Origin of the sequence: Bradyrhizobium sp. KB893862 SZCCT0404 (genome assembly GCF_018130885.1) — a bacterium.
In the GTDB taxonomy this organism is placed as follows: domain Bacteria; phylum Pseudomonadota; class Alphaproteobacteria; order Rhizobiales; family Xanthobacteraceae; genus Bradyrhizobium; species Bradyrhizobium stylosanthis.
Window position 1 is genome coordinate 273,998 of record NZ_JAFCLT010000009.1, and the last position, 55,889, is coordinate 329,886.

Consider the following 55,889-nt stretch of genomic DNA (forward strand, 5'->3'; position numbering starts at 1 on the left):
TACGTCTTCAACATCGTCCGCGCGCCGACGCTGGGCACCATCGACCTATGCGGCCTGCCGTGGTGAGCCCTGCGTGAGACTGGGGCTGGCGCGGGCGGCGCCGGCCCTATAAAATGTCGATCATCATTCAATATTCCGCACCGTGGCACATGACGATCGACGCCCCGCTAGACGCCGTGCCGCCCCGCGCTCCGGTCGTCTCCCCCATCGCCAGCCTGCTGACCGCGCCGATCCTGCCGACGCTGCTGCGGCTCGCGATCCCCAATATGATCGCGATGGTCGGCAGCACGCTGGTCGCGATCGCCGAGACCTCCTATATCGGCCGGCTCGGCACCATTCCGCTCGCCGCGATCGCGCTGGTGTTTCCGTTCGCGATGCTGACGCAGATGATGAGCGCGGGTGCGATGGGCGGCGGTGTCTCGTCGGCGATCAGCCGCGCGCTCGGTGGGGGCGATCGCGACCGTGCCGCGACGCTGGCATTGCATGCCGCCATCATCGGCCTCTGCGGCGGACTGTTCTTCACGGTAACGATGCTAGCGTTCGGCCGCTCGTTCTTCACGCTGCTCGGCGGCCGCGAGCGCGTGCTGGAAGAAGCCTGCGGCTACTCGCAAGTGCTGTTCTCAGGCGCGGTCGCGATCTGGCTCGTCAACACGCTGGCATCGGTGATCCGCGGCACCGGCGACATGCGCCTGCCGTCGATGACGCTGATCGGGGCGAGCGTGCTCCAGATCGCGCTCGGCGGCACGCTGGGGCTCGGCCTGTTCGGCGTACCGCAATTCGGCATGCCCGGCGTCGCGAGCGGCCAGTTGATCGCATTCAGCTGCGCCGCGATCTTCTTCCTCTGGTATCTGCTCTCAGGCCGCAGCCGGCTGCAACTCGACTTCCGCGCCTTCCATTTCGAGCGCGCGATGTTCCTGGATATCCTGAAAGTCGGCGCGGTCGCCTGCCTGTCGCCGCTCCAGACCGTGCTCACCATCCTGATCTTCACGAAGATCCTGGCGACCTTCGGCACCGAGATGCTGGCCGGCTACGGCATCGGCTCGCGGCTGGAATTCCTGCTGATCCCGATCACCTTCGCCTTCGGCATCGCCTCGGTGCCGATGGTCGGCATGGCAATGGGCGCCGGACATGTCGCGCGCGCACGGCGCGTGGCGTGGACGGCTGCGGCGGCCTCCGGCCTCACCGTCGGCACGATCGGCCTCGTCGTCGCGCTCGATCCTGCGCTGTGGGTGTCGCTGTTCACGCGCGATCCCGGCGTCACGGCGGCGGCACACAGCTATTTCCACTGGGCAGGTCCGGCCTTCGTGTTCTTCGGCATGGGCGTGTCGCTGTATTTCTCCTCGCAAGGCGCTGCGCGCGTCGGCGGCCCCGTGCTGGCCTCCACCGCGCGGCTGCTGATCGTCGCGATCGGCGGGATCGCCCTCATGACGGCGCAGGCGCCGGCCTGGACGTTGTTCGCGCTGGTCGGCGGCGCCATGGTCGTGTTCGGGCTCCTGACCGCGGCTTCGGTCGCGTTCGTGCGCTGGGGCAAATGAGCGCAGGCAAATCACGCGCAGGAATGTGATTCAATCCGGCGTTGCACTATCCTGCCGGGCTGCTATGGAGGCGCCTGCATTTTCGGGGCCTCTCCATGTTCAGCAGATTCGCCATCCTCTCCGTCATCCTGACTGCGCTGCTCGGCGCGAGCGCCGCGCATGCGCAGAGCGCCGACGGGACCTGGCTCACCCAGGCCGGCGATGCGCGCGTGAAGATCAGCAAGTGCGGCGGCGGCATCTGCGGCCACATCGTCTGGCTGCGCGAGCCCATGGACACGGCGACCGGCCAGCCCGCCTCCGACAGCAAGAATCCCAATCCCGCGCTCGCAAAGCGCCCGATGATCGGCCTGCCGCTGTTCAGCGGCATGCAGCCCACAGGTCCGAACAAATGGTCGGGCCAGATCTACAATGCCGATGACGGCAGCACCTATGCCAGCAGCGTCACGGTCACCGGTGCGGATTCGCTGCGGGTCGAAGGCTGTGTCGGCGCGCTCTGCGGCGGCGAGAGCTGGACGCGCACGGGGCGCTGAGTTCTGATCTCTCGTGTCCCGGACGCGATGCAGCGCAAAGCGCTGCTTCGCAGAGCCGGGACCCAGAAAAGCAGCACGCTACGACGCCGAGATGTGGGTCCCGGCTCTGCGCAGCAACGCTACGCGTTGCAGCGCGTCCGGGACACGGGATCACTACGCCATCATCGCCTTCAGCGCCGTCGCCGCCGAGGCATAGCCGCCCCGCGCGCCGTCGATGAAATGCACGTGGTCGCTGCGTAGCGCCGACGGCGTGAAGCAGGTCATCATCGCGGCATCCTGGCGGTGGAGGCCATAGCGCACGATGCCGTCGCGCGCGGCGGCGGCGAGACGATCGCTCAACGCGCGCTCGAGCTGCGGAGTGCAGTCGAGGATCATGCGCAGGCCGTCGTCATATTTCCTGAAATCGGAGTTCTCGACCACCTGACGCTTGTAGACGTTCGGCACGAAACCGCCGACGTTGAGGTCAAAGCGCATGATCAGGTAGACGAACAAGGTGTAGGCCAGCACGCTGGCCCTGCGCGCCAGCAGCGGACCGCCGCGCCTGGTGCGGGCCTCGAACTCCAGTCCCTGCGGCGGCCATTTCAAGGGCGGCCCCTGCGGCGGCACCGGACGGCCACCGTCCGGGCTGCGCTCGACGAGATGGATGATGTCCTCGATCACCTGGCGGAAGGCATGCGGATCGGCGCCGCGCGCCGGCATCACCAGCACCGACAGGATCAGGCCGCGCGCGGACGGCATCACCTCGAAGCGGCAGGACAGGCCTGACAGATCAGGCTGGGTGCCGGCCGGCGCTTCCGCGACCGCGAACTCGCCGCGCTTCATGGCAGCGTCGGCCCAGGCGAGGCCGCCGCCGGAGAACATCGCATAGGACAGGTTCGCCGACGGACCGAAACGCGCGACGCGCACGTCGAGGCCCTGCGCGCGGATGGCGCTGACCGGCACCAGCGCGATGCGCATCTTCAGTTCGAGATCCTCCCGCACCCAGGTGGCGGTCGCGGCGAGCGCTTCGCGCGCGGCATCGAGATCCGAAGGCGCGACCGCAAAACTCGCACCGTCGCCGCCGAACACGAAGGGAAATTCGCGTCCTTCCAGGGCGTTCGTCACCGCCGCGATCACGGCCGCACCGGCCATGTTGACCGCCTTGTAGCGCTGCGCCGCGATGGCCTTGGTGGAATCGACGATATCAGCGACACCGATGCTCCAGTCGTCCGGCAGCGGCGCATAGAGCGCGGGGTCCATCAGGCTGGTGAAGCCGCGGAAGACCGGAATGCCGCCGTAGAAGGATTCGCCTGATGTCATCGGGTGATGCCGGGTGGTTGGGACGCGTATCCGAACGAGATACGTGGCAGGATCGATCCGGGTTCGATTCCCGATCATTGGCCGAAATGAAGCCGAACAACAAGATCGCTCCGCGCCGCAATGCCGCACTTCGTCATTGATCGGCATCAAGCCGCCGGCCGCGGATGAGGTCTACGCTCGATCCATCTGAAACGGTGGCACGGGACGATCGGGGTGTCTGATCTCGGCAGCAAGGACTCCAGCTCACGGGCACGCCGGCGCGCGGGGCACGAGGCGATCAGTGCGGTCAAAATGCCGGAGATGCTCACCGCCACTGTCGATGCCTGGGCCGAGGCTCATCACCTGTCGCGCTCGGAGGCCATCTGCAAGCTGGTCGAGCTCGGCCTGAAGATCGCGCCCGCCGCGTCGGCGCCGGCGCAAACGATCGCATCGGACGCCACCCGGATCGAGGAGATCGCGGTGCACGAGATCGAGGGGCTGCTCGATCCGGCCTTGCCTGAGGACGAGCGCGAGCGCCGCATCCGCCGCCTCACCGAAGGGCCGCCGGAATTCTCACACGAGCGGATTGATCTGCCGAAGCAGCATCGGAGCTAGTGCAGCTTCTCGTCCTGGCGCTTGCGCAGCGTGGAGACAGGAACGTCGTGGCACCCGACCAGACGCACGAATTGCTGCGGATACATCTCGTGACCGTGAGCCCCCGAATTCTGATGCGACATCGGCGGACAGCGGACATCGTCCGGCTTGCCACGCGACGGCTCGGTGCGGCCCTGACTTGAAGCGGTCATGTTTGAAGCGGCCATCGACTGCTCCCCTTCGATTAGGGCAGATCGATTGACGTAACCCAATCGATTGCGGGGCATCTTACGACCAAATCCGGCTGGCTGTCATTGCGCCGGATCAACGCAATTGTGGCAGAGCGGTTCCGCTACGCCGTATTCCCGGCATCGATCGTGAACACGGTGCCGGTGACGTTGCGGCCGCCTTCGCCCAGGAGGTATTCGACCATGCGTGCGACGTCATCCGTTTCCGGCAGACGGCGCAGAGCGCTGCGGCTCGCGATGCGCTTGCGCCCTTCGTCTGAGAGATTGTGCGTGAGCTCGGTGTCGATGAAGCCGGGCGCGATTGCGTTCACGGTGATGCCGAGCTTGCCGACCTCGCGCGCGAGCGAGCGGGTGAAACCGGTCGCGGCGGCCTTGGTCGCGCCGTAGACGGACAGGCCGTTATAGCCCGTCGTCGCGATGATCGAGGAGATGTTGATGATGCGCCCGGCGCCGTCAGCCATCATCTGCCGCGCGACATATTTGGTGAGGATGATCGGCGACAGCACGTTGAGCTGCACCAGCGCCTCGATCTCGGAATTGTGCATGGTGGCGAGCAGGCCCTCGGTGCCGAGGCCGGCATTGTTGACGAGGCCGTAGATAGGACCGAACTCGTCCCGCACCAGTTTCGCGAACGCGGGGATGGCGTCGATCACGGCGAGATCGCAGGCGCGGAAATGCAGGCGCCCCTCGGACGCCGCGATGGCGGCCTTGAGCTCGTCGCTCTCGCGCCGCGCCGCCGCGATCACATTGTAGCCGGCGCCGACGAGGCGCTGGCCGATAGCAAGACCGATACCGCGGCTGCCGCCGGTGACGAGGACATTATGCATCGGTGCGCGCCAGTTTGCCGGCCGGGGTGACGTCGAGCGCCTCGACGAAACGGATCACCGCCGGCACCTTGTGGGAGGCCAGCTGGGCGCGGCACTGCTCCAGGATCCGGTCACGGATCTCCTTCACGCGCGCCTGGTCGGTGCCATCGGCAAGAATCACGTCGGCGACGACGATGCCGCCGGTGATCGGGCTCTTGCGCGATTTCGCCCGTGACATCCGCACGTCCGGATGGCGATTGATCACCGCCTCGATCTCCTCGGGATGAACCTTCAGCCCGCCGATATTGATGATACCGCCGCGGCGGCCGACGAAATAATAGCGGTCGCCGCGCAGCTCGACAATGTCTCCGCTGTCGACGAACCCGTCGTCGTCGGTGAGCGCGGCCGCGTTGCGGCCGATATAGGCATGGGCCGTGCGCGTCGAACGGATCCGCAGCGAGCCGTCCACGACCTTCATCTCGACGCCGTTGCGGTTGCCGAGATAGTTCGCCGGAAAGCCTTCCAGCCCGTCATTGACGGCGAAGCCGACGCCGGCCTCGGTCGAGGCATAGGCATGGCCGACGGAGGAATTCGGGAATGCGGCCTTGAGGCCGTCGAGCACCGCCTGGTCGGCGATCTCGCCGGAGAGACGGACATAGCCGGGAGCGAATTGCGCGGCCGAACCGCTCATCAGCAGCTTGCGCCAGTGCGAGGGCGTGCCGGAAATGTGCGTGACGCCGCGCGCATTCAGCCGCGTGACGTGATCGGCCAGCGCTTCATGCGGATCGGACAGCACCATCGAGCCGCCGGAGAGGACGGCGCGGAGGAATATCTGGAGGCCGCCATAGCGGCGGATGTCGTAGAACGTCGCCCAGACCGGCGCGGGCCCCTTCGCGGGACCTTCGGCGACGATCGCGCCGGTCAGCGCTTCCAGCGTGTGGCCGGCGATCTTAGGCACGCCTGATGTGCCCGAGGTGAGCATCAGCCATTCGGTGGCGCGCTCGGTCCGGGCAGGCGCGGTGGCTTGAAGCGGCAGTTGCGCGGTCACGACCAGCGGCACGCCGGTCGCCGACCAGCGGTCGGGCTCGTCGGTGACGACGGCATCAATCCCGGCATCCGCAATCAGCGCCTCGATATGCGCCGGGTTGAGATCGGGCGGACAGAGCAGCATGCGACGGGCGATGCCGTCGAGCTCGATCATGGCAAGGCCCGACCGCAACTGATCGGACAGCTTCAGCAGCACGGCGCGGCCGGACAGTTCGTGCAGGCGAGCGCCAAGGACCGTGTGCGACAGGATATCGGTCAGCGACACGACGTCGTGCGCATCCGAGATCGTTCGGCCTTTCAGCTCCGCGCCAAGATGGTCGCGGAGTGCAAAGATCTCACGCGGGGACATTTTCGTAGGCCCGCACGAAATCGCCCACAGTGGCGGGGAACGCGGCGTCCTCGGAAATGGTGAAGGGGTCGACGCCGGTCTCGTCTTCCAGACGCGCCACCAGGATCGCGAAGGCGAGCGAGTCAAAACCCGTCTCGTGCAGGGACAGATCGTCCGAGAGCGCGGGAAGCGTAACGTGCTGTTCCTTGGCGATCTGCTGGATCGCTTCAATGACCTTGGACCGTACCGACATGGCTGGCTCGCCTCGTTCTTGGTTAATCGATCGTGTTTCTTGCGGCGGCTTGTGATGACCGCTCCCCTGCCCGTGTGTTTACCGGACAGAAGTAAATGGCCTCTTGGACAATTCAGATAAAATTGGACCTATCTCTGCATTTTCGCGCGGCTAGAGCCGGATCGAGCCGTCGAGGATGTTTGCATATGCCTCGGCATCGAGGGCGACGTAGGCACCCGACTTCGGATCGAGCATGAACAGCGGATCGGAGATCGCGCGGGGATCAAAGCTCTCGCGCGCCAGCTCACCCTTCTTTTGCTTGAAGGTCTCGGTGGCATCGAGCTCGCTGGAGATGCGGATGAAGACGGGACGGGCATAGGCCGGCAAGCGTTGCGCCAGATGCGCCGGCAGCGCTTCGATGTCGAAACCCTCGTTGACCACGATGGCGCTCATGCCGGCACGGCCGTCGGCGCCGGAGATGCTGACCCCGTAAGTGGTGGCGTCGATGACGCCGGTGAAATCGCGCACGGCGTCGTTGACCTCTGACGTCGCCACGTTCTCGCCCTTCCAGCGGAAGGTGTCGCCGATGCGATCGACGAAATGAAAGAAGCCCTTGTCGTCGAGCCGCATCAGGTCTCCGGTGCGGAACCAGGCATCGCCCCTGGCGAAGACGTCGCGCAGAACCTTCTTCTCGGTCTCGCCGGCATCGGTATAGCCCTCGAAGCGGCCTCCGCCCTGGTCCGCGGTGCCGATGCGGCCGATGGCTTCGCCGGCCTCGCCGCGCGCAGCGGCGATGCAGAAGCCTTGTTCGTCGCGCAGCGGCGCGCCGCTGTCGGGATCGAGCTTGACGAGGCTCGCCGGAAAGCGGTGCGCGAGCAGCGGCGGGATGCGGCCGATCGCGCCGGGCTGGCCCTCGACATTGAACAGCGAGAAATTGCCTTCGGTCGCGGCGTAGAATTCGAGGATGCGGGGAATGACGAAGCGTCCCTTGAAGTCCTCCCAGATGTCGCCGCGCAGGCCGTTGCCGCAGACGAGGCGCAGGCGGTGCCGGTTCTCGTATTCCGACGGCGGTGCCTTGAGCAGATAGCGGCAGAGCTCGCCGATATACTGGAACAGCGTGCAGTCGTGCCGCACGATATCGGACCAGAAATTAGACGCCGAGAATTTTTCCGCGACCACCACCGAACCGCCGGCCGCCAGCATGCTGCAGGGTGCGACGATGCCGCCGACCGAGTGGAACAGCGGCAGGCAATCGTAGAGCCGGTCCTGCGGTCCGGCCCCGGTGAGACCGGCGAACCAGAAGCCCCAATTGAGGATACGGCGATGGCTGATGCTCGCCGCCTTCGGCAGGCCTGTCGTGCCGGAGGTGTAGATCAGCAGCGCGCGGTCGTCGATGGTGACGTCGCCATGCTCGCCGGCTGCGAGCGGGGTGTCGTCGAGCGCGGCCAGCGCGACATCGATGGCGCGCTCGCTGCGGGCATCGCCGTGGGTCCAGATCTTGATCTCGGTCTTCAGATGCGGCCTCGCGCTCTCCAGCGTCTCGACCAGATCATGCGCGACGATGACGTGCAGGGGCCTTGCGACATCGAGGCAGTGCGCGAGCGACGGTCCGACCAGCTTCGTGTTGATCAGCGCGACCACGCCGCCGACGCGGCTGATGCCGAGCCAGGCGGCGAGATAGTCGATGCCGTTCGGCATGATCAGCGCGACGGTATCGCCCTTGGCCACACCAAGCGAACGTGCCCAGCGCGCATAGCGGTTGATGCGCTTCGACAGGCTCTCATAGTCCAGGCTTGAATCATCCGTGACCAGCGCGATGCGGTCGGGCTGACGCCGCGCCCAATCGTCGACGACGTCGGCGAACAGCCGGCCCGGCAGTGTCTCGATCCGCGCGGTGAGCTCGATGGCCTTCAGCCAGATCTTTGACGCCGAAGGCGCGCGCGCGGCTTTCGGTTGCTCGATGACGCCGATGGTCATGCCGTTCATTCTTTCGGAACGTGTCTGCTGCTCTCGGCAGCTTAGTCCACGGCGCCTGCCCAGGTGTTAAGAGACAAGGTAAAAGCCGGTTAGTGCACGATTAACTCTAGCCATCCTTTACCAAGCCAAAGGGATCGGCGTGCGCGGCGACGCGGTTCTTGCGATAGCAGAGCGACGACAACAGCGCGCTACCCTCTCCCCTTGCGGGAGAGGGTGGCTCGCCGCACGGCGGCGAGACGGGTGAGGGGTCTCTATCCGCGAACTCGGGTGCGGACAGGGACCCCTCATCCGGCGCTTCGCGCCACCTTCTCCCGCAAGGGGAGAAGGAAGAAGGAGAGCCGGCATCATGATCACCAGACGACATTTCCTTCAGACCGCCGCCGGTGCCGCAGCCGTGCTCGCCGCGCCGCGCGCCTTTGCGATCGGCAATCCCTCCTATCCCTCGCGCAGCGTGAAATGGGTGGTGCCCTATGCTCCGGGCGGGGCGACCGACGTGCTGTCGCGGCTGCTGTGCCAGCGCCTGTCAGACCGGCTCGGCCAGACCTTCGTGGTCGAGAACAAGCCCGGCGCCGGCAGCAATATCGGGACGCAGGCGGTGATCACCTCGGCGCCCGACGGCTATACGCTGCTGCTGACCTCGACCGCGAACGCGATCAACGCCTCGTTCGATCCCGCCTTGCCGTATGATTTCGCCAAGACCATCGCGCCGGTCGCGGGTGTCGCGCGAATTCCGCTGGTTCTGGTCGTCAACAACGATCTGCCGGCGAAGAGCGTCGCCGACTTCATCGCCTACGCCAAGGCCAATCCCGGCAAGATGTCGATCGCCTCCTCCGGCATCGGCACCTCGCTGCATCTGTCCGGCGAGCTGTTCAAGTCGCTGGCCGGCGTGCAGTTCACCCACGTACCCTATCGCGGCTCGGCGCCGGGCCTGACCGACGTGATGAGCGGCCAGATCCAGGGCATGTTCGACAACGTCACCTCGTCCTTCGAGCTGGTGCGCGCGGGCAAGCTGCGCGCGCTCGGCGTCACCACGCGCGAGCGCTCGGAGATCCTGCCTGACGTGCCGCCGATCGCCAACACGCTTGCAGGCTACGAGACGTCATCCTTCTACGGCGTCGGGGCGCCCCACGACACGCCGCGTGAGATCCTCGACCTGCTCAATCGCGAGATCGACACCGCTCTCTCCGACGCCGAGATCAAGGCCCGCATCGCCGAGCTCGGCGCCATCCCGCTGCACGGCAACGCCGGCGCGTTCGGCGGCATGCTGACGGCGGAGACCGACCGCTGGCGCAAGGTGGTGGAGCTGTCGGGGATCAGGAAAGAGTAGCGAGCGGCCAACTGCCCGCTACTCGGTCGTGAACTCGAGGGTGAACCGGATCGGATTGATGGTCGTCGTCACGAACCTGACCGTCTTGCCGCTCAAGGCCGCGTACGGGCCTGACGCGAATTTGACGAGGCCCTTGCCCGATGACTCCACGCCGACAGGCTTTCCGTCTTTCATCACGGCCTGAGCGGAGCCCTCAATGAGCTGGGTCACGACGCGTCCACCCGGAATCCGGTGCACGCCGCCGCCAAACACGATGGCCGCCTTCGGCCCGTCCCATTCCACCGCATTGGAGGCGGAGTAAACCGCACCTTTGAGCAGGCCTTCGACACCGACGCAGACGTAGTCCTGAACCACGAGATTATGGTCGGGGCGGTCGCCGATCGGCTCCTGGCTGTAGAAGCCGGCAGTGCTGCATTCGTAACGCGCGATCACGTCCGCGCGAACCGGTCGGGACACGGCGATCACACCGAGGGCCGCGCCGACGAGCGCGACAACGATACGCGTCTTCATGGATATCTCCTCGCCTCATGCGCCCGATCGAAGGGGCCGGCATGATGCCGGACTCCTGATGTCGGGCTTCAAGTGGAGAGTGTCAGAGATCGCAGCTGCGCTCTTTGATCTGGCACAACCACGAAGGCGCGAGACGACGGTGGAATTGGCGAGGCTTTAGCGGCTGTCCGGTTTGCGATAGCGACGCGGCTGCGGCACGTTCACCGGATAATACGGGTTGAGATCGCAGGTCGCGGCGCGGCCGGTCGCAGTGGCGCGGCATTGCGGCAGCGAGGTGAAGGAGCAGTCGTACCACTCCCCGCCGCCGCCGCTCGCACCGGAATAGACGTGCATGCAGACGGGATAGCGGGGATCGAAGGTCTGCGCATGCGACGGCGCGGCCATCAGCAGCGCGCCGGCAACCATCATCAGACCGAATGAGCTACGCATGACGGATGCTCCTGCCCGCCGTCGCGCGGATCAGTATTGCGGCTTCTTGTAACGCTTGCGCGGGGGCGGCGGCGGTTCGTCGAAGGCGTAATAGGGATTGAGGTCGCAGCTCGCGGAGCGGCCCGACGCCGTGGCGCGGCACTGCGGCAGCGAGGTGAATGAGCAATCATAATAGTCGCCGCCACCGCCCCAGCCGCCGGGCGTGTAGACGTGCATGCACACCGGATAGCGCGGATCATAGGTCTGGGCGCGCGCGTCCGCCGCCACGAACAGCGTGGCAATCGCGGTGAGGGTCAAAATCGGCAGGCGCATCGGACATATCCTCGAATCGGTGGCAACGGCACGCGTTATGCCATTTCGATATGGCACAACAGCGCGAAAGAAGCGATTGTTCCTGTTCATACCTCTCCCGCTTGTGACGCGCGGCGAAAACGATAAGACACAGCGCCGCAACAATGCGAAGGCCCAGGAGCGCTTCGTTTCCGGCCTGCGCAAAATGCATAACTCGCAGCAGCACACCTCCGACAAAGGTTGCAAGCACCCGGCGCAGGAATCCGTTCGCAGGCCGCAGCGAACGGACTAGTCTTTCGAGCACAACGCCGGCCCCGGACCGACGACGTTCCGGGGCAATCAACAAACAAATGGGCTGAAGGAAACGCACATTCGCGCTCGGGCTCTCCGGGCGCGGCTCCGCCTTGCGCGGAGGGAAGATGCGCTGGCCCACCGTGGTCTCAGGGCATGCAAGAGAGCTTCTCGTCTCCGTTCATCCGCTATCCGATCGGCACCTCATTGCTGATGGCGGGCATTCTGTTCATAGGCCTCGTGGCCTACCCGCTGCTGCCGGTTGCTCCGCTGCCCCAGGTCGACTTTCCGACCATCCAGGTTTCCGCGTCGCTGCCGGGCGGCAGTCCCGAAACAATGGCCTCGTCCGTGGCGCAGCCGCTCGAGCGCCAGCTCGCGCAGATACCCGGCATCACGCAGATGACATCGACCAGCTCGCTCGGCTCGGCCTCGATCACCATCCAGTTCGATCTCAACCGCCTGATCGATGCCGCCGCCAATGATGTGCAGGCCGCCATCAATGCGGCGAGCGGGCAGCTGCCGAAGAACCTGCCCTCTCCGCCGACCTATCGCAAGGTGAACCCGGCGGACTCACCGATCATGATCCTGTCGGCGACCTCCGACACATTGCCGTTGACCACCGTCAGCGATCGCACCGATGCCCAGCTCGCCCAGCAGATCAGCCAGATTCCCGGCGTCGCGCAGGTGTTCGTCGGCGGCCAGCAGAAACCCTCGGTGCGAATCCAGGTCGATCCGGCCAAGCTCGTCGCCAAGGGGCTGTCGCTGGAGGACGTGCGTGGCCAGATCGCGATCGCCACCGCGGACAGCCCGAAGGGCAATATCGACGGTCCGCGCCGCTCCTACACCATCTATGCCAACGACCAGCTGCTTGAAGCCAAGAATTGGAATGACGTCATCGTCGCCTATCGCAACGGTGCGCCCTTGCGGGTCCGCGACATCGGCGAGGCCGTGGCCGGGCCGGAAGACATGAAGACCGCGGCCTGGGCGGACGGAAAGCGCGGCGTATTCCTGGTCATCTTCAAGCAGCCCGGCGCCAACGTCATCGAGACGGTCGACCGCATCAAGGCAAAGCTGCCGCGGCTGATCGCGGCGATCCCGCCGGCGATCAAGATCAAGATCATCAGTGACCGCACCATCACCATCCGCGCCGCGGTCGACGACGTGCAGATCACGCTCATGATCACCATTGCGCTGGTGGTGATGGTGATCTTCATCTTCCTGCGCAGCTTCTGGGCGACCATCATCCCGAGTATCACCGTGCCCCTGGCCCTGTTGGGAGCCTGCTCGCTGATGTGGGTGTTCGGCTATTCGCTGGACAATCTGTCCCTGATGGCGCTGACGATCGCGGTCGGCTTCGTGGTCGACGACGCCATCGTGATGCTGGAGAACATCACGCGCTATGTCGAGCGGGGCGAGAGTCCTATCGCCGCAGCGTACAAGGGCGCGGCCGAGATCGGCTTCACCATCGTCTCGATCAGCATTTCGCTGGTCGCGGTGCTGATCCCGCTGCTGCTGATGGGCGGCATCATCGGCCGGCTGTTCCGCGAGTTCGCCGTGACGCTCTCGATGGCGATCTTCGTCTCGCTCGTGGTGTCGCTGACGCTCACTCCGATGATGGCCTCACGCTTCCTGCGCGCCGATCACGAGGCGCGGCACGGCCGCTTCTATCAATGGAGCGAGCGGATGTTCGAGCGCCTGCTCGGCGCCTACGAGCGCGGCCTGGACCTCGCGCTGAAGCACAGCTTCGTCACGCTCCTGGTTTTCTTCGGCACCGTCGCCCTCTCGGCGGTGCTGTTCATCCTGATCCCCAAGGGCTTCTTCCCGCAGCAGGACAACGGCTTCCTCACGGCGGTGTCCGAGATGCCCCAGGACATCTCCTTCACCGAGATGAAGCGCCGGCAGGAGGAACTCAACGCCATCGTGCAGGCCGATCCCGCCGTCGATTCCATCGCCATGTTCATCGGCGGCGGCGGGACGGCACTGAATTCGGGACGCATGTATGTCACGCTGAAGCCGATCGGGGAGCGCGACGCCAGCGCGCAAGCCATCATCGCGCGGCTGCGGCCGAAACTCGCCGAGGTCGAGGGCGCCCGGCTCTATATGCAGGCCTCGCAAGACGTGCGGCTCGGCGGGCGCGCCACCCGCACCCAGTTCGAGTTCACGTTGCAGGACGCCAATCTCGCCGAGCTGAACGAATGGGCGCCGAAGATCCTGGCCGGCATGAGGGAACTGCCGCAGCTCCGCGACGTCGCCACGGACCAGCAGACCGAAGGCACGACGTTGCAGCTCAGGATCAACCGCGATACCGCCGCGCGCTATGGCATCCAGCCGCAATTGATCGACGACACGCTGTACGACGCCTTCGGCCAGCGCCAGGTCGCGCAATATTTCACCCAGACCAACAGCTATCACGTGGTGCTCGAGATCACGCCGGCGCTGCAGGGCCGGCTCGAAACGCTGGAGAAGCTCTACATCAAGTCGCCGCTGACCGGAGACCAGGTGCCGCTGTCGGTGATCTGCAACTGGACCAATGAGCCGGTCCGACCGCTCGCAATCGCGCATCAGGGCCAGTTTCCCGCGGTGACGATCAGCTTCAATCTCGCCGAGGGCGTAGCGCTGGGCCAAGCCACCGAAGCCGTATTGCGCTCCGTCGGCGCGATGGGCGCACCGCCGACACTGTCGACGAGCTTTCAGGGCACCGCGCAGGCTTTCCAGCAATCACTCGGCACCGTGCCGATGCTGATACTCGCCGCGCTGGTCGTGGTCTACCTCGTGCTGGGCGTGCTCTACGAGAGCTACATCCACCCGCTGACCATCCTGTCCACGCTGCCATCGGCCGGCGTCGGCGCGATCGCGATCCTGATGATCTTCGGCTTCGATTTCAGCCTGATCGCGCTGATCGGCGTCATCCTGTTGATCGGCATCGTCAAGAAGAACGGCATCATGATGGTGGACTTCGCCATCGCCGCCGAGCGCGAGCAGCACCTGACGCCGGAGCAGTCGATCCGACAGGCCGCGCTGCTGCGCTTCCGCCCCATCATGATGACGACGATGGCGGCCTTGCTTGGCGGCGTTCCCCTGATGCTAGGCACTGGCACAGGCGCCGAAATCCGCCAGCCGCTCGGCTACGCCATGGTCGGCGGACTTCTGGTGAGCCAGGCACTGACGCTGTTCACGACTCCCGTGGTCTACCTCTACCTGGATCGCTTCTCCAACCTGCTGTCACGCTGGATGGAGAAGAAGCCGGAGATGGAAGAAGCGGTCGACAAGCAGAAGGATGCGGCGGAATAATCGTCGCGACGGGCCTCGCAATGACGCCAGGGCAAGACGTGCGTCAGCCCAGTCCCTGCAGCACCAGACGGTTCAGCCTCGCCGCGAATGCCGCCGGATCTTCCGGCAGCTCGCCGTCGAGGATTTGCGCCTGCTCGAGCAGGAGCAGGCTGAGATCGTCGACGGCGTTGGAGCCGGCCTGGGCCCTGGTGATCGCCGCCACCATCGGATGGCGCAGATTGATCTCGAGCACCGGCTTGGTGCGCATGCCGCGGTTCTGCTGCGACAGGATGCGCTCGAGCTCGCGGCTCGGGCCCTGGCTGTCGGCAACGAGGCAGGAGGCCGAGCTGGTGAGGCGCGTCGAAGCCTTGACGTCGCTGACGCGCTCGCCGAGCGCCGCCTTGATCACGGCGATGGTGGCGGCCTCGTCGGCGACGGGCTCGTCCTTCTTCGCCTCGTCCTTGTCGTCGACGCGCGGGATCAGGTCGAGATTGAGATCGCCCTGGCTCAGCGACTTCAGCGGCTTGCCCTCGAAATCCGTCGGCATCGATGTCCAGAAGGCGTCGACCGGATCGGACAGCAGCAGCACCTCGATGCCGCGCGCGGTTGCGGCTTCCAACCGCGGGTTGGACTTCAGCCGCTCGATGCTGTCGCCGACGAGATAATAGATCTCGGTCTGGTTCGGCTTGAAATCGGCGACGACCTGCTTCAGCGAACGCTTCTCGCCCGTCGTGGTGGTGAAGCGCGACAGCGTCAGCAGCTTTTCGCGGCGCTCGAAATCCTCGTAGATACCTTCCTTCAGCACCGCGCCGAAGGCGTCCCAGATCTTTGCAAAATTCTCGGCATCCTTGTCGGCGAGGCTTTCGAGCTCGGAGACGACGCGGGTCGCCACGGCCTTGCGGATCTGGGCAAGCTGCGGATTGTTCTGCAGCATCTCGCGCGAGATGTTGAGCGGAAGATCCTCGCTGTCGACCACGCCGCGGATGAAGCGCAGATAGCCCGGCAGGAGGTCGGCGTCGTCGGTGATGAAGACGCGGCGGACATAGAGCTTGACGCGGCCCTTGCGGTTCGGCTCGAACAGGTCGAACGGCTTGGCCGACGGCGCGAACAGCAGCACGGCGTAGGAGTAGCGCCCCTCGGCGCGGTAGTGCAGCGTCATCGCGGGATCGTCGAAGGCCGAGGCGATCTGCTGATAGGCCTTCTTGTAGTCCTCCGCCGTCAGCTCGGACTTCGAGCGCTGCCACAGCGCGCTCGCCGAATTGATCTGGCGCGGCTCGCCCTCTTCCGGCACGAGCTCGATGGGAAACAGGATGTTGTCGGAGTAAGCGCCGACGATGCGCTCGATCTCGTAGGTTTCGAGATATTTCTTCGCATCGTCCTTGAGGTGCAGCACGATCTCGGTACCGCGAGCGATGCGCGCGGCTTCCTCGTCGCTGGCGCGGGCGATCTCGAAGCCGGAGCCGCCGGAGGACGTCCAGGTCCAGACGTCGCTCTCGCCGGCACGGCGGCTGACGACGACGATCCTGTCGGCGACCATGAAGGCCGAATAGAAGCCGACGCCGAACTGGCCGATCAGGCCGAGACCGTCCTTGGCCTCCTTCAGCTTCGACACGAACGCCTTGGTGCCGGAGCGGGCGATGGTACCGAGATGGTCGATCAGCTCCTGCCGCTCCATGCCGATGCCGTTGTCGGCGATGGTGAGCGTTCCGGCCGTCTTGTTCGGGATGATGCGGATCTTGAGGGCGTCGCCCTCGCCCAGCAGCGCCGGATTGGCGATCGCCTCGTAGCGCAGCTTGTCGCAGGCATCCGAGGCGTTGGAGACGAGCTCGCGCAGGAAGATGTCGGTCTCCGAATAGACGGAATGCACCATGAGGTGCAGAAGCTCGGAAACCTCGGCCTGGAAGGGCTGTGTATGCACAGCCGTATCTGACGTCGTCATGCGTTTACCCGGTCAATCAAAGAGGGAAAGCCCGGATATAACGCGATGAGAGATCGGATCAAGAGGACGTGAGCCCCTGCCAGCGGCAGAGGCGGTCCCGTCCAAGGGCGATGGGCGATCAGGTCACGCAGCGACCGGGCTGAAGCAGCTTGGCGACCTCGGTCAGGGAGCTGACCATCGGCTCGCAGGCGATCGTCGGCTTGTTGCGGCCCTGCGGCTTCTTCTGGTTCTGGAGCACCAGCGGCGGCTTGGCGTTGCCGGTCTCGATTACGGCGGGGACGCGCAGCAGCACGGACGTATTGGCAAGGTCGTTCAGCCGCATCGACACGGTGCGGGTGGGAACCGCGGCCGGCTTGATGTCGGTGATCCGGTCGGCCTTGCCGGCCCGGTTGATATTGTGGGCCGGCTTGTCGGCGGCGACCGCCTGCCAGCGGTCGGCCAGATCATGACCGGAGGCCAATTGCACGGCGCCCACCTGGACGGCGCCGAGCGTCGCGGCAATCGCGACGGCACCCAAAAATACCTTTTGAATCTGTGACATGGCTGTCGACCCCTCGCCCCATGGCGATCGCGGGAACAACGCGGGCCTAGGACCGGGGGTTCTCGGGAGTCACGATCACTTAACCGTGTGCGAAACGGCGGGGCGCCCATGCAAAAAATTTCGAAACCGCCTGGAACGACTCCCGTGCCTGGGAGTCGTCTCAACAGCCGGCTATTCCCCCCTGCCCCATAAGCCGGCGACGTAGGGCGCGACTGTGGTGATGCCAGTCGCGCCTTACTTTTGTCTGCAGCTCACTTCGCCTTGCCCGCCAGCCACTCCCGCCCTTCGCCATAGAGCTTCTCGACCTCGGGCCCGGTCAGGCCCGGCATGTCGCGCTTCACCTTGTAGCCGATCAGCTCCTGCATGTAGGCGAGGTGGCGATAGCCTTCGGGCAGCGCGGCGAGCGCTTTCTGGTCGAGCTGCAGCGTCGCGGCGGGATCGACCGGGTCGATGCGGTCCTTCTCGTAGATCGGCTGGCGGCGGACGATGCCCCAGGTCCCCTGCCGCTTCTCCAGGAAGTCGTAGAAGCGCCCGGTGCAGACGACGTCGCAGAGCACGTCGTGCACCAAAGCGCGCTGCGAGATCGTCATCTTGGTCTGGGCGATGGCGCGCGCCCCCGCGAGATCAATGCTGGTGCCGCCGAGGAAATGCAGGATACGCACGCCCCTGGCAAAACCCTCCTGGCTGACACGCATGAAATCCCGCGCGGGCCCCTGAAACCAGGTGGCGGACATCCAGCCTTCTTCGTGCCAGACCGTGGCAAAGCGCTCCCAATCGCCGGCGTCGCGCCACACCGCCCAGTTCTCGACGAGGTCGCGGATGGCGAGGCGGTCGAGCAGTTGCTGGTCCATGGTACGTCTCTCCCGGCGGCTTGAGGCTGCGATGGATGTCATCGGCCCGACGTATCAACGGGGCAATGAGGTTTGCGTCAAGCGCCCGATGCTCGGCGGCCGCTTGAATTGCCCACAGCGAGAGAAGCGCGATACGAGCAGCGCGCCTTGCAATCAACCAGACCGCGATTAATATCCGCAACGATGCAGATGAAATTCCCCTTGCTGGCCGCGCTTCTCGGATTGCTGGCGGCTTTTCCCGCACATGCGCAGACAGATGCGCAAAGCGAAAGTGCCCAAGCCTGGAAGGCAAAGCTGTCGGCCCACATCGCCAGGAGCAGGGTATTTCCAGCTGAGGCAATGGGGCAAACCGGTGAGGCCAAGGTAGGCTTCGTCATCGACCGGTCCGGCAAATTGGTCTCGCGGGCATTGGCTGCGAGCACCGGCTCGCGACCGCTCGACGCTGCTGCTCTGGAAATCGTCGCCCGCGCCCAACCGTTTCCGCGGCCGCCTTTGGAGCTGAAGGAAGAGACTTTCTATTTCGTGGTGCCGATCGTCTTCAATGGCCGTCAATTCCAGGTGCCGACCAACGGGCTCGTCCTGAGCACGCCGGCTTCCGGCTTCGCAGAGTCCGAGGCTATTGCTGCATGGCGCAAGGCGGTCACCGAACATGTCAGGCGCAATATAAAATTTCCTCCGACGGCGATCGGCCAGAGAGGCGATGCCGGCGTCATTTTCGTGGTCGACCGTGCGGGAAAGCTGATCTCGAACGCATTTTTGGAAACCTCAGGCATCGCGCCGCTCGATGCAGAGGCGCTCGCCATGGTCGAGCGATCCGTGCCATTCCCGAAACCTCCCGCCGACGCGAAAGACGATCTGCAGAGAGTGATCATCCTCATAACTTTCGACGGGACGCAGCGCCCCTGGACGGGGCCGTCGCCGGAAAGCGAAAAATTTCTCAAGTCCTGGATCGAGGACCAGGCCAAGCTCAACGCGAAATCTCCAACGCCAAGCGACGCCAAGCTCAATTCCATGCTTCGCAGCATCTGCCGCGGCTGCTGAGGCAAAGCATCACTCTTCGCCACATACAAAGACGGCGCGCCTTGCGACGCGCCGTCTTGTCGTTGAATCCGGGCTTTCCTTACGCCGCCGGCACCTTCGGGGCGCGGTTGCGCGAGTTGCGCTGGAAGAACAGGGCCTGGCTCGCTACCGCCGACACCATCGCGGGCTGGAACGGCTTTGAGATCAGGAACGCCGGTTCGGGACGCTCGCCGGTGAGGAAGCGCTCCGGATAGGCAGTGATGAACACCACGGGGACCTCGAAGGTACGCAGCAATTCGTTGACGGCATCGAGCCCCGACGAGCCGTCGGCGAGCTGGATGTCGGCAAGGATCAGGCCCGGCCGCTTGTTCTTGGCCAGCGCCACGGCATCGGCATGGGTGCGGGCGACGCCGACGACATTGTGGCCGAGATTCTTCACCAGGCTCTCGAGGTCCATGGCGATGAAGGTCTCGTCCTCGATGATCAGCACGTCGGTGGCGATCTCGGCCGCCATCTCGCGTCCCGCGGCATCCGCAAGCCGCCGTGTCTCGCCGACATCGGTGCCGAGGATATAGGCGACCTCTTCCTCCGAGAATCCCTCGAGCGAGAGCAGCAGGAAAGCTTGCCGCGGCAGCGGCGTGATGTTCGACAGGCGCCGTTCGGGCGGCATCGGCAGGGTGGCCACCTCGGCGTCGTCGTTGACGGAGACCGAATTCCAGATCTGGGTGAACAGCCGGAACAGGCCCGCGCGCGGTCCGTGGCTTTCGTCGAGCACTGACGGATCGCCCAGCATGGCTTCCAGCATGGCGGCAACATAGGCGTCGCCGGAGGCCTGGCTGCCTGTCAGGGCACGTGCATACCGGCGCAACAACGGCAAATGTTCAGCAACGAGCTGTGAACGGGACATCCCCACTCCATTCATCTTCGGGCCGACCTTAGAGAACAGGTACGAGGGGCGGCCCGGGTTCCCCTGCTGGGCTGATTACGCCGCAGGACAAGAAAAGTTCCGCTCCAGGGGGAACTTTTTGTCGAACCTGGAATTGTGCCTATCCAGGGAACGGCTCCCGGTTGAGAAAACTTCTCGATTTTACAGTAACTTAACTCGGGGAAACGTGGAACAGGTCATGAAAGATCTCAAGTCTCAAGCCAGCAAAAGCACGACCCCCGGCAAGGGAGGCCTCACTCCGGAGATTCAGTCCCGGATCGGCCATCAACTGCGCGCGATGTACGACGACGTCGTGCGGCAGGGGGTTCCGGACCGGTTCGCGGAACTGATCAAGAAGCTTGATGCGCCGGGAGGCGCACCCCAAGTGCAAACTGATGGGGGCTCCAATGACAACAACAATGGGAGGGATTAATGCCTCTCACGGAATCCCTGCGTAACGACATCCTTGCGGCCGTGCCAAGTCTGCGCGCGTTCGCGATCTCGCTCAGCGGCAATGCCGACCGGGCCGACGATCTGGTTCAGGAAACGCTGTTGCGCGCGCTCGCCAACATCGATTCCTTCCAGCCCGGTTCAAACCTGCCGGCGTGGCTGTTCACGATCCTGCGCAATTTGTTCCGCTCCGACTATCGCAAGCGGCGGCGCGAGGTCGAGGACGCCGAGGGCAATTATGCGAAGACGCTGAAGACGCAGCCCTCGCAGAATGCGCATCTCGAGTTCGAGGAGTTTCGCGGCGCGCTCGAGAAGCTCCCGCAAGACCAGCGCGAGGCCTTGATTCTGGTCGGCGCCTCCGGCTTCTCTTATGAGGATGCCGCCTCGATCTGCGGCTGTGCGGTCGGCACGATCAAGAGCCGCGTCAATCGCGCGCGCTCGAAGCTCGCCGCGCTGCTCTATGTCGACGGCGCCGAAGATTTCGGCCCCGACGAGACGGTGCGCGCCGTGATCGGCGGCAGCGGCGGATAGCGACAGGGTCAACCGGACCTGAACACGACAAAGGCGGCCGTTTCCGCGGCCGCCTTTGCGTGTCTCTCGTACGTGTTTGCCGGCGCGCCTGAAGCCCGACGGGGCCAGCCTTACGTCACGCGATCAGTCCTCGGCGAATGTCACGGTGTCGGCCACGCCCGCGCGCGAGGTGCGGTAGCTGTTGACCTTGTGCGCATGGTCCGCATAGCCGAACGAGATGCCGCAGACGACGCGGCGGTCGTCGGGCAGATTGAAATGGCGGCGGATCAGGCCGGAGTGGCGCGCCAGCGCCGCCTGCGGAATCGTGCCGAGCCCGAGCGCCTGGGCGGCCAGCATGAAATTGGAGACATAGGCGCCGCAATCGATCGCGCCGTAGATGCCGAGCGGCTCGTTGGTGTGGATGACGGCAATATGCGGCGCGCCGAAGAAATTGTAATTCTCCAGCGCCTGTTTTGCATAGGCCATCTTGTCGCCGCGCGCGATGCCCAGCGTGTTGTAGAGCTGGAAACCGCTCTCGCGGCGGCGTTCGAGATAGACCCCGACATATTCGCGCGGCGGGGTGAAATCGTAGTCGTCACCGAGCCCGCCTGACGCTTCCTTGTAGATCGCCTTGCGGAAGCGCTCCTTGGCCTCGCCGCTGGCGATGATGACCTGCCAGGGCTGGCTGTTGCACCAGGACGCCGTGCGCTGCGCGGTGGTCAGCACATGCTCGATGGTGGCGCGGTCGACCTCCTTCGGGAGGAAGGCGCGGACCGAGTAGCGCTCGTTGAGCAGCTCTTCGAGCACGCCGATGCGGTCTTCGGTGGAATGGCTGGGCGATTTCGCGTCCATGATGTGCTCTCTTCGTTGTCATTCCGGGGCGCGCATCGCGCGAACCCGGAATCTCGAGGTTATCTAACTCATCTCTGGATTCTCAGGTGCGCAATTGCGCACCATAGTTCGCCGCTGCGCGGCGCCCCGGAATGACGGCTAGCTGCGCCCCTTGGTCGGGATCTTGTTGTACGGCACATCCTTGTCGACGCGGATGTCGCCGGGCAATCCCAGCACGCGCTCGGCGATGATGTTGCGCAGGATCTCGTCGGTGCCGCCGGCGATGCGCATCGAGGGCGAGGACAGCAGCATCTGCTGGAACTGGCCCTGCACCGTCTCCTCGTCATTGCCGGTGAGAACGCCGGCTGCGCCCTGCAGATCCATCGCGTAGGTCGCGATATCCTGCAGCATCATGCCGGAGACCAGCTTGCCGATCGAATTCTCCGGACCCGGCCGTTCGCCCTTCGACAGCGCCGAGATGGTGCGGTAGCTGGTGTATTTCAGCCCGCTCGATTTCGCCGCCCAGCTCGCAAGCTTCGAGCGCACGGCGGGATCGTCGATCGCGAGGCCGTCTTCCAGCATCAGATCGGAGCAGAACTCGAACATCTCGGGGACGCCGGTTGCGAGCCGCGCCCCGATCGACATACGCTCGTTCATCAGCGTCGTCAGCGACACGCTCCAGCCTTCCCCGACCGCGCCAAGCCGCTGGCTGTCGGGAATGACGACGTCGGTGAAGTAGACCTCGTTGAACTCCTGCATGCCGTTGGCCTGCCTGATCGGACGGACCTCGACACCCGGGCTCTTCATGTCCAGGAAGAACATGGTGAGGCCCTTGTGCTTGGGCACGTTCGGATCGGTGCGCGCGATCAGGAGGCCATAGTCGGAATAGTGCGCGCCCGAGGTCCAGATCTTCTGGCCGTTGACGATCCAGTTGTCGCCCTTCCTCTCCGCGCGCGTGCGCAGGCCTGCGACGTCGGAGCCGGCGGAAGGCTCGGAGAACAGCTGGCACCAGATCTCCTCGCCCGAGGCGAGCTTCGGCAAGTACCGGCGCTTTGCATCCTCGCTGCCGAAGGCCATCACGGTCGGGCCGCACATGCCCTCGCCGATCTGGAACGGCTGCGTCAGCTTGCCGTAGACACCTTCTTCCTGCTGCCAGATCACCTTCTCGATCGGCGTCGCGCCACGCCCGCCATACTCCTTCGGCCAGTGCAGGCAGGCCCAGTTGCCTTCGAACTTCTTCTTCTGCCAGGCCTTGCCGACATCGACGATGTCGTGCTTGGCAAGCCGGATGCGGCCGAGCGAGGATTTCGACAGCTCGGCGTGCAACTCCTTCGGCGCGTTGGCCTCGACCCATTGGCGCGCGGTCTGGCGGAATGCGGCTTCCTGCGGGGTGTCGTCGAAATTCATCTTCGAACTCTCCTCTCTCGTGCCCCGGACGCTGCGCAGCGCGAAGCGGTGCGCTGCAGAGCCGGGGCCTATTTGCGGCGTCTGGGTCCCGGCTCTGCGGAGCGGTACTTCGTATCGCACCGCGTCCGGGACACGAGCTCATCTTCCCTTCGTCGGGATCTTGTTGAACGGCACGTCCTTGTCGACACGGATATCGCCGGGCAGGCCCAGCACCCGCTCGGCGATGATGTTGCGCATGATCTCGTCGGTGCCGCCTTCGACGCGCGTGCCGGGCGCGCGCAGCAGCATCGCCTGGAAGCGGCCCGCGAGCTCGGCATCCTCCGGACCGCTGACGACGCCGGCGGCCCCCTGCAGATCGAGCGCGTAGGTCGCGACGTCCTGGATCATGGAGCCCGCCACCAGCTTGCCGATGGAATTTTCCGGACCCGGGCGCTCACCCCGCGACAGCGCGGAGATCGCGCGCATGCTGGTGTATTTCAGCCCGCTTGCCTTCACCGCCCAGTTGGCGAGCTTCGAGCGCACCGCGCGATCCTCGATCGCCGGACCGTCGTCGAGCATCAGGCTGGAGCAATACTCGAACAATTCCGGGAAACCGGTCGAGACGGCCGCGCCGATCGCGCTGCGCTCGTTCATCAGCGTGGTCAGCGAGACGTTCCAGCCGTCGCCGACCTCGCCGAGCCGCTGGTGGTCGGGAATGCGGACATTGGTGAAATAGACCTCGTTGAAGTCGGAGGCCCCGCTCGCCTGCTTGATCGGCCGCACCTCGACCCCAGGGCTCTTCATGTCCAGGAAGAACATGGTGAGGCCCTTGTGCTTGGGCACGGTCGGATCGGTGCGGGTGAGCAGGATGCCGTAGTCGGAATAATGCGCGCCCGAGGTCCAGATCTTCTGGCCGTTGATGATCCAGTCGTCGCCATCCTTTTCCGCACGCGTGCGCAGGCCCGCAACGTCGGAGCCGCCAGCGGGCTCGGAGAACAGCTGGCACCAGACCTTCTCGCCGGAGGCGAGCGGCGGCAGGTACGTGCGCTTATGCTCCTCGCGCGCGAACGCCATCATGGTCGGCCCGCACATGCCGTGACCGATGATGAACATGCGGGAGAGCTGGCCGAACGGCCCTTCTTCCTGCTGCCAGATCACGCGCTCGATCGGCGAGGAGCCGCGCCCGCCATACTCCTTCGGCCAGTGCAGGCAGGCCCAGCCGGCATCGGCCTTTTTCTTCTGCCAGGCCTTTGCGACCTCGAGAATGTTGGCGTTCTTGAGCACGGTGCGGCCGAGCGAGGATTTGCGCAGCTCCTCCTCGTATTGCTTGGGCGCGTTAGCGCCGATCCAGGCGCGGGCGGTGGCGCGGAATTCGGCTTCCTGCGGGGTGTCGTCGAAGTTCATCTGTTTTCTCTCGGTTCGTTCCCCGGACGCTGCGCAGCACGAAGTGATGCGCTGCAGATCCGGGGTCCATTACGGCCCTGAGTCCCGGCTCTGCGAAGCGGCACTACGCGCCGCATCGCGTCCGGGACACGCACATCGGCTTAAGCCGCGTTCTTCTTCCGCATCCGGTCGATCAGCTGGTCTTCCCAATAGGACAGGCTACCCAAGCCCAGCGCCATCGCATTGGCGCGGCGGTAGTACATGTGGCAGTCGAACTCCCAGGTGAAGCCCATGCCGCCGTGAACCTGGATGTTGTTCTTGGCGCAGTGCTGGAACGCCTGCGTCGCGCTGATGCGCGCGGCGGCGGCGGCTTCCGGCAGCTCGGCCGCGTTCGTCGAGAGCGCCCATGCGCCGTAATAGCTGTTGGAGCGCGCCAGCGTCGCCGAGACATACATGTCGGCGAGCATGTGCTTCACGGCCTGGAACGAACCGATCTGACGCCCGAAGGCGATGCGATCGAGCGCGTAATCGCGGCCCATCTCCAGCGCGCGGTCGGAGCCGCCGACCTGCTCGAAGGCGCACAGCACCGCGGCGCGGTCGAGCACCTGAGTCAAGATGCTCCAGCCTTCGCCGGCCGCACCGAGCGGCTCGGCCTTGGCATCCTTGAAGGTGATCTCGGCCTGTCCGCGGGTCGGATCGAGATTGGTGAGGCTCTTCACCTCGACGCCACCAGCCTTGAGGTCGACCAGGAACAGCGAGATGTCGCTGTCGCGCCCGCTCGATCCGGTGCGTGCCGCGACCACCGCGAAGTCGGCGACGGCACCATCTGCGACCGGCTTCTTGACGCCGTTGAGCACGCCGTTCGCAGCCGTGAGCTTGACGTTCTTCGGCGACGGATTGCCCTTGCCCTCGAACAGCGCCAGCGTGCCGATCGCATCGCCCGAGGCGATGGCCGGCAACCATTTCTTCTTCTGCGCCTCGCTGCCGGCAATCAGCAGCGCTTCGGCGGCGAGATAGACGGTCGAGGAGAACGGCACCGGCGCGTTGGCCCGGCCCATTTCCTCCGCGATCACGCAGAGCTCGAGATGACCGGCACCGGCGCCGCCGAATTCCTCGGGGATGGCAACGCCGAGAAAGCCCATCTCGGCAAGCCCCTTCCACAGCTCCTTGTCGTAAGGCGCCTTGCCGTCGAGCACGACGCGGACCGCCTTGGGCGAGCATTTTTCAGCGAGGAATTTGCGCGCCTGGTCGCGGAGCTGTTTCTGATCGTCGGAGAAATCGAAGTTCATGGCGGGCTATCCCTGCTATTGCTGTTCTGGTGGATGGGTGGAGCGAAGCGATACCCATCAATTGTCTGACTAGGGCGATGGGTTTCGCTGCGCTCTACCCATCCTACGGTGTTCATCGCAGCACGATCACATCCTGATCCGGCTTGTCGGCATAGAGCCGCTCGACCAGCGCCGCGCGACGTTCGAGGCCGGCGCGCTGGTTGATGTAGCCCTTGTCGGTGAGCTCGTTGCCGTCGATCGAGGGCGGTTCGACCATCAGCATGGCGCGCGCGATGATGCGGCTGCTGGCGCCTTCGCATTCCCGGTTATGAGCCTCCAACCCGCGCCTGAAGCAGGCGAGCACATCAGGATGCTTCACGGCGTCCTCGAAACTCAGATCGGGATTGCCGACGAGCTGGCGGCAGGCGTGCAGATTGGGCCACGCCAGCAGGCCGATGAAGGCGCGGTCCTGTCCCGCGACCAGCGCGTCATGCACGACGGGCGTTGCGGCTGCAATCGTATCGGTGCGCAGCGAGCCGACATGGACGAAGGTTCCGGTGGTCAGCTTGAAGTCCTCGACCACGCGTCCGGCAAAGATGATGCCCTTCACCGGATCGGCATCGTCGACGAAAATGCCGGCATCGCCAATGCAGTAGAAGCCCTCCTCGTCGAACATCTTCTTCGTCAGCTCCGCCTGGCCGAAATAGCCGGGCGTGACGTTGACGCCGCGCAAGCGCAGCTCGTACTTCGAGCCGCACGGCACCATCTTCAGCTCGACGCCGGGGAACGGCAGGCCGATGAGGCCGACGCGCTCGGTGTCCCAATAGGTGCCGGTCGAGGTCGGTGCGGTCTCGGTCGAACCCCAGCCGGTGTAGAACACGATGCGCTCGCCTGTGGTCTTCACCGCCAGCGCCTGCATGCGATCGTAGAGATCGTCAGGCAGTCGCGCGCCGCCATAGGCCATGATCGACAGATTCTTGAAGAACGAGCGGCACAGCGCGTCGTCCTTCTCCATCGCAGCCGCGAGCGCGGCATAGCCGGCGGGAACGTTGGCGTAATAGGTCGGCGAGATCTCGCGCAGGTTCCGCAGAGTCTCCTCGAACTGGCCCGGCATCGGCCTGCCGTCGTCGATATAGAGCGTCCCGCCGTCGACCAGGACGGGATGGAACGCGGCATTGCCGCCCATGGTGTGGTTCCACGGCATCCAGTCCAGCATCGTTGAAATGGGGCCGTCGGGCGAGCGCGGCCGCACCTGCATCATCATTGCCGCATTGGCGCACATCATTGCTTGCGTGTTGATGACGGCCTTGGGCATGCCGGTCGAGCCGGACGTGAACAGCAGCTTGCCGACGGTGTCGGGCGTGATCTTCGCGATCGATGCGTCGACGTCCTTCGTCACCGGCGTTGCCGCGAGCTCGGCGAAGCTGACGCTCTTGATACCGTCGCAGGGCCGCGCGACGTGAACCACGGTGACACCGGTGAGATCGAGCGCTTTCAGCGCCTTCTCGAAGGTCGGGCCGTCCTGCACCATCACCACGGCTGGCTTGATCAGGTCGAACAGATATTTCAGCTTGACGTGATCGTGGCTCATCAACGAGTAGGCCGGCGACACCGGTGCGGCGGGCGAGCGCGCCTGCATCGCGGCCTGCGTCATCAGCGCATGCTCGATCGAATTGCCGGAGAGGATCGTGACCGGGCGTCCGTCGAGTCCGAGATTGAGCAGGCCTTGCGTCAGCGCATCCACGGTGCGCTTGGCTTCACCATAGGAGACCTTGCGCCATTCGCGGTTTGGGCCGCCGCGCTGCGCGAGCCAGACGCGCTCGGGCGCTTCCTTCGCCCATTTCGCCAGCGACGCCGGGATGTGCGTCTCGTAGGCTTGCAGCGGAATGCGCGACTTCAGCACCACCGTCCCGTCGGCACGGCGCTCGACGTCGATGTCGCGCGCGAGCCACTCGACCTTGCGAAAGGCGGGCTTCGTCATGACTGCCGCCGCGCTCCCACTCATTTTGCGTCTCCCGGAATTTTTTGTCCTTTGCGGATCTTCGTGTTCAGCGCCTGATATAGACAGGCTTTCGCTTCTCAAGGAAGGCCCTGATGCCCTCCGAAAATTCCTCGGAGCGGCTGCACAGGACCTGGTTGCGGTCCTCCATCGCGATCGCAGCTTCCAGCGATCCGGCATCGACGCTCATGTTGAGACATTCCTTCGACAGCCGCAGCCCGACGGGAGAGGCCGTCATCATCGCATCGACATAAGGCTCGGCCGCCGCATCGAGCTTGTCTTCGTCGACGACCTCGGAGACGAGCCCGACCGCAAGCGCGCGCTCGGCATTGATGAAGCGCCCGGTGAGGATCAGTTCGGAGGCCACGGAGACGCCGACGAGGCGCGGCAGGAAATAGCTGGTGCCGATGTCGCAGCCGCCGAGGCCAAGCTTGATGAAGGCGCAGTTCATCCGCGCCGATTTCGTAGCGATGCGGATGTCCGAGGCCAGCGCCAGCGCGAAGCCGCCGCCGGCCGCGGCGCCCTGCACCAGAGACAGGATCGGTTGCGGACACCGGCGCATCAGCATCACGATGTCGGCGATGCGGCGCTGCGAGTCCAGGGACTCCGTGACGCCGGGCGGCTCTTGTTGACCCGCATGGCGCGCCATCGCGGCCTTGAGATCGAGGCCGGCGCAAAAATTCTTGCCGGCGCCCCTGAGCACCACCACGCGCGTGTCGCGGTTGCGCTGCAGGCCCTGGAAATAGACATTGAGCGCGTCGATCAGCGCGGGATCGAGCGCGTTGAGGCTGTCGGGCCGGTTGAGCGTCACCCGGTCGACGCCGTCGTTATGCTCGATCAGCAGCGGTTGGGACATGGGGCGCTCCTGAGTACCGCTGATCGCGGTGCCAATTGCTGCGCCCTCTCCCCTTGCGGGAGAGGGCATGCACATCGTTAGCCAAGAACTCGCTTGGGTGAGGGGTCTATCTCCACAGATGAGATCGCGGAGAGAACCCCTCATCCGGCGCTTCGCGCCACCTTCTCCCGCAAGGGGAGAAGAGAGCGCCTACCGCGGCGCCATGCGGATGGCGCCATCGAGACGGATGGTCTCGCCGTTGAGCATCGCGTTCTCGACGATGTGCACGGCGAGCGCGCCGTATTCCTTGGCGTCGCCGAGGCGCGAGGGATGCGGCACCTGGGCGCCAAGGCTCTTGCGGGCCTCCTCGTTCAATCCCATCAGCAGCGGCGTGAAGAACAGGCCGGGCGCGATGGTGTTGACGCGGATCTTCTGGCTGGAGAGGTCGCGCGCGGCCGGCAGGGTCAGACCGACGACGCCGCCCTTCGACGCCGAATAGGCGATCTGGCCGATCTGGCCTTCATAGGCGGCGACCGAGGCGGTGTTGATGATGACGCCGCGCTCTTCACCGACCGGCTCGATGGTGACGAGGCGCTCGGCGAACAGACGCAGGCAGTTGAAGGTGCCGATCAAATTGACATTGATGATGCGTGCGAACTTCTCGAGCGGATAGACGCCGTCGCGGCCGACGATGCGCTGCGAGCCGCCGATGCCGGCGCAGTTCATCAGCACGCGGGCCACGCCGTGCGCGGCTTCCGCCTTGGCGATCGCCGCCTTGATCTGCTCCTCGCTGGTGACGTCGGCATGCAGCGCGACGCCCTTCACCTCGGCGGCGACCTTCTCCGCGTTCTCCTTGTCCTGGTCGATCACGCCGATTTTGGCGCCCTTGGCCGCCATGGCGCGGGCGGTGGCCTCACCGAGGCCCGAACCACCACCGGTGATGAGAACGGCTACGTCTTTCAATTCCATCGCTTCGACCTTTCCTTGGGCGTTTCTTCTCTAGACTTGAGAGTGATGGCCGGATTATCCGGCCGCGATGGCTTCCCCGGCTTGCGTGAGGATGCCGCCGCAGATCAGCGTTTCCATGTGCTTAATGTATTGCCGGCAGACTTCGTCGGTGACCGGGCCGACGCCGGTCGCGCGGGACATCGCGTGCCGGCCGAAAAACAGATGATCGCAGGCGCCGATCAGGCTTGTGTAGAACAGCACCGGATCGGTCTTGCGGAATTCGCCGCGGCTGACGCCTTCCGCGAGCAGGCGGCGGTGGAAATCCAAGAGCGGCGCGACGAAGAACTTCGAGACTTCATCGGCGGAGCCGGCGCTGGTTTCGTGCAGGAGATAGTGGATCAGCCGGTTCATATAGGGGAACCGGTGATAGGCGCGGATGATGCCGGCGATGTGCAGCTTCAACTTCGCCGTCGAGGTAATCGGCTGCGCCAGCAGATATTCGAGATTGGACATCTCGGTCGCGGCATCGCGCGCGAGCAGCGCCAGCAGGAGGCCGTCCTTGTTGCCGAAATGATATTTGACCAGCGCGGCATTGGCGCCGGACTTCTGGGCGATGTCGGACAGCGAGATCTCGATCGAGGAGCGTTCGATCATCAGCTCGCTCGCGGCCACGAGCAATTTCTCTGCCGTGGAATTTTTTCCGCTGGGGAGTCTGGTCGGTACGCTGGTAGCCACGGAAATCCCTGTTTGGCCGCATGAAGCGGGGCGCAGATAAGCCCAAGCAGCGCCTCATCACAAGAGTTAATTGATCGATTGACTAAACGATATCCCACCCCTTAAATCCGCCCCGACAACTTCAGAACAATCATGGGAGAGACCGAAATGGCCGAGGCTTACATCGTCGCCGCTGCGCGTACCGCCGGCGGGCGCAAGGGGGGCCGCCTCGCCGGCTGGCATCCGGCCGATCTCGCCGCGAAGGTGCTGGACGAGCTGGTCGACCGCACCAAGGTCGATCCCGCCATGGTCGAGGACGTGATCATGGGCTGCGTGATGCAGGTCGGCGAGCAGTCGAACAACGTCGCGCGCAACGCGATCATGGCCTCGAAGCTGCCGGAGAGCGTGCCGGGAACCTCGATCGACCGTCAGTGCGGTTCCTCGCAGCAGGCGCTGCACTTCGCGGCGCAGGCCGTGATGTCCGGCGCGATGGACGTCGTGATCGCCGCAGGCGTGGAGTCGATGACGCGCGTACCGATGGGCCTGTCCTCGCAGCTCGCCGCCAAGAACGGTTTTGGCCACTACAAGAGCCCCGGCATCGAGGCGAGATATCCCAACATCGTGTTCAGCCAGTTCACCGGCGCCGAGATGATGGCCGAGAAGTACGGCCTGTCGAAGGATGATCTCGACGAATACTCTTTCAACAGCCATCAGCGCGCCATCGCTGCGACGCAGGCCGGCCACTTCAAGAAGGAGATCGTGCCGCTCGAGATCACCCGCGCCGACGGCTCCAAGGATACCCACCACATCGACGAAGGCATCCGCTTCGATGCCACGCTCGACGGCATCAAGGGCGTCAAGCTGATCGCCGAGAACGGCAAGCTCACCGCGGCCAGCGCCAGCCAGATCTGCGACGGCGCCTCCGGCGTCATGGTGGTGAACGAGAAGGGCCTCAAGCAGCTCGGCGTCAAGCCGCTGGCGCGCATCCATCACATGACCATGACGGGCGGCGATCCCGTGATCATGCTCGACGCCCCGCTGCATGCCACCAAGCGCGCGCTGGAGAAGGCGGGCATGAAGATCGACGACATCGACCTGTTCGAGGTCAACGAAGCCTTCGCTTCGGTCCCGACCGGCTGGCTCAAGACCACCGGCGCGGATCCCGCGCGTCTCAACGTCAACGGCGGCGCCATCGCGCTCGGCCATCCGCTCGGCGGCTCCGGCACCAAGCTGATGACGACGCTGGTCCACGCCCTGCACCAGCGCGGCAAGCGCTACGGCCTGCAGACCATGTGCGAAGGCGGCGGCATGGCCAACGTGACGATCGTGGAGCGGCTGTAAAGCCGAGACGTTGCCACACAAGCGGTGTCGTCCCGGACAAGCGCGCCTAAAGCGCGCGCCGATCCGGGACCCATAACCACAGGAGTCCGTGGTTATGCTGCGCCGGAGCCCCATCTCGTTTCAACAGTCGAGGCCTGTGGTTATGGATCCCGGCCTTCGCCGGGATGACACCATTTTTGTTGCGAGATCTCGACCATGACCCACCCCTCCATCTACGCCAAAACCACGCCCGACAAGATCGCCTACCGCATGGCCGGGACCGGCAAGGCCATCACCTATCGCGAGCTCGACGAGCTCTCGAACCAGGGCGCGCAGCTGTTCCGCTCGCTGGGGCTGAAGGCCGGCGACCACATCGCGTTGCTGATGGAAAACCGCCTCGCTTTCATGGAGCTCTGCTGGGCGGCACAAAGGAGCGGGCTCTATTACACCGCGATCAGCCGCTATCTGAAGCAGGACGAGATCGACTACATCATCGGCGATTGCGGCGCCAAGGTCGTGATCACGACCCCGAAATGCGCCGACCAGATCAAAACCCTGATCAAGGGCGCGCCGGGCGAGCCGATCTTCTACATGATGGACGAGCCGCTGCCCGGCTTCCGCTCCTACGACAAGGAAGCCGCCGCGCAGCCGGTAACGCCGATCGCGGACGAGGTCGCCGGCTACGACATGCTGTATTCGTCGGGTACCACCGGCCGTCCCAAGGGCATCAAGAAGGCGTTCGAAGGCAACGCCATCGACGTGCCGAACGCGTTCCTGCGCGTGCTCTGCGCCGACATGTGCGGCATGAATGCGGAGAGCACGTACCTGTCGCCGGCGCCGCTCTATCACGCCGCTCCCTTGCGCTTCAACATGATGGCGGTCGTGCTCGGCGGCACCTCTGTTATCATGGAGCATTTCGACGCCGAGGAATTTTTGAAGCTGGTCGAGACGTACAAGGTCACGCAGTCGCAGCTCGTGCCGACCATGTTCGTGCGCATGCTGAAGCTGCCGGACGAAGTCCGCACCAAATACAATGTCTCGACGCTAAAAGGCGCGATCCACGCCGCCGCGCCCTGCCCGGTCGACGTGAAGGCCAAGATGATCGAATGGTGGGGACCGATCCTGATCGAGTATTACGCGGGCTCGGAAGGCAACGGCGTCACCGTCTGCAACTCGCAGCAATGGCTGGAGCACCGCGGCAGCGTCGGCCGCGCCGTGGTCGGCAAGATCAAGATCCTGGACGAGAACGACGAGGAGCAACCGACAGGCGAGATCGGCACGGTCTACTTCGCCGACGCGCCCGCCTTCACCTATCACAACGATCCCGAGAAGACGAAGAAGGCCTACAACGCCAAAGGCTGGTCGACGCTCGGCGACGTCGGCTATCTCGACAAGGACGGCTTCCTGTTCCTCACCGACCGCAAGTCCTACATGATCATCTCCGGCGGCGTGAACATCTATCCGCAGGAGACCGAGGACGTACTGATCACGCACCCCGAGGTCGCCGACGTCGCCGTGTTCGGCGTGCCGAACGAGGAGATGGGCGAAGAGGTGAAGGCCGTGGTGCAGCCGCACGACATGAAGCGCGCCGGCAAGGAGCTGGAGGCTGATCTCATCGCCTACTGCAAGACGCGTCTCTCGGCGATCAAGTGCCCGCGCTCGATCGATTTCGAAGCCGAGCTGCCGCGCACGCCCACGGGCAAGCTGGTGAAGCGGCATCTGCGCGACAAATATTGGCCGAAGGTGGCGGCGAAGATCTAGGGGAAGTCTCGTGTCCCGGACGCGGTGCAGATCCGTAGGATGGGTAGAGCGAAAGCGAAACCCATCGTCTCCCCTCATTGCGGAAGCATGATGGGTTTCGCTGCGCTCTACCCATCCTACAATTTCTGCGTCCGGGGCACGAGACCTTGAACCTCAATCAAACAGACTCGGCGTGTGGTTCACCAGCGCGCCTTCGATCTCGAGCATCTTCAGCTTCGTCACTACGCCGCCATTGGCCGAGAAGCCGCCGGGCTTGTTGCCGGCCGCCAGCACGCGGTGGCAGGGCACGACGATCGGGCACGGGTTGCGGCCGAGCGCCTGGCCGACGTCGCGCGAGAGCTGGACGCCGCCAAGCTGCTTGGCGATGTCGCCATAGGTGACGGTCCTGCCGGGCGGAATGGCGCGGGCGATCGCGTAGACGCCGCGGTTGAACTCGGGCACGCCGTCGAGATCGAGCTCGATATCGGTGAGGTCGTCAGGCTCGCCCGCAAGCAGCTTTGTCATGCGGTCGATCGCCTGCTGCACCTCAGCAGTCGGCTCGGCTTCGGTGGCCTCGGCATGGCGCTGGGTGATGCGGGTACGGATCTTCTGCTCGCCGCCCATCGGCAGTTGCGTGCCGTTGATGCCGCGCGGGCCCCAGGCGATGGCGCAGAGGCCGATCCTGGTGTCGAACAGGGCAAAATGCTGGTCGGTCATGGCTTGGTTCCTGGCTTGCTTCTCGTGCAGGCCCCCATTGTGTTCTCGGCCTAAATCTAGGCTTGGAAATAGTTGCGATCCACCCGGTTTCCGGGAATCTTGCACAGGAGTTCCGCCCCTTGCCTGCGAGCCCAGAATGCAAAGCCTCCACGTCAACGGATACGACATGCCCTATCTCGACGTGGGCGAAGACAACGGGCGCCCGCCGCTGGTCTGCGTGCATGGATCGCTGAACGACTTCCGCGTCTGGGGCTGCGTGCTCGGCCCGCTGACGCAGCGGCACCGCCTGATTGCGGTCAGCCTGCGGCACTTTTTCCCGGAGCAATGGGACGGCGTCGGTGACACCTATTCGATCGCCCAGCATGTCGACGACGTCATCGCCTTCGTCGAGAAGCTCGACCTCGGCCCGGTCGATTTGATGGGTCATTCCCGCGGCGGGCACATCTGCTTCCGCGTGGGGCAGCGGCGGCCCGACCTGCTTCGGCGGCTGATCCTGGCCGAGCCCGGCGGCGAACTCGATGCCAGTCTCGACCCTGACTATGTCGGCGGCCCCTCGCCGCTGCTGGCGCGGTTCACGGCTTCGGCCGAGAAGATCGCGGCCGGCGATGTCGATGGCGGCCTCGCCGTCTTCGTCGACACGCTGGAAGGCGCCGGCACCTGGCCGCGGCTGCCGGCGCTGGTCAAGCAGAATCTTCGCGACAATGCCTATACCCTGATCGGACAGGTCCGCGACAACCGCCCGCCCTTCTCCAAGGCCGATGCGGAATCCATCAAGATGCCGACATTGTTCATCCTGGGCGCGCGGACCAAGGGCCTGCTGCCAAAGGTGCTGCACGCGCTGGCCGCGCATGTGCCCTATTCCAAGACGGCGATCATCCCGAACGCGACCCATCCGATGTTCGAGCAGGCGCCGCAAAAATACTCCGAACTGGTTCTCGACTTTCTGGCGAGCTGATCATGCAGAGCTTTCACGTCAACGGTTACGACATGGCTTATCTCGAAGTCGGCGAGGGCCATCCGCTGGTCTGCGTGCACGGCACGCTCGGGGATTTCCGCACCTGGTATTCGGTGCTCGGCCCGCTCTCGAAGAACCATCGCGTGATCTCGGTCAGCCTGCGGCATTTCTTTCCCGAGCATTGGGACGCCGTCGGCGACGACTACAAGATGGCGCAGCACGTCGCCGACACGATTGCCTTCATCGAGCAGGTCCAGCCCGGACCGGTCGACCTGATGGGTCATTCGCGCGGCGGGCATATCGCATTCCGCGTCGCGCAGGCGCGGCCCGATCTCCTGCGCAAGCTGGTGCTCGCTGAGCCCGGCGGCGATCTCGATGCCAGCCTACCGCTGCCGGAAGGCACACCCGCGCATCCGCCGCTCGCCGCGAAGACGATACGCTCGGTCGAGATGCTCCGCGCCGGCGACCTCGAAGGCGCGCTGCAGAATTTTTACGAGGGCATCGAAGGCGACGGCTCCTGGCGGCGCGTGCCGGCCGCGGCCAAGCAACAGCTGCGCGACAACGCACTCACATTCCTGGGCCAAATCAACGAGCAGCGCCGGCCTTTCACGCTCGGCGACACGCAGGCGATCAGGACCCCGACGCTGCTGATCGGCGGCGGCGCCACCACCGGCAGCCTGTCGGTGATGTGGCGCGTGCTGGCCGCGCATATCGCGGGAGCCGAGACGGCTGTGATCGCGAATGCCGGACACTGGATGTTCGAGCAGGCGCCACTGGAATACGGCGAGGTGGTGAGCAGGTTTCTGGCGGAGTAGGTCTCCTCCTTCTCCCCTTGCGGGAGAAGGAGGCGCGAAGCGCCGGATGAGGGGTTCTATCCGCGATCATATCTGCAAATGAATTTGCGGAGAAATACCCCTCACCCAAGTGAGTTCGTATCTACCAGCGGTGCTGCCCTCTCCCGCAAGGGGAGAGGGCACAGAAACTCACACCTTCCACACGCCCACTGGCATCTTGATAGTCGCGTTCAGCCGGTTCCACACGTTGATCACTGCGATCGAGAGGATCAGCGTTGCCAGCTCGCGCTCGTCGAAATGCTTGTCGGCCTCGTTCCAGATCGCGTCCGGCACCGGGTCCTCGCGATCGGCGAGGCGCGTGACGGCTTCGGTCAGCGCCAGCGCGGCGCGCTCGGCGTCCGTGAAATAGGGCGCATCGCGCCAGGCCGACACGGCGAACAGGCGCTCGTCGGTCTCGCCGAGCTTGCGGGCGATCTTGGGATGCATGTCGACACAGACGCTGCAGCCATTGATCTGGCTGGCGCGCAGGTGCACCAGTTCCAGGAGCTTTTCCGACAGGCCCTGCTTGGTCAGGCTGCCGAGAGACTGCAGGACATTCATGGCCTCGGGCAGGACCATGACAGGGTGATTCATGCGGGCGTGCATTTTTTCGTCTCCATCGTTCGAATCTCGAAGGTTCCGGTCACATCGGCCGGATTGGCTTCGTCATGGGCATGACGGATCGCGATGAGGGAATGTGACCGATGACCGAAGAAAATCTTGACGAGAATTTTCTCAGCCGCCAGTTCGAGGCCAGCAGGGACCATCTGCGTGCGGTCGCCTATCGGATGCTGGGGTCGGGCGCCGAGGTGGACGATGCCGTGCAGGAGGCCTGGCTGCGGGTCAGCCGCTACGACATGTCCGACGTCGCGAATCTACGCGGCTGGCTGACCACCGTGGTCGCGCGCATCTGCCTCGACATGCTGCGCGCGCGGAAATCGCGCCGCGAGGACCCGATGGGCCCGCACGTGCCCGAGCCGGTCGACGAGACGCGCGAGCGCGAGGCGGAGATGGCCGATTCCGTCGGCGCGGCGCTGCTGGTCGTGCTGGAGACCCTGCAGCCGGCCGAGCGGCTCGCCTTCGTGCTGCACGACATGTTCGCTGTGCCATTCGAGGAGATCGCGCCGATCGTGGGACGCTCGGTCGATGCTTCGCGCCAGCTGGCCAGCCGTGCGCGGCGGCGCGTGCAGGGCGCCCCGGTGCCCGACGCAAACCTGTCGCACCAGCGCAAGATCGTCGATGCGTTCCTCAGGGCTTCGCGCGAGGGCGATTTCGAGGGCCTGCTCGCCCTGCTCGATCCCGACGTCGTATTCCGCGCCGACGACGCCGCGGTGCGGCTCGGCACGCTGCCGGAGATCCGCGGCGCCGATTCGGTCGCGCAGCTCTACAAGGGCCGCGCCCAGGCCGCGCGCACGGCAATGGTGGATGGCGAGATGGGCGTTGCCGTCATCCTCGGCGGACAGTTGCGGATCGCGCTGCGCGTCGCTTTCAACGGCGACCGGATCGCGGCAATCGAGGCGGTGGCCGATATGGAGGCGATCGCCGCGATGGAGGTGGCGGTGCTGGAGCGCTAGGCCGGCGTGGTATCGCGCCGTTCCGGGTGCTAGGCTTTCCGCACAATCGCGCGGTGCCGCCGCTCAAGACGCGAAAGGACATTTCGATGAAAACCCGCTTCATTCCCCTGCTCGCCGTGCTCGCTCTCGTTGCCGGCAGCACCCATGCGCTCGCGGCCGCCGACGAGAAGCTGAAGGCCGCGGCCGAGCAGGAGAAGGCGCCGCTGATCGAGACCTTGCGCGACATGGTGATGATCGAGAGCGGCAGCAGCGACGTCGAGGGCCTGAAGAAGATGGCCGACTTCACCGAAGGACGCCTGAAGGCGCTCGGCGCGGCCACGGAGCGGCGCAAGACCACGGCCGGCGTCGGCGCCGACATGGTGATCGCGACGTTCAAGGGCTCGGGCACGCGCAAGCTGATGCTGATCGCGCATATGGACACGGTCTATCAGCGCGGCATCCTCGCCAGCGAGCCGTATCATGTCGATGGCACCAAGATTTTCGGACCCGGCGTCGCCGACGACAAGGGCGGCATCGCCGTGGTGCTGCACGCACTCAAGATCCTCAAGGACGCCGGCTGGAAGGACTACGCCACGCTCACCGTGTCGCTCAATCCGGACGAGGAGGTCGGCTCGATCGGCTCGGGCGAGATCATCGCCGAACTCGCCGACCAGCACGACGTCGTGCTCTCCTGCGAGCCGACGGCGGCCTCGCCTCCGGCCAAAAACGACTCGCTGCTCTTGGGGGCCAGCGGTACCGCGACGGGCATCATGAAGGTGAAGGGCCGCGCGTCGCATGCCGGCGCGGCCCCCGATCGCGGCCGCAACGCGCTGATCGAGCTCTCGCATCAACTGCTCCAGACGCAGGACGTCGCCAAGTCGATCCCGGGCACCCAGCTCAATTGGACGACGGCGAAGGCCGGCACGGTGCGCAATCAGATTCCGGAAGATGCCGAGGCCGGCGCCGACATCCGTCTCACCATCCCTGATGGCATCGCCAAGCTGCAGGCGGCAATCGACGCGAAGCTGAAGACCAGGCTCGTGCCCGACACCGAGACGACCGTGAATATCGTGGCGGGACGACCGCCCTTCGTCGCGAGCGATCGCGGCCGCGCGCTGGCGCAGGAGGGACAGGCGATCTATGCCGAGATCGACCGCAAGCTCGACATCGTCGAGATGACCGGCGGCGCCACCGACGCCGGCTATGCCAATCGCAGCGGCAAGGCGATCGTGGTCGAAAGCTTCGGCCTTGCCGGCTTCGGCTATCACGCCCGCGACGAGTTCATCGACACCAACTCGATCGTGCCCCGGCTTTACCTGATGAGCCGGATGCTGATCGAGCAGGGCAAGAAGAAGTAGCGCCGGGGCGAGCCGGGACCTTTGCTCGAAAACAACCCCATGCACAGTAGACCGCCCCTAACGATATCAATAACTTAGTTTTGCGGAACCGGGACGGCTGGCGCGGCCTCGGGCCGTGCTTGACGCCCTGCCCCTACCGCAGTAGTTTCGAATACGGAATTCCGTATTCCCTCTTCGGAGCTGCCGGCGTGATACCCCTCGACCCGCTTCCGAACCTGATCGACCAGGTCTATGCGCGCATCCTGGAGGCGATCTCCGATCGCACGCTGCAGCCCGGCCAGCGCATCCGGCAGAACGAGCTTGCCGACAAGCTCGGCGTGTCGCGCCAGCCGGTGTCGCATGCACTGCATCTGCTGCACCGGCAGGGCCTTGTTGCCGAGAGCGGCAAGCGCGGCTTCGAGGTGACCCAGCTCGATCCCTCGCGCATCCGCCAGCTCTACGAGGTGCGCGGCGCGATCGATGCGCTCGCGGCACAGCTCGCCGCCATGCGCGCCGGCAAGGACGCGGCGGGACGCGCGCGGCTGGAGGCGGCGCTCGCCGCCGGATGCGGCATCGACCGCAAGACGTCGCTTGCCGAACTCATCGCGCTCGACGTCGAATTCCACCGCGCGATCTACCATCTCGCCGGCAATCCCGTGATCGAGGAAACGATCTCGCCGCAATGGCCGCATATGCGCCGCTCGATGGCGACCGTGTTGTCGGAGCTCGACTATCGCGATAGCGCCTGGGCCGAGCATGCCGACATTGCCGGACACATTCTCAGCGGTGACGCGAAGGCGGCCGAGCGCGCGGCGCTGGCGCATGCGCAGACGGCGGGACGGATGACCGAGGAGAGATTGAGGGCGAGCGACGAGGCGGCGGCGTAGCGATTTGCGCGCACACCGTCATGCCCGGGCATGGACGTTCGAGGAGCGGCGTCGCTTCCGCTAGCCTATGCCCGGGCATCCACGTCCTTCACGCGTGGAGCAAAGACGTGGATGGCCGGGTCAAGCCCGGCCATGACGGCCGAGAAAAACGACAAAACAACAGGAGGACGACCCATGAAACTGTCTCAGGAGCAATTGGAGTTCTTCCACCGCGAGGGTTGGCTGTTCCTGCCCGAGCTGTTCAGCCAGGAGGAGGTCGATTTGCTCGCGCGCGAGGCGGTCGGCATCTACGACGCCAACCGGCCGGAGGTATGGCGCGAGAAGAGCGGCGCGCCGCGCACGGCCTTTGCCGCGCATCTCTACAATGAGGCGTTCGGTATTCTCGGCGCGCATCCGCGCATGATCGACCCGGTCGAGCAATTGTTCGGCGAGCCGGTCTACATGCACCAGTTCAAGATCAACGCGAAATCGGCCTTCACCGGCGACGTCTGGCAGTGGCACCAGGATTACGGCACCTGGAAGCGCGACGACGGCATGCCGGAGCCGCGGGCAATGAACATCGCGATCTTCCTCGACGAGGTGATGCCGATCAACGGCCCCCTGATGCTGGTGCCGCGCAGCCAGAATGCCGGCGATCTCGAAGCCTCGCATGACCTCGCCACCACCTCCTATCCGCTGTGGACGCTGGACGAGGACACGGTGACGCGCCTCGTCAAGCAGGGCGGCATCGTCGCGCCCACCGGCAAGCCCGGCGGCATGCTGATGTTCCACGGCAATCTCGTCCATGGCTCGGCCGGCAACATCACGCCCTTCCCGCGCAAGATCGTGTACCTGACGCTGAACGCGGTCTCGAACTACATCCGCACCCCGACACGGCCGGACTACATCGCGCATCGCGATTTCGCGCCGATCAAGACGGTGGACGACGATGCGCTGGTGCGGCTGGCACGGGCACCGCGGCAGGCGGCGGAGTAAACAGGTCTCGTGCCCCGGACGCAGCGCAGCGTCCCTTCGACGATGCGCTGCAGAGCCGGGGCCCATGCGATACGGATAATTTTCTTTCTGGGTCCCGGCTCTGCGAAGCAGCGTTGCACGCTGCATCGCGTCCGGGACACGATCATTACCAGGACAATCCCCCATGAATCTCTTCCGCCTCCTCCAGGCCCGCGCGTCCGCCGGCAAACCCGTTCGCGTGGCACTGATCGGCGCGGGCAAATTCGGCTCGATGTTCCTCGCACAGGTGCCTCACACGCCGGGGCTGCAGGTGCCCATCATCGTCGACATCGACCGCGCGCGCGCGCGCGAGGCCTGCCGGACCGTCGGCTGGAGCGCCGAGCAGATCGCCAAAACCGTGTTCACCGACGACGGGGCGCGCGCCATCGCCGGCGGCGCCATGGACGTGGTGGTGGAGGCGACCGGCAATCCCGCCGTCGGCATCCGCCATGCGCGCGCCGCGATCGCGGCGGGCAAGCATGTCGTGATGGTCAATGTCGAGGCCGACGTGCTGGCGGGCCCGCTGCTCGCCGAGGAGGCGCGCAAAGCCGGCGTGGTCTATTCGCTCGCCTATGGCGACCAGCCGGCATTGACCGCGGAAATGGTCGACTGGGCCCGCGCCACCGGTTTCCGCGTGGTTGCCGCCGGCAAGGGCACCAAATACCTGCCGGCCTATCACGACGTGACGCCCGACGGCGTCTGGCAGCATTACGGCCTGACCGCGGGCGAAGCGCAGTCGGCCGGCATGAACCCGCAGATGTTCAACTCCTTCCTCGACGGCACCAAATCGGCGATCGAGATGGCCGCGATCGCCAACGCCTGCGGGCTCGACGTGCCCGCGGAAGGCCTGCTGTTTCCGCCCTGCGGCGTCGACGATCTGCCGCACATCATGCGCCCGCGTTCGCGCGGCGGCGTGCTGGAGCGGTCCGGCGTGGTGGAAGTGGTCTCCTCGCTGGAGCGCGACGGACGGCCGGTGTTCCGCGATCTCCGCTGGGGCGTCTATGTCGTGCTGGAGGCGCCGAACGACTACGCCGCCGACTGCTTCAGGCAATACGGCCTGAAGACCGACGCGAGCGGACGCTTCGCCGCGATGTACAAGCCCTATCATCTGATCGGGCTGGAGCTGAACATCTCGATCCTGTCGGCCGCGCTGCGCGGCGAGCCGACCGGCCAGCCCTACGGCTTCCGCGGCGACGTCGCCGCCGTTGCCAAGCGCAACCTTCGCGCCGGCGAGATGCTCGACGGCGAAGGCGGCTACACCGTGTGGGGCAAGCTGGTGCCGGCGGCCGCGAGCCTGAAAGCGAGCGCGCTGCCGATCGGCCTCGCGCACCACCTCAAGCTGAAGCACGACGTCGCCCATGGCGAGATCGTGCGCTGGAGCGACGTCGAGTTCGACGCCAACAACGAGACGATCAAAACAAGGAAGGCGATGGAGGCAGCGTTCGCGAAGGAAGGGTAGGTGAACCCACGATCAAGGTGGATGATCCAACCGGAGTGTGCCCCGGGGTCTGGATTATCTCGCGGGTAGCCGCCGGCGCCCCAATTTGTCACTTTCGTTTCGCCATTGGCTTTGCGAGCTCACGGGCGCTGTCAATGACGAGCTGCACCACCGGGCTGATGGCGCGGTCCTTGACGGTGACCATCCCGTTTGGTCGGCGCGCCGCCGGCAGGTCGACCGGCAAGACCTTGAGCGCCGCCCCCCTGGCGAGGAATTTCAGCGCGGAAGCCGGGAAAACCGTGATGAACCTGCCCGTCTCCAGCAGGCTGACCCGCATATGGGGGGAATCAGTCACCACCGTCGCGCTTGGATAGTCGAATCCGCTGGCGCGAAAGGCCTGCGTGATGATTGATCCAATCACGCTCTCCCGTGGTGGAAGTATCCAACGCTCCTCCGCCAGATCGGAAAGGTGGATGTTGCGCCTCCGAGCCCATGGATTGTTCGCGCCCGCCGCGACCACATAGCTATCTTCAAAGAGAAATTCGAAATGCAGCCGCTCGTCAGCCGGCATGCCGCCACCATTGCGCACGATCAAAAGATCGACTTTGCGCTCACTGAGGTCGCGGTGCAGTGTCTCCAGGTAGCCGGTCACGAGCTGAAATCTGATCCGCGGATGACGCCGGGAGAGCCGATCTATGAGGGCGGAAACAAAGCTCGCCGCCAGAAAAGCCGTGCTTCCGATCCGGACTTCTCCAGCGGTGGGGTCGGCCAGAAATTCAATGCTCTTCACGCCCTGGCGCAGCTCGTCGAAAACCGCAGTGCCGCAATCGAGCAAGGCGCGGCCGCACTCGGTCGGCTCAATTCCGCGCCGGTGGCGATCCAACAGGCGGACACCGAAGGCATGCTCGAGCTCCGCGATCGACCTGGAAATGTTGGGCTGGGTGGTATTGAGCAGGAGCGCCGCCTTGCCCATGCTGCCGGCCTGCACCACCGCCATGAGCACATGCAGATCCTGAAGCTTCATTCGCTTACCGATGCGATCACTCATCTGCATGAAGGCACCCATTTCCGTTCTGAGATGGTACCATCAGATAATAGCCTTATGCGCTGATGGCAGCATCAACTATCCTTCGCGTTGAAGAGAGCCGGCGCGCGTGCAGGCTCGACGGAGCAGAGCCTATGACTCCCTCCCGACGCCAGTTTCTGCACCTTGCGATCGGAGTAGCCGCGCCACCTCTGCTCTCGCGCCTGGCTCGTGCGGCGACTTACCCGTCGCGGCCGGTCCGGATCATGGTCGGCTTTGCCGCCGGCGGCCCGAACGACATCCTTGCGCGCCTTGTCGGACAATGGTGCTCGGAGCGGTTCGGCCAGCAATTCATGGTCGAGAACCGGCCCGGAGCAGGAAGCAATATCGCGACCGATGTGGTCGTGCGTGCGCCTCCGGACGGCTACACCCTCCTGCTGGTTGGTTCTCCCAACGCGATCAATGCGACGCTTTATGAGAAGCTCGACTTCAACTTCCTGCGGGATATTGCGCCGGTCGCGAGTCTGGCCCGCGGCACCCTGGTGATGCTGGTCCATCCCTCGGTCCCCGCCCGCACGATTCCAGAGTTCATCGCCCATGCCAGGGCCAATCCGGGGAAAATCTCCTATGGTTCGGGCGGCGTAGGCGGGATCACACATATCGCCGGGGAATTGTTCAAACAGGAAGCCGGCGGGCTCGATCTCCAGCATGTGCCCTATCGGGGCGTGGGGCCGGCGATTACTGATCTGCTCGGCGGGCAGGTGCAGGTCGTCTTTGCCAACCTCGCGCCCTCGATCGGGTACATCGGCAGCGGCAAGCTGCGCGCGCTCGGGATAACGGCGCCAGTCCGATCCGAAGCGCTGCCCGACGTGCCGGCCATTTGCGAATTCGTTCCCGGATACGAGGCGAGTTCAGTGTTTGGCATCGGTGCGCCGAAAGACACGCCGATCGAGATCATCGGCAGACTCAATCAAGAGTTCAACGCCGCACTGGCCGATCCAGCGTTCAAGATGCGCCTCCATGGCCTCGATGCGACCGGATTTGGCGGCTCGCCGGCGGATTTCGGCAAGGTCATGGCCGATGAAACCGAGAAGTGGGCCAAGGTGATACGGCTCGCGAAAATTCGGCTGGAGTAGTGCTGCGAGGGCCTTGGGGCCTCAGCTTCCATGCCGCGCATGCCCCAAACCAATCAGACGTTGGCCACACTCTCTCAAACACTGGATTCGAGATGTTGGGGAAGTTTGACAGGATTTGCGCGAAAGGCGGGGGCGCGTTCGATTGCTACCTTGTCACCTCCGAACCTGAAAAGCCGGTTGCTGCCATTGTGCTGGCTTCCGCCATTCATGGCGTCGATACCGACATGCTCGCCATCGCCGACGCACTTGCGGCCTGCGGCTCTATTGTCGCGGTGCCGGATCTGTTCTGGCGTTCGATTGCCGGCCCGCTTCCTCGGAATGACCCACGCGCGGCCCGACGCGCCCAACCGCGTCTCGAACGCATCAGAACCGGCGAAGACGACATGACCGACACGTTGAGACATCTCCGCACGCTCCCGCACTTCAACGGCCGGGCGGCGGTCATGGGGTTTTGCTACGGCGGTCCGTATGCAATACTCGGCCCGAAGCGGCTCGGTTATGCCGCTGGTATCTGCTGCCATGGATCCCAGATGCCGGATTATCTTCACGAGCTTGACGGCGTCGGTGAGCAGGTCTGTCTCATGTGGGGGGACCAGGACAATCACGCGCCGGCCGACGTGCTGGACGCGTACCGCGATTTGGCGGCGCGCATGGAAAACCTCGAAATGCACGTCTTTCCCGGGGTGCAGCACGGTTACATGATGCGGGGAAGCCCATCCTTCGATCGCGCGGCACATGATTTTTCAATGAAGCGCGCCGGGGATATTCTTCAAAGTCTGGCGTCAGCGGTCCGTTGAAAGGGCATTTGGTCTCATCGCCTCACGCTGAAGCACGGCGTCGCCCATGGCGAGATCATGCGTCAGGCGTCGCCCCAAGCCGGCTGAGGGCCAATAGGTAACACTAAGCTCGGGGCCGAGAGACGCTGTCCGTTCCTCTCAGGCTGGAAACGGCGGCAGTAAAGTAGAGCGCCGGAATAGCAAATGGCCCGATCACCGCCGCAAGATATACCCAGCGACGCTGACTGCGCCCTCGCTCGTACGCGAGATATCCGGCGGCCGGCATTGACGCTAGTGACACGATGACAAACAACGCGTCCATTCCTGCGCGTGTCAGATGCTCGAAAAAGCACACCGAAAAAGCCAACGTCAAAATAGCCAAAACGAGATCTTCCATGCCGACCTCCGCTTTCGGTTGAAGCTACCACGGCCGCGCGACTTCCGTTGAAAGCAAGGATCACACCTCCGTGTCTGCAATGGGTCATAAGTGGACCTCGGCGAGTATCGTCGTGAAGGTCAGCTATGGGCCATTTTCTGCCTTAAACAGGCGCGGCAAAACATGCCAGCGCATGCTCCGGCGAATGCCGTCGGTCCACGCCTGGCGGGGTCAACGCTGCGCCGGTGAACCAGAAAGTCCCTGACGCGACAGAACACCATGGATTCGGAAGACCTTTGATTGATAAATGGACGGAGCCGACCCGTGAAATTCTTGCTGAGAATTGTGCTTGCAACCGCCCTCGTGAACCTTGCTCCGGCCGTCGCCGCGGCGCCGAAGGACGCCGTCGCTTCTCCTGCCTTGAAAAAGGAATTCGATGGCTTCATCGAGAAGTTTCGCGCGGCGCTGAAAGCAAACGATTCCGCCGCCGTCGCCGGTATGACACGATTGCCGTTCATGAACGACAGCGCAATTCGCGACGCCGCGCAATTTCACGCCAAGACCTATGCGAGCTCGTTCACGGCGAAAAATCGCGCGTGTATCCAGCGCGGCAAGGCCATCTACGATCGCGATCCGTACAAGAATGAATCTTACTCCGTCTTCTGCGGCGAGATGATCTTCGTCTTTACCAAGACGCCGGCCGGATTCCTTTTTACGGATATCAGCGTGAACGACTGATCAGGCGCCGGATGTATGATCGGTCGCCGCGCTCCGGCAAGTGACCGCTTTGGGTTACAAGCCGCCGTCGTGCAATCAACCAGCATAGATCTGCTTCGGAGCATGTACAGATGTGCCTCTGCCACCGCAGGTGCACTCCCTACGGCAGCAGCCGCTCCTCCCTCGCCTGGCGGAACCATTTCCGGAACATGTCTTCGGTGTCCATCATCTCGGTGAAGCCCGCGCGGTTGATCTTCACGGTCGAGACGATCGAGGGCGGGCCGGACTCGGTCTGGCCGTAGCGCATGCTGTAGTCGGCGTACTGGAACGACAGGCCGACGAAGTCGGCAAGGCCGGGCGACGCAAGGTTATGCTTGCGCCTGAGCGCGTCCCAGGGCGCGACCCAGTGCGGGAATTCCTTGGCCAGCGAGAGCGGGACGTGCTTGCCGGGCTTCATCGCCAGCGCGTCCGCGACCGCCGGCCAGATGTTCTCCCAGGTGAAGACGTCGCCATTGGTGACGTTGAACGCCTCGTTCCGCGCGGCCTTCGCCTCGCCCGACCAGGCGATCGCACGTGCCAGGAGATCGACATCGACGGCCTGTGCGACACGCGCGGCGCCGCCGGGAAAATCCAGCGGCCTGCCCTGCTCGCGCAGCATCGCGGCATAGACGCCGAGCGGCGGGATTAGGTCCATGGCGCCGCCCATGGCGAGTCCCACGATCAGCACCGGGCGCAGGATGCTCCAATGCCAGGCCTTGCCCTTCTGCAGCTCGCGCAGGAAGTTCTCCTGCGCCCAGTAAAAGTTGGGCTGCTCGTACATTTCGGAGCGGCCCTCGCGCGCCGGCACGGTCAGGGGACGCACATGGACGCCGTAGGCCTTGGTGCCTTGCAGCAGGGCGACATGCTTCAGGTCTGGCGCCACCGGCTCGAGCGCCCCCATCAAATTGCGCAGCATGATGTCGTTGGTCTTGATCTGCTGCGGGTCGCGCCAGCCGTCGACGAGTTGCGGCGCCTCGTAGAGCGCGGCGTAAATCAGGTGGGTCGCGCCCTTGAGCTCGACCGCAGCGCGACGGCAATCGGCTTCGCTGGTGAGGTCGATCGGGACGTGACGGGCGCCGTAGAGATCGCGCGGCTTGCGCCGCGACAGCGCCACGACGTCCGAAGGCTCCGATGTGCCGAAGTGCCGCAACGCGGCGTTACCGACGAGACCGGTTGCTCCCGCGACCACCACCTTCTTGCCCGTCATGTGCGAGCCTCCCTTTTGTTGTTGCCCAATCCAGTAGCAGACCGCAGGTCAACGCGACTTGCGTCTGGCTCCGCATTCGCACCTGCGAGGGAGCAGAAGGCTTGATTATCCGGATGCGACAGGTCATCCTTGCTGACGGAACCGCATTGATCGGAATTCCAACAAAAAGAGCCCATCAGGGCCATTCGGAAACGCCTCTTAAGTCTCAAACAAAACAACGTCGATCTCGACGGCAAGACGACACCAAAGATCGTTCCCTGACGTCGAAGCATCGGCATATCGGAGGGAAGTGCATGGAACGTCGTAAATTTCTGAAGGCAGGCGGATTGGGCCTGGCCGCGAGTGCTGTTGCTGCGCCCGCGATCGCGCAGGGCTCGCCCGAGATCAGGTGGCGTTACGCCACGAGCTGGCCGAAGTCGCTCGACACGCTCTACGGCGGCTGCGAATATTTCACCAAGAAAGTCGCCGAGATCACCGACAACAAATTCCAGATTCAGCCGTTCGCGGCGGGCGAAATCGTCCCGGGCCTGCAGGTGCTGGATGCGGTGTCGAACGGCACCGTCGAGATGGGTAACACCGCACTCTATTACTACTGGGGCAAGAATCCCGCCTTCACCTTCGCCACCGCGCTGCCGTTCGGTCTCAACACGCGCCAGCAGATCTCCTGGCTGCTGTGGGGCGGCGGACAGGAGCTCGTCAACGACCTCCTGAAGGAGCACAACGTCTATGGCATCCCGACCGGCTCGACCGGCGCCCAGATGGGCGGCTGGTTCCGGAAGGAGATCAAGTCGATAGACGACGTCAAAGGCCTCAAGATGCGCATCGGCGGATTTGCCGGCACGATCATGGCCAAGCTCGGCGCGGTGCCGCAGCAGATCGCCGGCGGCGACATCTATCCCGCGCTCGAAAAGGGCACGATCGATGCGGCCGAATGGGTCGGCCCCTACGACGACGAGAAGCTCGGCTTCGTCAAGGTCGCGAAGTACTACTACTACCCCGGCTGGTGGGAAGGCACGAGCCAGGGCCACAACATCATGAACCTCGACAAGTGGAATGCGCTGCCCAAGCACTACCAGGCCGCGATCGATTCCGCCTCGCGCGACACGTTCACCTGGATCACCGGCAAGTACGACGCGTTGAACGCGCCGGCGCTGAAGCGGCTGCTGGTGTCGGGCGCGATCCTGAAGGCGTTCCCGCAGGAGGTACTGGAGGCCTGCTACGGCGCGGCCAACGAGATCTACGCCGATCTCTCCAAGACCAACCCGCATTTCGGCAAGATGTATGCGAGCATGACCGCCTATCGCGGCGAGGCCCTGCCCTGGTTCCAGGTCGCAGAGCTGAGCTTCGACAGCTTCATGATGCGGATGCGGACCAAGACGTGAGGCGCTGAACGGCGCACACGACTAAAGAATGAGAAGCCCCGGAGATGGCGACGTCTCCGGGGCTTTTGCGTCGGACATGGCTATCGTAGGGTGGGCAAAGCGAAGCGTGCCCACGGCGTCCATCCGCCGCCAAGAGATCGTGGGCACGGCGCTATGGCGCCTTTGCCCACCCTACGGCGGCGGAGTTCGGAGCGACGGGCTTGCTCCTCTCGTCAGACCTCGTCTTCGCAACTGCGAGCGTCCCAACGGCGCTTGATTATCGCAAGGCGACCGGTCATCCTCGCGCCCGAACCGCGATGCGCGGACACCACAAGAGCCCTGAAGGGCCTTCGGAAACCCCAAAAATCGTCACAACACCACGTCGGTTACCGGCGAAGCCAAGACGACATCAAGATCGTTCCCTGAGTCGAGGACATCGGCGCAATGGAGGGATACGCATGAAACGTCGTGAATTCCTGAAAGTGACTGGCACTGGGCTGGCAGCGAGCACCGCGGTTGCGGCACCGGCGATTGCGCAAGGCTCGCCGGAAGTAAGATGGCGGCTCGCCGCGAGCTGGCCCAAGGCGCTCGATACGCTCTATGGCGGCTGCGAATATTTCTGCAAGCGCGTCGCCGAGGTCACCGACAACAAATTCCAGATCCAGCCGTTCGCATCCGGCGAGATCGTGCCGGGCCTGCAGGTGCTGGATGCCGTGTCGAACGGCACCGTCGAGATGGGCAACACCGCGCTCTACTATTACTGGGGCAAGAATCCGGCCTTCACCTTCGGCACGTCGCTGCCGTTCGGGCTGAACACGCGCGCGCATATTTCCTGGCTGCTGTTCGGCGGCGGACAGGAGATGCTCAACGACCTGCTGAAGGAATACAACTCGGTCGGCATTCCGACCGGCTCCACTGGAGCCCAGATGGGCGGCTGGTTCCGGAAGGAGATCAAGTCGATGGAGGATTTCAGGGGACTGAAATTCCGCGTCGGCGGTTTCGCCGGCACGATCATCGCCAAGGTCGGCGGCGTGCCGCAGCAGATCGCGGGCGGCGACATCTATCCGGCGCTGGAGAAGGGCACGATCGACGCAGCCGAATGGGTCGGCCCCTATGACGACGAGAAGCTCGGCTTCGTGAAGGTGGCGAAGTACTACTACTATCCGGGCTGGTGGGAAGGCACCGGCCAGGGCCACAACATCATGAACCTCGACAAGTGGAACGCGCTGCCCAAGCACTACCAAGCGGCGATCGAGAGCGCCTCGCGCGACACCTTCACCTGGGTCACCGGCAAATACGACTACGTCAACCCGCCGGCGCTGAAGCGCCTGCTGGTGGCCGGCGCCATCCTGAGGCCGTTCCCGCAGGAGGTGCTCGAGGCCTGCTACAACGCCGCCAACGAGATCTACGCCGATCTCAACAAGACCAACCCGCACTTCAACAAGATGTACACCAGCCTGTCGGCATTCCGGAACGAGTCGCTGGCCTGGATGCAGGTCGCCGAGCTCAGCTACGACAGCTTCATGATGCGGATGCGCACGCGGACCTGAGGCAGACGCCAAGGGTGTCATCGCCCGGCTTGACAGCGGTGGTGAACGGGCAAGCTCAAACGACGAAAGCCCCGGAGATGTCTCCGGGGCTTTCGATTTTGAACGTCCGATGCGTCGATGCGACGTGGCGGCTAGATCAGCCCGCCGGCATCGGCGACGCGGCGCTGGTGGTAATCGGTGTCACCAAAGGTGTTCTCGATCATGGTGAGGCGCTTGAAGTAGTGGCCGATCTTCGCCTCCATGGTCATGCCGATGCCGCCGTGGAGCTGGATCGACTGCTGGCCGACGAATTTCAGCGACTTGCCGATCTGCACCTTCGCCGCGGCGATGGCGTTGGCGCGCTCCTTGGCGTTCTCGAAATCGCTCGCCATGGTGGCGAACATCGACATCGAGCGCGCCTGCTCGGCCGCGACGAACATGTCGGAGGCGCGGTGCTGGAGCGACTGGAACGAGCCGATCGCGACGCCGAACTGCTTTCGGGTCTTGATGTACTCGACCGTGGTCTTGAGCGATTCGTCCATCAGTCCGACCGCCTCGGCACAGAGCGCGACGCGGGCTTCGTCCACCACGCGCTCGATCAGCCCGAGCGAATCCTCGGGGTTGCCGATCGCCGCATCGGCGCCGACCTCGACACCGGTGAGGGTGATGTCCGCGGCGTGCAGGCCATCCTGGGTCGGATAGGATTTCTTCGTGACGCCCTTGGCATTCGCCGGGACCAGGAACACGCCGACGCCGGTCTTGTCGCGGCGGTCGCCCTTGGTGCGCGCGGTCACGATCAGCGTGTCGGCGTTCTCGCCGTTGAGCACGACGAACTTCTCGCCGTCGATGACCCAGCCGTCGCCCTTCTTCTTCGCCGTCGTCGCGACGTCGAAGAGATCGTAGCGCGAGTTCTTCTCGATCTGGGCGAAGGCGAGCGTCTTGCTGCCGTCGATGATGCCAGGCACGTGCGCGGCCTTCTGCGCATCGCTGCCGGCATGACGCAGGAAGCCGCCGCCGATCACGACCGTCGCGAGATACGGCTCGAGCACCAGTGCCTTGCCGAGCGCCTCCATCACGATCATGGTCTCGACGCCGCCGCCGCCGAAGCCGCCATCGGCCTCGCTGAAGGGCAGACCGAGCAGGCCCTGCTCGGCGAGCTTGCCCCAGACGGCTTTGCTCCAGCCGCCCTTCTCCTTCATGTATTTCTTGCGCTGCTCGAAATCGTAGGAATCGGTCAGCAGGCCGTCGATGCTTTCCTTGAGAAGCCGCTGCTCCTCGTTCAGGTCAAAATCCATGTTTCTCTACTCTCCCGGTATTGAGGTCGTCATGCCCGGCCTTGTGCCGGGCATCCACGTTCTTCGTGCCGTTAGGCGTGGATGGCCGGGTCATTCCTGCGAAGACGCGCTTCGCGCTTTTGCCCCGGCCATGACGGCGAGTGCGTTGCGACGAATGGCAATCAGAGCCCCAGCACCGCCTTGGCGATGATGTTGCGCTGGATTTCGTTGGAGCCGCCGTAGATCGAGACCTTGCGGTTGTTGAAGTAGCTCGGCGCGATCTGGGCGGTCCAGTCCATGGCTTCGTTCGAGCCGTCGTCGCCGTGCACGTCGTAGGGCGCGGCGAACGGGCCGATCACTTCCATCAAGAGCTCGGTGGTGGTCTGCTGGATCTCGGAGCCCTTGATCTTCAGCACCGAGGACGCCGGATTGGGCTTGCCCTTGCCGTGCTTGCCCTCATCCGCAACGACGCGCAGCTGCGTCAGCTCGAGCGCCTTCAGCTCGATCTCGCAGGCCGCGAGCTTCTCGCGGAACGCCGCGTCCTGGATGATCGGCTTGCCGCCGGATTCGACCTTGGAGGCGAGATCCTTGATGCGGCGGATGCGCTCCTTGGAGACGCCGACGCGGGCGATGCCGGTGCGCTCATTGCCGAGCAGGAATTTTGCGTAATCCCAGCCCTTGTTCTCCTCGCCGATCAGGTTCTCGATCGGGACTTCGACGTCGTCGAAGAAGACCTCGTTGACCTCGACGCCGCCGTCGATGGTCTGGATCGGGCGCACGGTGACGCCCTTCGACTTCATCGAGAACACGATGAAGGAGATGCCCATCTGCTTCTTGGCATTGTTGTCGGTGCGGCAGAGGCAGAAGATCATGTCGGCGTGCTGGGCGAGCGTGGTCCAGGTCTTCTGGCCGTTGATGATCCACTTGTCGCCACGGCGCTCGGCCTTGGTCTTGAGCGAGGCGAGGTCGGAGCCCGAGCCCGGCTCGGAGAAGCCCTGGCACCACCAATCGTCGACATTGGCGATGCGCGGCAAATACTGCTTCTTCTGCTCTTCGTTGCCGAAGGTGTAGATAACCGGGCCGACCATGCTGACGCCGAAGGCGAGCGGCTGCGGCGCCGGGTAGGACTGCAGTTCCTCGTTGAAGATGTAGTGCTGCACCGAGGTCCAGCCCGTGCCGCCGAACTGCTTGGGCCAGTGGCTGACGCCCCAGCCCTTCTTGTTGAGGATGCGCCACCACGTCACCATCTCGTCCTTCGAGAGGTGGCGGCCCTCGACCAGCTTGCGCCGCGTATCCGGCGGCACGTTGTCGCGGAAGAACGACCGCACTTCCTCGCGAAACGCCTGCTCTTCTTTCGTGAATGCGAGATCCATTGGATCCTCCTGTTTCCTCGTCGTCGTATTCTGTGGTCGTCCCGGCCTAGTGCACAATTGCGCACTAGGCCGGGACAACGCTTACTGCAACACCTCGAACAAACCGGCCGCGCCCATGCCGCCGCCGACGCACATGGTGACGACCGCGTATTTCGCCTTGCGGCGGCGGCCCTCGATCAGAGCGTGGCCGGTGAGGCGCGCGCCCGACATGCCGTAGGGGTGGCCGACCGAGATCGCGCCGCCGTTGACGTTGATCTTCTCGGGATCGATGCCGAGCTTGTCGCGGCAATACAGCACCTGCACCGCGAAGGCTTCGTTGAGCTCCCACAGGCCGATGTCGTCGACGGTGAGGCCGTGGCGCTTGAGCAGGCGCGGCACGGCGAAGACCGGGCCGATGCCCATCTCGTCCGGCTCGCAGCCGGCCGAGACGAAGCCGCGGAAGATGCCGAGCGGCGCAAGGCCGCGCTTGGCGGCTTCCTTGTCGCTCATGATCACCGAGGCGCTGGCGCCGTCGGAGAGCTGGCTGGCATTGCCGGCGGTGATCGAAAAGCCCTCGCCGCGCACGGCCTTGAGGCCGGCAAGGCCTTCAATCGTGGTCTCGGGGCGCGGGCCCTCGTCCTGCGACAGCGTGACGTCCTTCATCGACACCGCGCCGGTCGCCTTGTCGGTGACCGCCATCTGCGTCGTGATCGGGGCGAGCTCGTCCTTGAACTTGCCGCCCTGCTGCGCGGCCGCGGTGCGGCGCTGGCTCTCGAGCGAATACTCGTCCTGCTTCTCGCGCGAGATGCCGTAGCGCTTGGCGACGATCTCGGCGGTATCGATCATGGGCATGTAGACCTCGCCCTTGATCTTGAGCAGGGCCGGGTCCTGGGCGTGAAAGCCGTTCATCTTGTCGTTCTGCACGAGCGAGATCGACTCGCCGCCGCCGCCGACCGCGATCTCGACGCCGTCGAAGATCACCGAACGCGCGGCGAGCGCGATCGCCTGCAGGCCCGAGGCGCACTGGCGGTCGATGGTGGTGCCGGCCACGGTGACCGGGAGACCGGCACGGAGCAGCGCCTTGCGCGCGATGTTGCCGCCGGTCGCGCCCTGCTGGAGCGCCGCGCCCATCACGACGTCCTCGATCTCCTTCGGATCGACCTTTGCGCGCGCGACGGCTTCGCCGATGGCGTGGCCGAGCAGCGTGGCGCCCTCGGTGGCATTGAGCGCGCCGCGATAGGCCTTGCCGATCGGGGTGCGGGCGGTGGAAACGATGACGGCGTCGGTCAAGAACGACCTCCTGATGCGAGGGGACTGGATTGTGACGGTTTCTGCTGCTGGCGCAATTCGTGGCGCGACAATTTTCCGACCGGCGTGCGCGGCAGATCGTCGACGAAAGCGACCTCGGCCGGCAGCTCGTGCTTGCCGAGCTTCCCGGTGAGCTGGGTGCGCAGCTCGTCGAGCGTGAACGGCCTTGCGTCCGGCTTGAGCTTGATGAAGGCTTTTGCGGCCTCGCCCCGGTACTGGTCGGGGATGCCGAGCACGATCACCTCGTGCACGCCCGGGATGGTGTAGATCGCCTGCTCGATCATCTGCGGATAGACGTTGAAGCCGCCGGAGATGATCATGTCCTTCTTGCGGTCGACCAGGAAGAAATAGCCGTCGGTATCGACATAGCCGATGTCGCCGGTGAGGAAGCGGCCGTCGACGAAGGCGTCCGCCGACCCCTCCGGCTTATTCCAGTATCCCCTGGTGACGTTCGGGCCCTTGATGCGGATCTCGCCGACTTCGCCCGGCGGCAGCACGCGCCTGGGATCGTCGAGCGCAACGACGTCGAGCTCGATGCCGGGCAGCATCAGGCCGATCGAGCCGGGCTTTTCCGGGCCCGTCGGCGGATGACCGGTGCCGGGCGAGCAGGTCTCGGTCATGCCCCAGCCGCTGCGCAGCTTCTTGCCGACCTTGCGCTCGAAGAAATTCGCGATCTCCACCGGCAGCGGCGCGCCGCCGGAACCGATGGTCGCGAGCGAGGAGAAGTCGCGCTTGTCGAGGTCAGGGAGCGCGGCGATCGCGATCCACATCGTCGGCACGCCCGGGAAATAGGTCGCGCGCTTGACCTCGATGTCGCGCATCACCGCCTCGACGTCGAAGCGCTGATGGATCGAGATCAGATTGCCGCGGCTGAGCGAGGACAGCAGCACGACGGTGAGCGCGTAGATGTGGAACAGCGGCAGCACGCAGATCACGCGCTCGACCACATCGCCGCGCGCGGCCCGGGAAGGCTTGCCCCAGACGTCGTAGATCGACACCGCCGAGGTGAGATTGCCGTGGGTCAGCATCGCGCCCTTGGGCAAGCCGGTGGTGCCGCCGGTATATTGCAGCAGCGCGACGTCGTCGGCCGTCACGGACGGCCACTGCGCCGGCGCGGCCGCGCCCTCGACGAACGCCCTGAAGGTGACGATGCGGGGATCATCGGGGATCGCCGCCTGCGGCGTGCCGACCTTGCCCCAATTGTCGTCCTCGCAGACGACGAGGCGGTCGATCAGGCCCTTCTCCAGGAATTTCAGCGCGGTCGGCAGCAGGGCCTGGAGGTTCGACGTGACGAGCAGGCGCGAGCCGGAGTCGGAGACCTTGTGCGTCAGCGCGATCTCGCCGTCGAGCGGCGACAGATGCGCGACGCGGGCGCCGGCCTTCAGCGCACCGAAGAAATTGACGGGATGATCCGGCGTGTTGCCGAGGAACAGCGCGACGGAGCTGGTCTTGCCGATGCCCGCGCGCAGGAACGCCGCCGCCGCGCGCTCGGCCATGGCGGCGAGCTCGGTGTAGGTGATCGCCCGCTCCCGGAATTCCAACGCGGTGCGCCGGCCGTAATCGGCGGCAGCTTTCGACAGCAGGTCAGGGAGCGAGCCCTGGACGATGGTGTCGTCCCAACGCACGCCCTCGGGATAAAACTGTTCGCCGGGATGGGTCATGGATTCCTTAAACCACACTAGCCGTCATTCCGGGGCGCCCGGAGGGCGAACCCGGAATCTCGA

At 64.8% G+C, this 55,889-nt stretch carries 53 protein-coding genes (1 of these 53 cut by a window edge); 23 read left to right on the forward strand and 30 right to left on the reverse strand.

The genetic code is table 11. From position 1 onward, the window contains the following. From JQ617_RS31095 to JQ617_RS31105, 3 genes are all read left to right on the forward strand, one after another. On the forward strand, positions 1-66 hold the end of the coding sequence (locus tag JQ617_RS31095; RefSeq protein ID WP_063686925.1) for a GNAT family N-acetyltransferase. Its footprint begins 462 nt before the window's first position; the window shows 66 of its 528 coding nt (coding positions 463-528); its start codon lies beyond the left edge, outside the window; its stop codon occupies positions 64-66. Positions 67-149: 83 nt separating this feature from the next. After that, positions 150-1,535: an MATE family efflux transporter gene (locus JQ617_RS31100; protein ID WP_212029759.1), complete on the forward strand. Its 1,386-nt coding sequence runs from the start codon at positions 150-152 to the stop codon at positions 1,533-1,535. A 95-nt stretch (positions 1,536-1,630) separates the two neighbouring features. Beyond that, a complete protein-coding gene (locus JQ617_RS31105; RefSeq protein WP_063686921.1) occupies positions 1,631-2,065 on the forward strand; it encodes a DUF2147 domain-containing protein in 435 nt (144 codons plus the stop codon). Between the two features lie 153 nt (positions 2,066-2,218). On the opposite strand, the gene JQ617_RS31110 is transcribed toward JQ617_RS31105, so the two are convergent. After that, complete coding sequence (locus tag JQ617_RS31110) at positions 2,219-3,364, reverse strand: DUF3095 domain-containing protein (protein WP_212029640.1); 1,146 nt, start codon at positions 3,362-3,364, stop codon at positions 2,219-2,221. Positions 3,365-3,577: 213 nt separating this feature from the next. Here JQ617_RS31110 and JQ617_RS31115 point away from each other — a divergent pair, with 213 nt between their 5' ends. Continuing rightward, on the forward strand, positions 3,578-3,958 hold the full coding sequence (locus JQ617_RS31115; protein ID WP_502754902.1) for a hypothetical protein: 381 nt from the start codon (positions 3,578-3,580) through the stop codon (positions 3,956-3,958). On the opposite strand, the gene JQ617_RS31120 is transcribed toward JQ617_RS31115, so the two are convergent. From JQ617_RS31120 to JQ617_RS31140, 5 genes are all read right to left on the reverse strand, one after another. Further along, positions 3,955-4,164 (reverse strand): hypothetical protein, encoded by a 210-nt coding sequence (locus JQ617_RS31120; RefSeq protein ID WP_145656486.1) that lies wholly within the window; start codon positions 4,162-4,164, stop codon positions 3,955-3,957. The two genes, JQ617_RS31115 and JQ617_RS31120, sit on opposite strands and share 4 nt — an antisense overlap. Positions 4,165-4,289: 125 nt before the next feature. Beyond that, positions 4,290-5,012 (reverse strand): SDR family NAD(P)-dependent oxidoreductase, encoded by a 723-nt coding sequence (locus JQ617_RS31125; protein WP_063686915.1) that lies wholly within the window; start codon positions 5,010-5,012, stop codon positions 4,290-4,292. Next, positions 5,005-6,387 (reverse strand): class I adenylate-forming enzyme family protein, encoded by a 1,383-nt coding sequence (locus JQ617_RS31130; protein ID WP_212029641.1) that lies wholly within the window; start codon positions 6,385-6,387, stop codon positions 5,005-5,007. The genes JQ617_RS31125 and JQ617_RS31130 overlap by 8 nt, the downstream gene beginning before the upstream one ends. Further along, a complete protein-coding gene (locus tag JQ617_RS31135) occupies positions 6,374-6,619 on the reverse strand; it encodes an acyl carrier protein (protein WP_015688794.1) in 246 nt (81 codons plus the stop codon). Before JQ617_RS31135 ends, JQ617_RS31130 begins: the two co-directional genes overlap by 14 nt. Positions 6,620-6,769: 150 nt before the next feature. Next, entirely contained in the window at positions 6,770-8,584 is a 1,815-nt protein-coding gene (locus tag JQ617_RS31140; protein WP_212029642.1) for a long-chain-acyl-CoA synthetase, read from the reverse strand. 337 nt (positions 8,585-8,921) lie between these two features. Here JQ617_RS31140 and JQ617_RS31145 point away from each other — a divergent pair, with 337 nt between their 5' ends. Then, the gene (locus JQ617_RS31145; RefSeq protein ID WP_212029643.1) at positions 8,922-9,902 is read left to right on the forward strand and encodes a Bug family tripartite tricarboxylate transporter substrate binding protein; all 981 of its coding nucleotides are present in this window, start codon (positions 8,922-8,924) and stop codon (positions 9,900-9,902) included. 18 nt (positions 9,903-9,920) lie between these two features. Here the strand turns inward: JQ617_RS31145 and JQ617_RS31150 are convergent, their stop codons facing one another. The 3 genes from JQ617_RS31150 to JQ617_RS31160 form a co-directional block, all read right to left on the reverse strand. Then, on the reverse strand, positions 9,921-10,412 hold the full coding sequence (locus tag JQ617_RS31150; protein WP_212029644.1) for a hypothetical protein: 492 nt from the start codon (positions 10,410-10,412) through the stop codon (positions 9,921-9,923). A gap of 156 nt (positions 10,413-10,568) precedes the next feature. Further along, complete coding sequence (locus tag JQ617_RS31155) at positions 10,569-10,841, reverse strand: DUF3551 domain-containing protein (RefSeq protein WP_212029645.1); 273 nt, start codon at positions 10,839-10,841, stop codon at positions 10,569-10,571. A gap of 30 nt (positions 10,842-10,871) precedes the next feature. Further along, entirely contained in the window at positions 10,872-11,153 is a 282-nt protein-coding gene (locus JQ617_RS31160) for a DUF3551 domain-containing protein (protein WP_145656494.1), read from the reverse strand. Positions 11,154-11,579: 426 nt separating this feature from the next. On the opposite strand from JQ617_RS31160, the gene JQ617_RS31165 reads away from it, so the two are divergent. Next, complete coding sequence (locus JQ617_RS31165; RefSeq protein WP_212029646.1) at positions 11,580-14,714, forward strand: multidrug efflux RND transporter permease subunit; 3,135 nt, start codon at positions 11,580-11,582, stop codon at positions 14,712-14,714. 43 nt (positions 14,715-14,757) lie between these two features. Here the strand turns inward: JQ617_RS31165 and htpG are convergent, their stop codons facing one another. The 3 genes from htpG to JQ617_RS31180 all read right to left on the reverse strand — a co-directional run bounded on the left by htpG (position 14,758) and on the right by JQ617_RS31180 (position 18,024). Further along, the gene (gene htpG, locus JQ617_RS31170; RefSeq protein ID WP_212029647.1) at positions 14,758-16,632 is read right to left on the reverse strand and encodes a molecular chaperone HtpG; all 1,875 of its coding nucleotides are present in this window, start codon (positions 16,630-16,632) and stop codon (positions 14,758-14,760) included. A 118-nt stretch (positions 16,633-16,750) separates the two neighbouring features. Next, positions 16,751-17,173 (reverse strand): hypothetical protein, encoded by a 423-nt coding sequence (locus tag JQ617_RS31175; protein WP_212029648.1) that lies wholly within the window; start codon positions 17,171-17,173, stop codon positions 16,751-16,753. Positions 17,174-17,424: 251 nt separating this feature from the next. Then, entirely contained in the window at positions 17,425-18,024 is a 600-nt protein-coding gene (locus tag JQ617_RS31180; RefSeq protein WP_212029649.1) for a nuclear transport factor 2 family protein, read from the reverse strand. 183 nt (positions 18,025-18,207) lie between these two features. Here JQ617_RS31180 and JQ617_RS31185 point away from each other — a divergent pair, with 183 nt between their 5' ends. Beyond that, entirely contained in the window at positions 18,208-19,065 is an 858-nt protein-coding gene (locus JQ617_RS31185) for a TonB family protein (protein ID WP_212029650.1), read from the forward strand. Positions 19,066-19,144: 79 nt separating this feature from the next. Here the strand turns inward: JQ617_RS31185 and JQ617_RS31190 are convergent, their stop codons facing one another. After that, positions 19,145-19,951, reverse strand: coding sequence for a response regulator (locus tag JQ617_RS31190; protein ID WP_063686891.1), 807 nt, complete (start codon positions 19,949-19,951; stop codon positions 19,145-19,147). Positions 19,952-20,168: 217 nt separating this feature from the next. Here JQ617_RS31190 and JQ617_RS31195 point away from each other — a divergent pair, with 217 nt between their 5' ends. Both JQ617_RS31195 and JQ617_RS31200 read left to right on the forward strand, forming a co-directional pair. After that, complete coding sequence (locus JQ617_RS31195; RefSeq protein WP_063687764.1) at positions 20,169-20,402, forward strand: NepR family anti-sigma factor; 234 nt, start codon at positions 20,169-20,171, stop codon at positions 20,400-20,402. Continuing rightward, positions 20,402-20,950, forward strand: a complete 549-nt coding sequence (locus JQ617_RS31200; protein WP_018646832.1) for a sigma-70 family RNA polymerase sigma factor — start codon at positions 20,402-20,404, stop codon at positions 20,948-20,950. The genes JQ617_RS31195 and JQ617_RS31200 overlap by 1 nt, the downstream gene beginning before the upstream one ends. Positions 20,951-21,073: 123 nt before the next feature. On the opposite strand, the gene JQ617_RS31205 is transcribed toward JQ617_RS31200, so the two are convergent. The 8 genes from JQ617_RS31205 to JQ617_RS31240 form a co-directional block, all read right to left on the reverse strand. Further along, a complete protein-coding gene (locus tag JQ617_RS31205) occupies positions 21,074-21,781 on the reverse strand; it encodes a nitroreductase (RefSeq protein ID WP_212029651.1) in 708 nt (235 codons plus the stop codon). A gap of 138 nt (positions 21,782-21,919) precedes the next feature. Further along, positions 21,920-23,167 (reverse strand): acyl-CoA dehydrogenase, encoded by a 1,248-nt coding sequence (locus JQ617_RS31210; RefSeq protein WP_212029652.1) that lies wholly within the window; start codon positions 23,165-23,167, stop codon positions 21,920-21,922. Positions 23,168-23,305: 138 nt separating this feature from the next. Beyond that, positions 23,306-24,550 carry an acyl-CoA dehydrogenase gene (locus tag JQ617_RS31215; RefSeq protein WP_212029653.1) on the reverse strand — a complete coding sequence of 415 codons (1,245 nt, stop codon included), beginning with the start codon at positions 24,548-24,550 and terminating at the stop codon, positions 23,306-23,308. Positions 24,551-24,690: 140 nt separating this feature from the next. Continuing rightward, positions 24,691-25,818 (reverse strand): acyl-CoA dehydrogenase family protein, encoded by a 1,128-nt coding sequence (locus JQ617_RS31220; protein ID WP_212029654.1) that lies wholly within the window; start codon positions 25,816-25,818, stop codon positions 24,691-24,693. A gap of 112 nt (positions 25,819-25,930) precedes the next feature. Next, positions 25,931-27,802, reverse strand: coding sequence for an AMP-binding protein (locus JQ617_RS31225; RefSeq protein ID WP_212029655.1), 1,872 nt, complete (start codon positions 27,800-27,802; stop codon positions 25,931-25,933). Between the two features lie 43 nt (positions 27,803-27,845). Continuing rightward, positions 27,846-28,652: an enoyl-CoA hydratase/isomerase family protein gene (locus JQ617_RS31230; RefSeq protein WP_212029656.1), complete on the reverse strand. Its 807-nt coding sequence runs from the start codon at positions 28,650-28,652 to the stop codon at positions 27,846-27,848. A 189-nt stretch (positions 28,653-28,841) separates the two neighbouring features. Then, positions 28,842-29,600 (reverse strand): SDR family NAD(P)-dependent oxidoreductase, encoded by a 759-nt coding sequence (locus JQ617_RS31235; RefSeq protein WP_212029657.1) that lies wholly within the window; start codon positions 29,598-29,600, stop codon positions 28,842-28,844. Between the two features lie 54 nt (positions 29,601-29,654). Next, positions 29,655-30,257 (reverse strand): TetR family transcriptional regulator, encoded by a 603-nt coding sequence (locus tag JQ617_RS31240; protein WP_063686876.1) that lies wholly within the window; start codon positions 30,255-30,257, stop codon positions 29,655-29,657. 204 nt (positions 30,258-30,461) lie between these two features. Here JQ617_RS31240 and JQ617_RS31245 point away from each other — a divergent pair, with 204 nt between their 5' ends. Both JQ617_RS31245 and JQ617_RS31250 read left to right on the forward strand, forming a co-directional pair. Next, on the forward strand, positions 30,462-31,634 hold the full coding sequence (locus JQ617_RS31245; RefSeq protein ID WP_212029658.1) for an acetyl-CoA C-acetyltransferase: 1,173 nt from the start codon (positions 30,462-30,464) through the stop codon (positions 31,632-31,634). Between the two features lie 195 nt (positions 31,635-31,829). Further along, a complete protein-coding gene (locus JQ617_RS31250) occupies positions 31,830-33,374 on the forward strand; it encodes an acyl-CoA synthetase (RefSeq protein ID WP_212029659.1) in 1,545 nt (514 codons plus the stop codon). Between the two features lie 153 nt (positions 33,375-33,527). Here the strand turns inward: JQ617_RS31250 and JQ617_RS31255 are convergent, their stop codons facing one another. Continuing rightward, positions 33,528-34,070: a methylated-DNA--[protein]-cysteine S-methyltransferase gene (locus JQ617_RS31255; RefSeq protein ID WP_212029660.1), complete on the reverse strand. Its 543-nt coding sequence runs from the start codon at positions 34,068-34,070 to the stop codon at positions 33,528-33,530. A gap of 136 nt (positions 34,071-34,206) precedes the next feature. Between JQ617_RS31255 and JQ617_RS31260 the strand changes: the two genes are divergently transcribed. Then, positions 34,207-35,025, forward strand: coding sequence for an alpha/beta fold hydrolase (locus JQ617_RS31260; RefSeq protein ID WP_212029661.1), 819 nt, complete (start codon positions 34,207-34,209; stop codon positions 35,023-35,025). Positions 35,026-35,027: 2 nt separating this feature from the next. Beyond that, positions 35,028-35,840 (forward strand): alpha/beta fold hydrolase, encoded by an 813-nt coding sequence (locus tag JQ617_RS31265; RefSeq protein WP_212029662.1) that lies wholly within the window; start codon positions 35,028-35,030, stop codon positions 35,838-35,840. Between the two features lie 168 nt (positions 35,841-36,008). On the opposite strand, the gene JQ617_RS31270 is transcribed toward JQ617_RS31265, so the two are convergent. Next, a complete protein-coding gene (locus tag JQ617_RS31270) occupies positions 36,009-36,464 on the reverse strand; it encodes a carboxymuconolactone decarboxylase family protein (protein ID WP_212029663.1) in 456 nt (151 codons plus the stop codon). Positions 36,465-36,562: 98 nt separating this feature from the next. Here JQ617_RS31270 and JQ617_RS31275 point away from each other — a divergent pair, with 98 nt between their 5' ends. The 5 genes from JQ617_RS31275 to JQ617_RS31295 all read left to right on the forward strand — a co-directional run bounded on the left by JQ617_RS31275 (position 36,563) and on the right by JQ617_RS31295 (position 42,087). Further along, complete coding sequence (locus JQ617_RS31275) at positions 36,563-37,432, forward strand: sigma-70 family RNA polymerase sigma factor (protein ID WP_212029664.1); 870 nt, start codon at positions 36,563-36,565, stop codon at positions 37,430-37,432. An 86-nt stretch (positions 37,433-37,518) separates the two neighbouring features. Further along, on the forward strand, positions 37,519-38,769 hold the full coding sequence (locus JQ617_RS31280) for a M20/M25/M40 family metallo-hydrolase (protein WP_212029665.1): 1,251 nt from the start codon (positions 37,519-37,521) through the stop codon (positions 38,767-38,769). 188 nt (positions 38,770-38,957) lie between these two features. Continuing rightward, entirely contained in the window at positions 38,958-39,635 is a 678-nt protein-coding gene (locus tag JQ617_RS31285; protein WP_212029666.1) for a GntR family transcriptional regulator, read from the forward strand. 174 nt (positions 39,636-39,809) lie between these two features. Next, positions 39,810-40,610, forward strand: a complete 801-nt coding sequence (locus JQ617_RS31290) for a phytanoyl-CoA dioxygenase family protein (RefSeq protein WP_063686857.1) — start codon at positions 39,810-39,812, stop codon at positions 40,608-40,610. 163 nt (positions 40,611-40,773) lie between these two features. Next, on the forward strand, positions 40,774-42,087 hold the full coding sequence (locus tag JQ617_RS31295; protein ID WP_212029667.1) for an NAD(P)H-dependent oxidoreductase: 1,314 nt from the start codon (positions 40,774-40,776) through the stop codon (positions 42,085-42,087). 88 nt (positions 42,088-42,175) lie between these two features. Here JQ617_RS31295 and JQ617_RS31300 read toward each other — a convergent pair whose 3' ends face one another. Then, positions 42,176-43,132: a LysR family transcriptional regulator gene (locus tag JQ617_RS31300; RefSeq protein ID WP_212029668.1), complete on the reverse strand. Its 957-nt coding sequence runs from the start codon at positions 43,130-43,132 to the stop codon at positions 42,176-42,178. Positions 43,133-43,245: 113 nt separating this feature from the next. Here JQ617_RS31300 and JQ617_RS31305 point away from each other — a divergent pair, with 113 nt between their 5' ends. Together JQ617_RS31305 and JQ617_RS31310 are read left to right on the forward strand one after the other, a co-directional pair. Beyond that, entirely contained in the window at positions 43,246-44,226 is a 981-nt protein-coding gene (locus JQ617_RS31305; RefSeq protein WP_212029669.1) for a tripartite tricarboxylate transporter substrate binding protein, read from the forward strand. Positions 44,227-44,318: 92 nt separating this feature from the next. Further along, on the forward strand, positions 44,319-45,023 hold the full coding sequence (locus JQ617_RS31310; RefSeq protein WP_212029670.1) for a dienelactone hydrolase family protein: 705 nt from the start codon (positions 44,319-44,321) through the stop codon (positions 45,021-45,023). A 103-nt stretch (positions 45,024-45,126) separates the two neighbouring features. Here JQ617_RS31310 and JQ617_RS31315 read toward each other — a convergent pair whose 3' ends face one another. Further along, complete coding sequence (locus JQ617_RS31315; protein WP_212029671.1) at positions 45,127-45,399, reverse strand: hypothetical protein; 273 nt, start codon at positions 45,397-45,399, stop codon at positions 45,127-45,129. Positions 45,400-45,702: 303 nt separating this feature from the next. On the opposite strand from JQ617_RS31315, the gene JQ617_RS31320 reads away from it, so the two are divergent. Beyond that, complete coding sequence (locus tag JQ617_RS31320; RefSeq protein WP_349630664.1) at positions 45,703-46,116, forward strand: hypothetical protein; 414 nt, start codon at positions 45,703-45,705, stop codon at positions 46,114-46,116. Positions 46,117-46,255: 139 nt separating this feature from the next. Here JQ617_RS31320 and JQ617_RS31325 read toward each other — a convergent pair whose 3' ends face one another. Next, a complete protein-coding gene (locus tag JQ617_RS31325) occupies positions 46,256-47,341 on the reverse strand; it encodes an NAD-dependent epimerase/dehydratase family protein (protein ID WP_212029672.1) in 1,086 nt (361 codons plus the stop codon). Between the two features lie 293 nt (positions 47,342-47,634). Here JQ617_RS31325 and JQ617_RS31330 point away from each other — a divergent pair, with 293 nt between their 5' ends. Beyond that, positions 47,635-48,723 carry a TRAP transporter substrate-binding protein gene (locus JQ617_RS31330; protein ID WP_063686845.1) on the forward strand — a complete coding sequence of 363 codons (1,089 nt, stop codon included), beginning with the start codon at positions 47,635-47,637 and terminating at the stop codon, positions 48,721-48,723. Between the two features lie 437 nt (positions 48,724-49,160). Further along, entirely contained in the window at positions 49,161-50,252 is a 1,092-nt protein-coding gene (locus JQ617_RS31335; RefSeq protein WP_212029673.1) for a TRAP transporter substrate-binding protein, read from the forward strand. 131 nt (positions 50,253-50,383) lie between these two features. Here the strand turns inward: JQ617_RS31335 and pimD are convergent, their stop codons facing one another. The 4 genes from pimD to pimA all read right to left on the reverse strand — a co-directional run bounded on the left by pimD (position 50,384) and on the right by pimA (position 55,826). Further along, positions 50,384-51,526 carry a pimeloyl-CoA dehydrogenase small subunit gene (gene pimD / locus JQ617_RS31340; RefSeq protein WP_212029674.1) on the reverse strand — a complete coding sequence of 381 codons (1,143 nt, stop codon included), beginning with the start codon at positions 51,524-51,526 and terminating at the stop codon, positions 50,384-50,386. 161 nt (positions 51,527-51,687) lie between these two features. Then, complete coding sequence (gene pimC / locus JQ617_RS31345) at positions 51,688-52,878, reverse strand: pimeloyl-CoA dehydrogenase large subunit (protein WP_212029675.1); 1,191 nt, start codon at positions 52,876-52,878, stop codon at positions 51,688-51,690. Between the two features lie 81 nt (positions 52,879-52,959). Beyond that, complete coding sequence (locus tag JQ617_RS31350) at positions 52,960-54,147, reverse strand: acetyl-CoA C-acyltransferase (protein WP_212029676.1); 1,188 nt, start codon at positions 54,145-54,147, stop codon at positions 52,960-52,962. Continuing rightward, a complete protein-coding gene (gene pimA / locus JQ617_RS31355; RefSeq protein WP_212029677.1) occupies positions 54,144-55,826 on the reverse strand; it encodes a dicarboxylate--CoA ligase PimA in 1,683 nt (560 codons plus the stop codon). Before pimA ends, JQ617_RS31350 begins: the two co-directional genes overlap by 4 nt. Between the last annotated feature and the right edge of the window lie 63 nt (positions 55,827-55,889).

Coding starts and splice junctions, on each gene's coding strand:
- JQ617_RS31100 (WP_212029759.1), top strand. CDS start 150: ATGACGATCGACGCCCCGCTAGACGCCGTGCCGCCCCGCGCTCCGGTC.
- JQ617_RS31105 (WP_063686921.1), top strand. CDS start 1,631: ATGTTCAGCAGATTCGCCATCCTCTCCGTCATCCTGACTGCGCTGCTC.
- JQ617_RS31110 (WP_212029640.1), bottom strand. CDS start 3,364: ATGACATCAGGCGAATCCTTCTACGGCGGCATTCCGGTCTTCCGCGGC.
- JQ617_RS31120 (WP_145656486.1), bottom strand. CDS start 4,164: ATGGCCGCTTCAAACATGACCGCTTCAAGTCAGGGCCGCACCGAGCCG.
- JQ617_RS31125 (WP_063686915.1), bottom strand. CDS start 5,012: ATGCATAATGTCCTCGTCACCGGCGGCAGCCGCGGTATCGGTCTTGCT.
- JQ617_RS31130 (WP_212029641.1), bottom strand. CDS start 6,387: ATGTCCCCGCGTGAGATCTTTGCACTCCGCGACCATCTTGGCGCGGAG.
- JQ617_RS31135 (WP_015688794.1), bottom strand. CDS start 6,619: ATGTCGGTACGGTCCAAGGTCATTGAAGCGATCCAGCAGATCGCCAAG.
- JQ617_RS31140 (WP_212029642.1), bottom strand. CDS start 8,584: ATGAACGGCATGACCATCGGCGTCATCGAGCAACCGAAAGCCGCGCGC.
- JQ617_RS31145 (WP_212029643.1), top strand. CDS start 8,922: ATGATCACCAGACGACATTTCCTTCAGACCGCCGCCGGTGCCGCAGCC.
- JQ617_RS31150 (WP_212029644.1), bottom strand. CDS start 10,412: ATGAAGACGCGTATCGTTGTCGCGCTCGTCGGCGCGGCCCTCGGTGTG.
- JQ617_RS31155 (WP_212029645.1), bottom strand. CDS start 10,841: ATGCGTAGCTCATTCGGTCTGATGATGGTTGCCGGCGCGCTGCTGATG.
- JQ617_RS31160 (WP_145656494.1), bottom strand. CDS start 11,153: ATGCGCCTGCCGATTTTGACCCTCACCGCGATTGCCACGCTGTTCGTG.
- JQ617_RS31165 (WP_212029646.1), top strand. CDS start 11,580: ATGCAAGAGAGCTTCTCGTCTCCGTTCATCCGCTATCCGATCGGCACC.
- htpG (WP_212029647.1), bottom strand. CDS start 16,632: ATGACGACGTCAGATACGGCTGTGCATACACAGCCCTTCCAGGCCGAG.
- JQ617_RS31175 (WP_212029648.1), bottom strand. CDS start 17,173: ATGTCACAGATTCAAAAGGTATTTTTGGGTGCCGTCGCGATTGCCGCG.
- JQ617_RS31180 (WP_212029649.1), bottom strand. CDS start 18,024: ATGGACCAGCAACTGCTCGACCGCCTCGCCATCCGCGACCTCGTCGAG.
- JQ617_RS31185 (WP_212029650.1), top strand. CDS start 18,208: ATGCAGATGAAATTCCCCTTGCTGGCCGCGCTTCTCGGATTGCTGGCG.
- JQ617_RS31190 (WP_063686891.1), bottom strand. CDS start 19,951: ATGTCCCGTTCACAGCTCGTTGCTGAACATTTGCCGTTGTTGCGCCGG.
- JQ617_RS31195 (WP_063687764.1), top strand. CDS start 20,169: ATGAAAGATCTCAAGTCTCAAGCCAGCAAAAGCACGACCCCCGGCAAG.
- JQ617_RS31200 (WP_018646832.1), top strand. CDS start 20,402: ATGCCTCTCACGGAATCCCTGCGTAACGACATCCTTGCGGCCGTGCCA.
- JQ617_RS31205 (WP_212029651.1), bottom strand. CDS start 21,781: ATGGACGCGAAATCGCCCAGCCATTCCACCGAAGACCGCATCGGCGTG.
- JQ617_RS31210 (WP_212029652.1), bottom strand. CDS start 23,167: ATGAATTTCGACGACACCCCGCAGGAAGCCGCATTCCGCCAGACCGCG.
- JQ617_RS31215 (WP_212029653.1), bottom strand. CDS start 24,550: ATGAACTTCGACGACACCCCGCAGGAAGCCGAATTCCGCGCCACCGCC.
- JQ617_RS31220 (WP_212029654.1), bottom strand. CDS start 25,818: ATGAACTTCGATTTCTCCGACGATCAGAAACAGCTCCGCGACCAGGCG.
- JQ617_RS31225 (WP_212029655.1), bottom strand. CDS start 27,802: ATGAGTGGGAGCGCGGCGGCAGTCATGACGAAGCCCGCCTTTCGCAAG.
- JQ617_RS31230 (WP_212029656.1), bottom strand. CDS start 28,652: ATGTCCCAACCGCTGCTGATCGAGCATAACGACGGCGTCGACCGGGTG.
- JQ617_RS31235 (WP_212029657.1), bottom strand. CDS start 29,600: ATGGAATTGAAAGACGTAGCCGTTCTCATCACCGGTGGTGGTTCGGGC.
- JQ617_RS31245 (WP_212029658.1), top strand. CDS start 30,462: ATGGCCGAGGCTTACATCGTCGCCGCTGCGCGTACCGCCGGCGGGCGC.
- JQ617_RS31250 (WP_212029659.1), top strand. CDS start 31,830: ATGACCCACCCCTCCATCTACGCCAAAACCACGCCCGACAAGATCGCC.
- JQ617_RS31255 (WP_212029660.1), bottom strand. CDS start 34,070: ATGACCGACCAGCATTTTGCCCTGTTCGACACCAGGATCGGCCTCTGC.
- JQ617_RS31260 (WP_212029661.1), top strand. CDS start 34,207: ATGCAAAGCCTCCACGTCAACGGATACGACATGCCCTATCTCGACGTG.
- JQ617_RS31265 (WP_212029662.1), top strand. CDS start 35,028: ATGCAGAGCTTTCACGTCAACGGTTACGACATGGCTTATCTCGAAGTC.
- JQ617_RS31270 (WP_212029663.1), bottom strand. CDS start 36,464: ATGCACGCCCGCATGAATCACCCTGTCATGGTCCTGCCCGAGGCCATG.
- JQ617_RS31275 (WP_212029664.1), top strand. CDS start 36,563: ATGACCGAAGAAAATCTTGACGAGAATTTTCTCAGCCGCCAGTTCGAG.
- JQ617_RS31280 (WP_212029665.1), top strand. CDS start 37,519: ATGAAAACCCGCTTCATTCCCCTGCTCGCCGTGCTCGCTCTCGTTGCC.
- JQ617_RS31290 (WP_063686857.1), top strand. CDS start 39,810: ATGAAACTGTCTCAGGAGCAATTGGAGTTCTTCCACCGCGAGGGTTGG.
- JQ617_RS31295 (WP_212029667.1), top strand. CDS start 40,774: ATGAATCTCTTCCGCCTCCTCCAGGCCCGCGCGTCCGCCGGCAAACCC.
- JQ617_RS31300 (WP_212029668.1), bottom strand. CDS start 43,132: ATGGGTGCCTTCATGCAGATGAGTGATCGCATCGGTAAGCGAATGAAG.
- JQ617_RS31305 (WP_212029669.1), top strand. CDS start 43,246: ATGACTCCCTCCCGACGCCAGTTTCTGCACCTTGCGATCGGAGTAGCC.
- JQ617_RS31310 (WP_212029670.1), top strand. CDS start 44,319: ATGTTGGGGAAGTTTGACAGGATTTGCGCGAAAGGCGGGGGCGCGTTC.
- JQ617_RS31315 (WP_212029671.1), bottom strand. CDS start 45,399: ATGGAAGATCTCGTTTTGGCTATTTTGACGTTGGCTTTTTCGGTGTGC.
- JQ617_RS31325 (WP_212029672.1), bottom strand. CDS start 47,341: ATGACGGGCAAGAAGGTGGTGGTCGCGGGAGCAACCGGTCTCGTCGGT.
- JQ617_RS31330 (WP_063686845.1), top strand. CDS start 47,635: ATGGAACGTCGTAAATTTCTGAAGGCAGGCGGATTGGGCCTGGCCGCG.
- JQ617_RS31335 (WP_212029673.1), top strand. CDS start 49,161: ATGAAACGTCGTGAATTCCTGAAAGTGACTGGCACTGGGCTGGCAGCG.
- pimD (WP_212029674.1), bottom strand. CDS start 51,526: ATGGATTTTGACCTGAACGAGGAGCAGCGGCTTCTCAAGGAAAGCATC.
- pimC (WP_212029675.1), bottom strand. CDS start 52,878: ATGGATCTCGCATTCACGAAAGAAGAGCAGGCGTTTCGCGAGGAAGTG.
- pimA (WP_212029677.1), bottom strand. CDS start 55,826: ATGACCCATCCCGGCGAACAGTTTTATCCCGAGGGCGTGCGTTGGGAC.